Origin of the sequence: Caballeronia sp. AZ1_KS37 (genome assembly GCF_023631165.1) — a bacterium.
Lineage (GTDB): Bacteria > Pseudomonadota > Gammaproteobacteria > Burkholderiales > Burkholderiaceae > Caballeronia > Caballeronia zhejiangensis.
The window spans coordinates 1-57,671 of the sequence record NZ_JALQDP010000047.1 but is presented as its reverse complement, the minus strand read 5'-3'; the positions used below and the strand labels follow the sequence as shown (position 1 = coordinate 57,671).

Here is a 57,671-nt window from a genome sequence, read left to right as displayed (position 1 = left end):
CGGCCCGTGCTCGCATGGGTCATCGCCATCGTCGTGATGCTGATCGGCGCGCTCTCGATCCGCACGCTGTCCGTCGAGCAATATCCGAACGTCGCGCCGCCGTCGATCCGCATCACCGCGACCTATCCGGGCGCATCCGCCGATACGCTCGCCACCACGGTCACGCAGGTGATCGAGCAGGACATGACGGGCATCGACAATCTGATGTACATGTCGTCGACGAGCAGTTCGGCGGGCACGGCGACCATCACGCTGACGTTCAAGTCGGGCACCAACGCGGACGTCGCCGCGATGCAGGTGCAGAACAAGGTGCAGGAAGCGAACGCATCGCTGCCGAGCGCCGTTCAGCAACAGGGCATTCAGGTCAGCAAGACCGCGGGCAACATCCTGATGGTCGTATCGGTCACGTCCACGGACGGCCGCATGAACACCGTCGATCTCGGCAATCTGCTCGCGACGCGGGTGCAGGATCCGCTCACGCAAATCAGCGGCGTCGGGCAAGTGACGCTCTTCAGCGCGCAGCACTCGATGCGCGTGTGGCTCGATCCCGTCAAGCTGCGCAGCGTCGGCCTGATGCCGAGCGATGTCACGACCGCCATCGACAGTCAGAACGCGCAGCTTTCCGTCGGGCAGATCGGCGGCGCACCGCAGACGAAGACGCAAGCCATCAACGCGACCATCGTGACGCGCGGCTTTCTCAAGACTTCGGACGAGTTCGCCAACATTCTCCTGCGCGTCAATCAGGACGGCTCGCGCGTGTATCTGAAGGATGTCGGCACGGTCGAAGTCGGCGGCGACTCCTACGACATGACGTCGCGTCTGAACGGCAAGCCCGCCGCCGCGATGGGCATCATGCTCGCAAGCGGCGCGAACGCGCTGTCGGTCGCGAAGGCCGTGCGCGCGCAACTCGCGGTGTTGCAGAAGCAGATGCCGGGCGGCGTGCAACTGAGCGTTCCGCACGACACGACGCCTTTCGTATCCGCGTCCATCTCCGAGGTCATCACGACACTCTTCGAAGCCGTCGTGCTCGTGTTCCTCGTGATGTACCTGTTCCTCGGCAACCTGCGCGCGACGCTCATTCCGACCATCGTCGTGCCGGTCGCGCTGCTCGGCACGTTCGCGCTGATCGCCGCGGTCGGCTTCACCATCAACGTGCTGTCGCTGTTCGCGCTGGTGCTGGCCATCGGTCTTCTGGTCGATGACGCGATCGTCGTGGTCGAGAACGTCGAGCGGTTGCTGAACGAAGGCCTGTCGCCGCTCGATGCGACCATCAAGGCGATGGGCGAGATCGGCGGCGCATTGATCGGCGTCACCGCCGTGCTGACGGCCGTGTTCATTCCGATGGCGTTCATGTCGGGCTCGACGGGCGAGATCTATCGTCAGTTCTCGCTCACGATCACATCGGCGATGGTGCTCTCGGTGCTGCTCGCGCTGACGCTCACGCCCGCGCTGTGCGCGACGCTGCTGCGCCCGGTCGATCCGCAACATCAGCGGCGCGGCTTCTTCGCGTGGTTCGAGCGCACATTCGAAGGCGGCACGCGCCGTTACGAGCGTGTAGTGACGCGCCTCGTTGCGCGCCCGCTGCGCTGGATGGCCGCGTATGCCGCGATCTGCGGCGTGGCCGCGCTGCTGTACTGGCAGCTTCCATCGTCGTTCCTGCCGGATGAGGATCAGGGCACGCTGATGACCATCGTCAATCTGCCCGCGGGCAGCTCGAGCGTGCAGGCGAACGTCGTGGAGAAGCAGGTCGAGTCGTATTTCACGGCGCTTCCCGAAGTGGAGAACGTCGTCATGCTCGATGGCTTCAGCGTGTCGGGCAGCGGACAGAACATGGCGATGGCGATGGTCAAGCTCAAGGACTGGAAGGATCGCAAGGGCAAAGGCCAGTCCGCGGCGGAGATCGTCGGCGCCGCGAACGCGCACTTTCGCAGCTTGCGCGCCGGACAGGTCTTCGTGATGAATCCGCCCGCCGTGCAAGGTCTCGGCAGTTACAGCGGTGTCGATTTCGAACTGAAGGACATGGCCGGTCTGGGTCACGATCAGCTTGTCGCCGCGAGAAACAAGCTCCTGGCTCTTGCCGCGAAGGATCCGAAGATCACCGGTATGCGTCCCGCCGGCATGGCCGACGTGCCGCAGTACGCCGTGGATATCGATTACCTGAAGGCGTCGGCGCTCGGCGTCAGCGCTTCCAATATCAACGACACGCTGCAGACCGCGTTTGGCTCGACCTACGTGAACAACTACGTGGACACGGGGCGCATCCAGAAGGTCTATGTTCAGGCGCTGCCGCAATACCGCATGATGCCCGCCGATATCGGCAAATGGTTCGTGACATCGAGCAATACGACGACGAGCACGACCAGCTACGACGGCAAGATGGTGCCGTTCTCGTCGTTCGCCTCGGGCCACTGGACGACCGGTTCTCCGCAAGTCGAACGCTACAACCGCAGCCTTTCGATGGAGATGACCGCGCAAAGCCCGCAAGGCGTCAGCAGCGGCGACACGATGAACGCGATCGAAGCGCTCGTCGCGCAGTTGCCGCAAGGCATTGCGATGGAGTGGACCGGCCAGTCGTATCAGGAGAAGCTCGCGGGCTCGCAGGCGACGTATCTCTATGCGCTTTCGCTGATCGTCGTGTTCCTCTGTCTCGCGGGTCTGTACGAAAGCTGGTCCGTGCCGTTCTCGGTGATCCTCGTCGTGCCGCTCGGCATCGTCGGGGCACTGGTCGCGGCGCATCTGCGCGGCTTCACCGACGACATCTATTTCAAGGTCGGCTTGCTGACGACCATCGGACTCGCGACCAAGAACGCGATCCTGATCGTCGAGTACGCGAAGTCCCTGCACGAGCGCGGTCACAGCGTGCGTCAGGCGGCGATCGAAGCGGCGCATCTGCGCTTGCGGCCCATCGTGATGACCTCGCTCGCCTTCGGCTTCGGCGTGCTGCCGATGGCGTTCGCGAGCGGCGCGGGCGCATCGAGCCGCGAGAGTCTCGGCAACGGCGTGCTTGGCGGCGTGATTGCCGCGACGCTGCTCGCCATCGTCTTCGTGCCAGTATTTTTCGTGCTGATTCGGGGCTTCGGAAACAGGAAGAAGGAAGGAGCCGCTCATGAATAAGCGCTTCGCTGTCTGCCGCATCGTCGCGGCGACGCTGACGGTTTTCGCGCTCGGCGCGTGCACGCTCGAGCCTCACTACGAGCGGCCCGCCGCACCGATGCCCGCGTCCTATCCGCAGTACGAATCGACGAGCGCGCAACAACAGGCATCGGCTGCCGACCTGCTGTCCGACTGGCGCTCGTTCGTGCGGGATCCGTATCTGCGTCAGTTGATCGAGCTTGCGCTGACGAACAACCGCGACTTGCGGCAAGCAGCGCTGAAGGTCGCGCAATACGAGGCGGAGTATCGGATCGTGCGCGCGGAACTGGGGCCGTCGATCACGGCGACGGGCACGCATAGCGCGTCGCACCAGTCGGGCGTGACGACGAAATCCACCAGCCTCGAACTCGGCACGAGCGCGTGGGAAATCGACTTCTTCGGCCGCATCCGCAGCCTGAAGGATCAGGCGCTGGAGCAGTATCTGTCGACGGACGCGGCGCGCCGCAGCACGCAGATCAGCCTCATCTCGACCACGGCGGGCGACTATCTGACATGGCTCGCGGATCGCGCCCTGCTCGACGTGACGGAACGCACGGTGGCTTCGTATCGCGACACCTACGAGACGACGCTGCGCGCGGCCAATCTCGGCAGCGGCTCGATGGAAGACGTGCAGTCCGCGCGCACATCGCTGACGAGCGCAATGGCGAATCTCGCCGCGTATCGGCGCGCGGTGGAGCAGGATCGCAACAACCTGATCGCGGTGATCGGCTGCCCGTTGCCCGACGGCTTCCCCGACGATCGCGCCTTGCCCGACGAACCGCTCTTCGCCGCCGTGCCCGAGGGCCTGCCTTCGACGCTCTTGACGGAGCGGCCCGACATCATCGAGGCGGAACATGCGTTGAAGTCCGCGAACGCGTATATCGGTGCGGCGCGCGCGGCGTTCTTCCCGACCGTCTCGCTGACCGCGACGGGCGGCGTCGCGAGCAACGGGCTGTCGTCGCTCTTCAAGGCGGGTTCGGGCGCGTGGGCGTTCGAGCCGTCGATCAGCGTGCCGATCTTCCAGTTCGGCAGTCTGCGCGCCTCGCTCGACTCCGCGACGATCTCGAAGAACATCTACGTCGCGGCGTACGAAGGCACGATCCAGACCGCCTTCAAGGAGGTGTCGAACGCGCTCGCGGCGCGCGCCACGTATGTCGATCAGACCGCCGCGGACCTTCAGTATGTCGATGCCGCGCAGCAGTACTACGACATCGCCAATGCGCGCTATCGCGGCGGCCTGGACAGCTTCCTCACTTTGCTCACGGCGCAGCGCACGCTGTTCAGCGCGCAGACCCAGCTCGTGACCGACCGCGCCGCGCAACAGACCAACATGGTGACGCTCTATACGGCGCTGGGCGGCGGCTGGCGCAAGGATGCGCAAGTGCAGGAGACGGCGGCGAAATAGTCCGAACGCGCTTCATTCGTGCTGCGAGGGCCGTCGCCTGTCGCGCTCGGCCATATCGCGACGCAGTTCTCGTTCGGCGTGAGCTTTCTGCTCGTCGGCGCGGTGTTCATTCCGAGCGGCATCGGCACGTTGTTCATTCCGGAACGTCTGTACGACACGAGCGATTCCGGCCCATCGACGCCCGCGCGATCACGCCGATGACGGCGCCGTCGCGCAACCGCTCATCGCGCGCTGATCGTCGTCGGCGCTGACGGGCGCGAGCGCCATCAGCCGCGCGAGCACCGGCCAGCGCGTCACCGCCGCGCGCAATTCCTCGTCGGCTTCGGCATCGAAATAGCGCGCGGCGTCGAGACCGGCGACGCGCTCCGCAAGCGCGACGACATCATGCCGGTCGCGCGCTTCCTTGTTCAGCGTGTTCATTTCTGATCCACCCATACGCCGTCCGGCGTCTTCACGACATAGCCCGTCGCGGTCTTCATCGTGACGGTGCCTTCGTTCTCGCCGATCATCGGCGTCTGCGGCAGATTGGCCGCGTATTGCGACAGCGTGACGCCCGCCTTGAACGGACTGTTCGACACGAGGTTCGACAGCAATTGCGCGATGGCGAGATGCCCGGTCGGCTGATCGATGACGGTCGTCGCGCCGTGATTGCCCGTGAAGCCGACGAGCCGCACGCCCACCGGCCCGTGGATCACGCTCGGCGTCGGAATCTCGCGCAGGCCCGCGACCTGATTGGCGTCGCCGCGCAGCGCCGCGCCGTGCTCGGGCACGAACACGATCACCGCGCGCCGCCCCGATTGCTGGATCAGATCGGCGAACTTGTCGAAATCGCTCATCAGCTTCGCCACGCGCAGCGGATACGACTCGAGGCTCGTCATCTTGTTGTTCGGCAGGCGGTTGCCGTCGTGCAGGCTGATCGTGTTGTAGTACAGCGCGACCGGTCCCGGCTCCCGCGCGCGCTCTGCGTACCAGTTCGCGAGCGTGCCGTAATCGTCCATGATCGGCGAGCCGTCGAACGCGTGCATCGCGACGGGCGCGGCCGTGTTCGGCACGAAAGGCACGTTCGGCACGCCGATGTTCTCCTTCACGAGCTGCGTGAAGTTGTCGAAGTGGCCGTCGTGATTGAACGTGACCTGCGGCGTGTAGCCGGCCTGCGCAAGATCGGCCATCAGATGACACTGCGCGGGCGCATCCTTGTACAGATCGGCGTGCGCTTCCTGTCCGCACGACGCGCGCAGCACGCGAATCGCCGCCGGGCCGCTGTAGCTCGCCGCCGTGCTGAAGTTCGTGAACAGATAGTCGAAGTGCGACAGGAACGGATGATTGCGCTGCTTCGATACATCGAGGTCGTCCCACGACAGCGAGCAGATGTGCAGCACGATCACGTCGAACTGCTCTTTCGGATCGCTCGACAGATGACCGAAGCTCACCTGTCGCTGCGACTCCTTCGCCCTGAATGCCGCGAGCGTCGCGTTGTAATCCAGGGGGTCCGCGGATTGACGGTTAGTTGCGGCAACGGCATTGCCCTGCGGCTTCGCCTCGATGCGCGCGAGCACCGCATTCGCGCCCTGCCACACCGGCAGCGCGACGAGCGCGATCATCACGAAGGTCGCGATGCGCAGCCAGCGATTGACGACGAGATACGCGACGAGCAGACCGAGCGCGACGGCGAGCAGCATCGGCGGAAGAAAGCGCGGCAGCAACTCGAGCCAGTAGCCGAAGCTGAAGGTCGTGAGATTGCCGAATTCCTCGACGATGCGGCCGAACGGCGGCACGTTCGCCTCGCGATACATCAGCGGCAAACCGATGCCGAGCCCGGCGACGAACCGCACCGCCCGCCAGATGCGCGAGCGCAGCGGCGAGCTCGCGGCGAGCGCCACCGCGAACGCGATGTTCGCGAGCCATATCGGCGTCAGATGCCCCGTCGAAAAGAGCGCGATCTTGATGATGAAATACAGGTTCCAGAAGGTCATCTTCGTTCTTCTTGTCAGTAGCGGCGGCCATCGAGCGCGAGCTTGTCGAGCAGCGCGCGGCGCGCTCCGCCGAACAGCCGCGCATAGCCTTCGAAGCCCATCAGCAGCACTTCCTTCAGGCCCTTGAGCGGCGCGTCGTCTTCGGTGCGCTCGTCCCATTCGATCCACGCATCGGCGCGGCCGAACGTGCATTGCACGAGACGGCGCTCGTCTTCGAGCGTGAGCGAATCGAAGCGCACGCCCAGATGCGTGCCGGAAAGGCGCGTCACGCGCACCGGAAAGTGAAACTGCCGCTCGCCGCGGCTCACGACGACGCCGAGCGTGTCGCCGGTTTCGAGCGAGAGCAATCCTTCGCCGACGACGAGCCCGAGCCCGCCCGTCGAGTAATCGCTCGTGCTGCACGCGATGCTGCTGCCGTCGTTGAGCACGAGCGTCGCGGGCATGTTCATCGCGATGCGATGCGTGACGCGCACCTGCTTCGCCTCGCGCGCGACGCTCACCGCCGCGCCGAGCATCACGAGGTTGTAGAGCGTCCAGAACACGTTCATCAGGATGGTCGCGTCTTCGTCGCCCGCGCCGGCGATCAGCTTCACGATGCCGACGGACATCGCGAGCGCGTTCATGCCGAGCAGCACGAGATACGGCTTGCTCATCGCCCAGTCGATATACGTCTCGTCGATGCGCCCGCCCTTGTCCGTCACGTTGAACTTGCCATGCTTCGGGCTGAAGAACGCGATGGTCGTCGGCAGCGCGATATACCACGCGAGCACCGACTCATAGACTTCGGCCCAGAACGAATGCCGGAACTTGCCCTGCATCCGCGAGTTCGCGATGTTCGCGATGACGATGTACGGCAGCACGAAACCCGCGATGGTCGTCGCCGCCGCGTTGATGAAGTACATCTGGAAGAAGAGGTACCACATCGGCATGGTGAGGAACACGAGGCGCGGAATGCCGTAGAAGAAGTGCAGCATCGCGTTGCCGTAGCACAGGCGCTGAAAGAAGTTCAGCCCGCGCCCGAAAAACGGATTGTCGATGCGGAAAATCTGCGCCATGCCGCGCGCCCAGCGCGTGCGCTGCTTGATGTGGCTCGCGAGGCTTTCGGTGGCGAGACCGGCGGCCTGCACCGTCGGCAGATACGCCGTCGTATAGCCGCGCCGATGCAGCTTGAGCGCCGTGTGCGCGTCTTCGGTCACGGTTTCGACCGCGATGCCGCCGACCTCTTCCAGCGGCGCGCGCTTGATGACCGCGCACGAGCCGCAGAAGAACGTCGCGTTCCAGAGATCGTTGCCCGCCTGCACGAGCCCGTAAAACAGATTGCCTTCGTTCGGCACGCGGCGGAACGTGTCGAGATTGCGCTCGAACGGATCGGGCGAGAAGAAGTGATGCGGCGTCTGCACGAGTGCGCATTTCGGATCGGCGAAGAAGGTGCCCATCGTCGCTTGCAGGAAGGAGCGCGTGGGGACGTGATCGCAATCGAAAATGGCGATGTATTCGCCGTGCGTCTTCGCGAGCGCGCGATTGATGTTGCCCGCCTTCGCGTGCTGATTGTCGTCGCGCGTGATGTAGCCGATGCCCGCCGCCCGCGCGAGCGCCTCGAACTCCGGACGATGGCCGTCGTCGAGCAGCCAGATATTGAGCTTGTCGCGCGGCCAGTCGATGCCTTGCGCGGCGAAAACCGTCGGCTTCACGACCGACAGCGGCTCGTTGTAGGTCGGAATGAAGACATCGACGCTCGGCCAGTCGGCGGGATCGTCGGGCAGCTTCGACACGGCGCGTTCGAGCGGCCACGCGGTCTGCACGAAGCCGAACAGCAGGATCATCCACGTATAGGCTTCCGCGCCGAAGAGCGCGTAGCCGACGATCGCCTCGCCGGGCGTGCGGAAGTCGAGCGTCTCGGTCGTGCGCCACCAGACGTAGCGCGCGGTGACGAGCAGCGCGAGCGACGCGAGAATCAGCACCGGCATGCGCCCCGGAATGCGGCGGATGACGAGCGCCGCGATCATCAGCACGGCGAAGAACACGAACTGGCTTCCCGACGCGAGCGGCGACGTGCCGACGACCGCCCACAGCAATCCGCCGATCACGACGAGCGCGGGCAGCATCCAGCGCTTCTTGCCGATGACATTCGCGCCGCCTTCGAGCCGCGCGCCGAAGCGCGCCCACGGCAGTCCGTCGATGGCGGCATCGATGCGGCGCTTCATCCACATCAGCGCGAGAGCGAGCGGCGTGAGCGCGCGTTCGGTCAGGCCGAGCGCGGCCCGCGCATACGCGGCGAGCGGCTTCGCGTTTTCGCGCGGCGGGCGCACGAACGCGCGCAGCAGCCACGCCCAAGGATTGCGCACGTCGATGACGCCCCACTCGCGCGCCCACGCGAGCACGAACGCGCGCAGCATGTCCCGCGCGATGTCGCGCTTGCCCGCGCGCGGCGGCTTGAAGAAGAGACGCACGCACCAGTCGAACGCCGAGCGCGTGTCGGGCACGCCGAGCCCGCGCGCGATCCAGCCGATCGCGCGGTTCGAGCGGGAGCCTGGTTCGCGCTTCATGCCGTCTCGCTCGCGGTGAGCGCGGGCAGCCACGCATCGACGTGCTGCGCGAGACCGTGCAGATCGTGCGACGCCTGCAGATGCGGCGCTTCGTCGACAATCCACGCGCCGCGCGAAAATGCCTCGGGCATCGACGCTTCCAGATGAATGCGTTGCGCGAGCGGCATGTTCCCGGTCGCGGCGCGCAGCATCGCGAGCGCGTCGCGCTGCATCGCGCGGGCGGGATTCAGGCGATTCACGACGAGACGCACATCCGCGCACGATTCCCGCAGCGCGGGCAAACGCGCGACGAGCGTCGCGCACGCAGCCGGCTCAGGCGGGCACACGGCGAGCACGAGATCGGCGGCGCGCGCGGCGTGATCCGCATGCGAGCACGGATAGCGCGGCGTATCGATCAGCACGACGCCGGTCTCCGGCAAGCCGATCTCGCCGATCGTGCGTTCGAGCCATCGCGGATGCTCGCAAAGACGCGCTTCGCACGCGGCGGATCGCGCGGGCGTGAGACCGCCGTGCGGCACGAACAGCACGCCGTCCTCGTTGCGCCAGGTCGATTCGTGCCACTTGCGCGACGGATCGGCGAGCGCGCCGCCGATGCCTTCCGCCGCGAACGCGTCCAGCCCGAGATACGCGCCGAGCATGTTCTGCGGATCGAAGTCGAGCGCGACCACGGCGCGGCCGCGCCGGGCGAGCAGCGTCGCGAGCGATGCGGCGAGCGTCGTGCGGCCCGCGCCGCCCGCCGTCGAAATGAGCGCGATGGTTTTCATGGGCGGGAGGCGTCCTTCGGCGCGGCATCGACATCGGGGACGAGACGCGCGTTGAGCACGACCGGCTCGATGCGGCACGGCACCGCGTCGCGCGGATCGAAACCACGCGCGGCTACGAGACCGCGCCGCGCGCCCGCGCGCTGCCAGACGATCCACGCGGGCACGCCGGCCAGCACGCCGATCAGCATCGAAATGAGCAAGGTGTCCATCGTTTCAGTTTCCCGGTTCGGCGAGCGGCATATGCGCACGCACGGCGCGGCGCGCGGGCGGATGCAACGGACCTTCGTCGGTCGCGTTCCTGCGCGCTTCTTGGTTCAGCACGGCGTCGAGCGCGTCGAGTTCCGCGCGCGAGCGGCGCACGGATTCGCTTTCCGTAGCCGCATCCGCCTTGTCTTCCATCGCGATGACGGGCGCGGTCGCGGCGAACAGATCGCTGTAATCCGCCGACGGCGCGCGCCGGTTCTCCGCTTCGAGCGCCTGCAATTGCGCGCCGATGCCGTCGTCCGACAAATACGTGACGTCCTTCGCCACGCGCTCCACCGGCACGGTGAAGATGCGCGCGAGCGCGGCGTCGGCATCGGCGAGACGGCAGCCGAACAGGAACACGTACAGATGCGACGCGTCCGCCGTGAAGACATCGCCCGCGCGGCGCGGACGGCACCACGCGAGCGCATCGACGTGAGCGAGCGCAGGCGGCAGCGTCAGCTTCACGAGCACATGCGGCAGACGCAGCACCGCGCCGCGTGCGAGCGCGCCTTGCGTCTGCGCGCAGAACGCCGCCACGTTCTGATAGCCGAGCGCGGCATCGGCGAGCGACGCGGCGAGCGCCGTGCGGTAATCCGACAAAAGCGGACGCGTGTAGAGCTGGCCTTGCAGCGACTGCAACAGCGATTCGAGCCGCGAGAACGGCACGTCGCGCCCGACGACGAGATTCGCGCCGAGGCTCAGCATCAGCAATTCATATTGATGACGCAGCACTTCGCCGCGTTCGACCACGGCGATTTTGAGCGCGCGTCCGCAGCGGCGGCGCAGCGTGTGCACGGCGGCGCACAGCGCTTCGAGCTGCGCGCCGTTGCGATGCGCGAGCACGACGGTCGCGCCGCGCGCGCCATCGCAGGCGGCGACGACCGCATCGCGGTCCGCGAGCACTTCCCAGTCGCGCGGCACCCAAGCCTCGTCGCCGACGACCGCGCGGCTCACGACGACGCGCGCTTCGTCCGGCGCGAGACGCGCATCGCGGCGCGCATCGCCCGCGCGCTCGGGCGCGGCGATGCTCAGACGGCCGGCTTCGTTGAAGCGCAACGCGTGCACGTCGCCGGTGGCGAGCGCGCGGCCCGCGCGCCAGAAATCGACTTGCCACAGCAGTTCGCCGTGCGAGCGCCGCACGCGCGCAACGCCCGCGCACGCGCCGTTCAGTTCGCTGCGGCTTGCCGAAGCCTGAGTTTCGTCGATGTCCAAATCGTCATCGCTGGCGGCGTCGCCGAGCAGCAGGATCATCGTGATGCCGCGCGTCTCGCACCAGCTAGACAACAGCCGTCCTTCGCGCGCGAGCGCCGCCGGATCGCGCCACGAGAACCAGCGCTCCGCGCCTTCGACGATATACAGCGCGTTCGCGCGAAAGCCAAAGCGCTTGAGCGCGCGCAGGCCGCCGTAAAGGCGCGCGAGCGCGAGAGCGGACGGTTCAGAATCGGCATCGGCGGATGCGGCTTCGTTCGGCATCGCGAGCACGTTCAGTCGGCGCGGCCAGCCTTGCGCCGCTGCGCCCGAAAAGCCCAGTTCGCGCGCACGCGCCGCCGCTTCCGCACGCTCGCGCGCGAGCACGACGCTCACATGGCGCGTGTTCGCGGCCCGCGCCGTGGCCCAGATGAGCGCATCGCATTCGGGCGAACGCGGCGCGACGTGCACCGCGTAGAGCGCGCCCGGCGCGAGCACGGCGAGATCGTCGGGAAGCGCATCGACGCCGATGCGGCCCGGCGCGGCATCGCGGCCCGCGACGCGCGCGCGCACGAAGCGCGCAAACGCGGCGATGAGGCTCGTCGCGCCACTGGATCGGTTCGATTCGTCGTTCACGGCAATCCGTTCCTCAATAACTCGAATAGAGCCGCACCGGCTGCGGGCTGATGCGGTAATCGTCCTTGCGCGGCGAGAACGCGAAGCGCGCGTAGATCATCCCGGCGCTCGGCGCATAGTCGTGCGAATGGTCGATGGACACGCGCGCGCCCAGCGCCAGTTGCGGATTCAGCCGATATTCGACCGTCGCCCCGAGTCCGTACGAAAAGCTCACGCCACGCGTCGAGCCGCCGGGATAAATCAGGCTGCCCGTATCGACCGGCGAGAGTCCCGCTACCGCCGGCAGGCCGTTCGGGAAATACGGCGAGCTCTTCTCGTACGAATTCGAGACGCCCGCCGTCGCCGCGATGTCCCAGGTGAAGCCGTTGCGCTTGCCCATCCATTCGATCGGCACGCCGAGCGACAGATAGCGCTGCGGGCTGTAATAGCCGCCCTGCCCGAACGTGTAGTAGCGCAGGTTGTCGGTGTAATGCCAGGCATTGCCGACGAGGCCGGTCTGCACGCGCATCGTCGCGCGCCGATACACCGGCACGGTGAAGCCCGTGCGCAGCGTGAATTCCTGATTGCTCGCGACGTTGCGCCCGCTCAGCTCGGCCACGCCGATATCGGCGAATACGTTCGTCCTGCCGACATCGACGCTCACATGCAGGTCGATGCCGTCGCGCCGCACGCCGCCCCAGACGACGTGCGTGAGCGGATCGGTGAGACCGGCGTAGGACAGCTCGCTGCTCGTGACCGCACGCCGCGACGCCGCTATCGACAGGCTCGCCGGACCGGCATCGAACTTGTAGCGCGCGCCGCCGACGAGGTAATGCACCGGAAAGCCGATCGGCGTCGAGCCGAGATCGACGCGCCACGCATCGGACAGATAGCCGAAGCCGCCGCCGAGACCGTTCGCGTGCTGATGCAGATCGCCGGTCGTGACGGGCGAGTTCGTCAGATATTGGCGCAGCGCGTTCGCCGACGCCGCCGTGCCGTCGTAGAAGCCCGCGTTCGTGCCGAAGGTCTGAATGGTGTACGGCAGGCTCGGCGCCGAAGCGCCGGCCTGATCGGTGAGTCCGCTCACGTCGAGCGTGCCCGCGTCGAGATGCACGGCGTCCGCGTGCACGAAGAAATGCCCGTCGTAGCGATACGGAATCTGCACGTAGAGCGGCACCTGCTGCGCGTGATACTGCGACACGCCCGCATCGCCGGACTTGTACGCCGGTATCCACGCCGTTTCGACTTCGGGATTGCGGCGCTGATCGAGATCGTCGAGTGCGGATCGCGCGGGCGTGGCGGACGTTGCGGGGGTCGCGCGTGCCGAGCCCGCCGGCACGCTGAACGCCGGCGCGATGCCCGACGCGCGTTCCTGCTCCATCGACAGCCGATACAGCGACGCCGCCTGCTCGTACTCGCCGAGGTCTTCCGCGACGCGTCCCGCCTGCACGGTGACGTCCGCGCGTTCGGGATAGGCGACGCGTAGCGGCTGCGTCAGCGCCTGCGCATCGAGCGGACGGCGCAGCGCGGCGAAACGGCGCGCGGCAGAGAGGCGCGTGTCGATGTCGTCGGGCGGCGCGGCATCCGCGACGCGGCGGACGATCGCGAGCGCTTCCTTGCGCGCGCCGATGCCGCCGCTGTCGTCGAGCACGCGCGCGAGCATGAGCTGCGTTTCGGGATCGTCGGGCGATGCCGCGAGCATCGGCGCGAGCGCGGCGCGTGCGCTGTCGTAATCGCCCTGCGCGCGCGCGAGATCGGCGAGTTCGAACGCGTAGCGCTTGTCGCGCTTGCCTGCGTCGCTCACGGTATCGAGGAGACGGCGCGCACGCGCGTAATCGGCGGCGTCGATGGCATCGTCGGTCTGACGCAGCACGCTGCGCAACGCCTGATCCTCCAGACGCTCTTGCTGACGCGGCGTGAGCTTCGGCTCCGCGCGCACTTGCGCGAGCGTCTGCGACAGCGCATCTTCGCGACGCGCGCCGCCGAGCAGATCGCCGTAGCGCAGGCGCACGTCAGCATCGGTTTCTTCGGGATGCGCGGCCATCCAGTCGCGCAGCAGCGCGAGGCCGCGCTCCGCGTCGCCTCGATCGATATACAGCGCACCGATCGACGCGAGCAGGTTGGGATCGTCCGCGGCCAGCGCTTGCGCGCGATCGAGCGCGGCGGCGGCAGCGTCGGCGTCGTTGCGCGCGAAGGCGGCGCGGGCATCGGCGAGCGACTGCTGCGCGTCGAGATTGCGGGCGAGCGCGCGCATGGCGTCGGTGCGATCGGCTTGCGGCACGGCATCGAGCGCGGCGCGCGCGCCCGCCAGATCGTCCATCGAATTGCGATACAGCGCGGCGGCGTAAGCCATCGGCGCGGCGTTCGGCGAGCGCGCGAGGCCGTCGTCCATCACGGCGCGGCCGAGCTGCGGCAAACCGATATCCCGATACAGCCGCGCAAGCGCGAAGCGCGTCCACGGCTGATCCGGCTCGATGCGCAACGACGCCTCGTATTTCTGCGCCGCCGGCCCGTTCTGGCCGCGCGCGGCGAGTTGCTGCGCCTCGTTCGCGACCATATCGGCGCGCATCGCGATCAGGCTTTGGCGATCGTCGGCGGCGGTGAAACGGCTTTGCAACGCGGCGATGAGCGGCTCGACTTCATCGGCGCGTCCGGTCGACTCGAGCAGCGCACGCGTGCTCTTCAACGCCGACAGGCTCGGCTCGCGGCCCGCAAGCTGCGCGCGCAGCATCGGTTCGGCGGCGCGCCAGTCGCCTTGTGCGAGCAGCGCATCGGCGAGAAGCAGCTTGGCATCGGCGCTATCCGGCTCGATGGCGAGCGCCTCGCGCGCGTAGCGTTCGGCGTCCTTCGGCTTGCCTGCGTTCGCGGCGTCGCGGCCGTGCGCGAGCGTGCCCCAGAAGCGCGCCGTGCGCGCGAGGCCCAGCCACTTCGCACGGTTGTCCGGCGCGAGCGACGCCGCGCGTTCGAACAGCGCGCGCGCTTCGTCGCGATTGCCTTCGCGCATGCGCAGCAAACCGAATCCGCCGACGGCTTCCGCGTCGTCCGGACGGGCGGCCGCCGCGCGCGCGAGCAACGGCGCGGCTGCGTTCAGGTCGCCGCGAGCGAGCGCCGCCAGACCGCGCTGCCGGGCGATGTAATCGGGATCGCGTTCGAGCTTGCGCTGCGCTTCGATGCGCGCGTCGAGCAGATCGGCGCGATCCTTGAACTCGGTGTCGTCGGGCACGAGTTCGAGGTACGCGCGCAGCGCCTGCCGATAGGCCGTGTCCGCGCCCGCCGATTGCAGTACGTGACGCCAGACGTCGAGCGCGGTGTTGCGGTCGGTGTCGGTGCGCGTGGCGAGATTCCATGCGATGCGGTTCGCTTCGGCGCGGGTCGCGTCGCTGCTGTTGAGCAGACGCGCGAGGACGAGCGCGGAATCGACGTCGGCGGGATCGTCCGCGATGCGCCGGTGCAAGGCCGCGAGCGCTTCGGCACGTCGCGCGGGCGTCGCGGCGATGATCTGGTAGTACTCCGCGCCGAGCGGGCCCGACGGCGCGCCGTGCGCAAAGAGCGCGCTCACGCGGCGCGCGGCCTCGTCCGACTGGCCGCTGCGTGCGAGCAGGCGGATCGCCGCCATTTCCTGACGGCCGCTGACCGCGACGCGATATTCGTCGTCGACTTGCTGCGTGAGCGCCGCATTGGGCGCGCGCGTTTTCATGCGCGCGAGCGTGGCCTGCGCCTTTTGCGCCTGGCCGAGCCGCAACTGGATACGCACGAGCTCGGCGTTCAGACGCGGATCGTCCGGCGCGATGAGCAGCGCCTTGTCGATCGCCTGCAACGCGAGATCGTCGCGATGCTTGTTGGCCCACGCGCGCGCGGTGCCGTAAAGACGCTCGGCGAGCGCGTCCGTCGATGCCTCGCTGGCATGCGTCTGCGTCGCGCACACGACGCTCGCCGACATCAGCGCCGCGCGCAGCAACGTCGCCTTCGTCCGGGGCGCGCGCTTCATTTCGCCGCTCCGCATGCCGATGCCGCCGTGCGCAACGTTCCGTCGCCCGCGAATCGATAGCGGCCCTCGCGCCAGCCGAGGCCGAAGAGCGTCAGCACGCTCGTGTAGTACCCCGGCGCCGATGCCCCCGCCGCGCGCGCCGCTTGCGCATCCGCGAGTTCGGGGCGTCCGATGGCGTCGAGAAACGGCACGGCGGCGGCGGAGAAACCCGCGTTGCCGTCGTTCGGGCCGGGCTTGCCGTCGCGCGTGTCGATGCGCTCGGGCGGCGCGCCGTGCGCGTCGATATATGCGGCGAACGGCGCGAAATGCGCGAGGAGGCGCGCGCGCGCTTCATCGTCGGATGCGAGCATGCCCGCCCACAGATACACGCGGATCGCGTTATAGGCGCTTTCGGCGTGCGTCTCTTCGTCGGGCTCGAAACCCCGGTTCGCGCGATACAGCGCCCAGTCCGGCGCAAAGCCCTGCGGCGCGGTGTCGATCGGCATGCGTGCGCTCGATGCCGCGAGCCGCGTCCAGCGCGCGTCATCGGGCAGGCTCGCGCCGATGCCGCGAATCACCTGCAGCGGCGCGTAGCTCGGATTGACGCGCCACGTATCGGCTGACGGATGAAAACCCAGAGGTCCGGGCAAGAGCGTGAGGCCGAGGCCGGGCAGCGTGGCCGTTTCCTCGTCGAGCACGCGCTTCGCAAGCGATGCGCCGCGCGCCGTGTAGCTGCGCTCGCCCCACGCGCGGCCCGCTTCGAGGAGCGCGTAGGCGATCCACAAGTCCGCATCGGACGCCGCGTTGCCGTCGAGCACGCGCAACGTGCCGGCGTCGTCGCGGCCCCAGAGCCACGCGGGCAGGCGCGACGTGAGATCGCCCCGCGCGAGCCGGTCTTCGGTCCAGTGGAGAATCGTGTCGAAGCTCGCGCGGTCGTTGGCGACGAGTGCGAAGAAAAGCGCGTAGGACTGGCCTTCGGAGACCGTGCGCTCGTCGGCGGAACCGACGTCGATCACGCGGCCTTCCTTCGAAATGAAGTCGCGTTTGAAGGCGTCCCAGCGCGGCCACGAATCCATGCACGCCGATGGCGACGCCAGATCCGTCGCTGCTGCATTCGCGCCGAACATGACGAGCGCGCCGGACACGATCGCGCGCTTTACGCCCGAAGCCTTCATCGCTCAGATACCCCGGCGCCGCGCGGCCAGTTCCTGCAGCGCCGCGAACGCCGCGATCGCGAGCAGCACGCCCGCCAGCGCGCCGGCGAGGCCGAGCAGCGCCGGATGACGGATCGCGTGGCCCCACAGCTTCGCGTACCACGGCACGTAGCCGACGACATACGTCTCGCCGACGCGCGCGCTGTCCACGCCGCCGTGCCGCACGAGCGCGACATCGCCCTGAATCTGCGACAGGCGATCCGCGCGTTCGAGCACGTCGAGCAGATCGGTGAGATGGCCGTCGCCGGTCGCCGCGAGCGCGACGATGCTGCGCCCCTTCGTTCCGGGCGACTGGAAGCCCATCAGCGCCGCAAGCGGCCCGTTCTGATCCAGCGATGCGCCGCCGTGCGTGACACGCGCGCCATCGCGCCAATGCTCGCCGACCGAGAACGACGCCCGCGCGATGCCCTCCTTCGACGGCGTTCCCGCAGCCGAACCCGCTATCGACAGCGGCAGCGCATCGTGCCAGCGCGAAAACACCGGCGACGACGGCGCGCCGCCGATCACGAGCAGATCCTTGTGCGCGAGCGCGGGCACATCGTCCGGACGCGCGATGGTCACGCGCAGGCTCGGAAAGCCGGTCCACTGGCCCATGTGGCCGAGCATCGTCAGCATCGCTTCGATCTCGGCATTGGCGGGACGCGCGGGAATCACGATGGCCGTCTGCGACAGATCGGCGTAGCGCGTGAACGGAAAACCGCTGTTCGCGAAGTACGCGAGATTCGGCAGTTGCGCGTAATGCACGAAGCCGGAGAAGTCGATGGTCGAATCCGGGTCGACCGCCGCCCGCGCCGGATTGGTCGGCACGCCCGCGCACAGGCCCTGCTTCTGCGAATCGAGGTTGAAGCGCAATTGCAGCTGGTTCGAACTGCCGACGCGAAACGCCGGAATGTCCAGCGCGTTGGCCGTGCCGCCCGGCGCGCCCGAAAGCAGCGGCAATTGCAGGCGGCCTTGCGTGTCATCGGTTTTGGCGGGCGGCAGCCGGAACGACTTCACGAGTTGCTCGTTGATGTCGATGGCGAGCGCGGAGTTGTTCTGCACCGTCGGCGCGGTGTACCGGTACTTGAGATTGAGCGGCACGCCGACGCTGTTCCACGAGAACAGATCGGCGGGCACGCGCAGGTTCAGGCGGATCGGCTCCGGCTCGCTGCCCGCGACCTGAAGCTGCGACACGTCGTCGACGAGTTCCTTGAACTGCACCGGGCGATTCGTCGGCATCCAGCGCGGCGCGTCGTACGGTTCGCGCGGCTGGCCGATGTCGACATGCGCGACCTTCGCCGCATCGCCGGACATCGCCGTGCGGCCGAGCACGAGCGCATACGCGGCATCGTCGACTTCGGCGCCGTTGCGGCCGGTCACGACGAGCAGCTTGCGATCCTTGGACGCCGGATTGTCGGCGACGAGAATCGTCGGCCCGTCGATATCGGGCAGCGCGAGACCGGCCGGCAATTGCGCGCGCGTGCCGACGACGACCGCGTGGTCGTTCGGGGGCAGCGTGTTCATCGCCGGGAAGCGCGCCTGACGGTAATCCGCGAGCGCGCCGAACCACGACGCGAGCACGCCCGCGCTCTTGAGCGTCGCGCTGTCCGGCGATGCGGGCAGCACGAACGGCAGCGTGAGACGGCTCACATCGCGCGCATCGAAGAACGGCGCGGGCAGCAGCGCGAGATCGTTCGGCAGCCTGATCGGCGCGGTATCGAGGATGAATTCGCTCGTCGGGCTGACGTCGGCCCACAGCGCCGTGTTCGCCGGATCCTCGCAATGATCGAGCGTGTAATGGCCGATGAAGCGCAGCCCGAACTGGTTGTAGTCCGTGAGCAGGCGCGGATCGAGCGGGATGTCCTGCGTGAGCATCGCGCCGGCGTGCTCCTTGTCGAACGGCACGGTGGCGATCGCTTCGCCGTTGATCGACACCTTGACGTGCGACAGCGCGAACAGGAGCGCGGGCGAATACGTGTAGCGCAGACGCAGGCGCGCGCCGGTCACGACGCGGTCGAGCCGCACGCCGAGCACGATCGAGCGCGTATCTTCGAGGCCGCGCAGATGCATCGGCTGATACGCGCCGAGCGCGGAGAACGGGACGTGGATCGAGCCGGCGTCGGCGCTGGCAGCGGCGTCCGGATTGACGGCCGGCGGCGCCGCTTCGGCGCAGACGCCGGCGAAAAGCGCACTGGCGGCCATCGCCAGCGAGAGGCAGAACGAGACGACTGGTTTCATCGGCGAGTCAGCTACGGAATTCACGGCCGCGCGCCGCGCTGCCCGCTATGGCATCGTGACGGAGGCGCAACGACAATCGGATCGCCAGGCGAGCGGCGCGCGCGGCAACCGGGACGAATGCAGCAAGAGCGGGAAAGAATCGGGGCAAGCGTGCGATGCACGAAGCGAGGCGTCGGGGCGTGCGTGATCCGCGACGCGGGTGCGGTCGCGCGGCTGCTGCGTGCATCGCGCCGGTCTGTGCGATGACGCGCCTTTGCCGCTGAAAAGCGGACGCAACAGTAGCATAATTTGTGACAATTTGTATCACCTCAGCCGTCCTTCATCAAAAAAAGCGCCACATCGCGACATGGTTCGATCCCGTTCTTCATCCGCTACGTCTTCCGCATCCGAAAAATCCGGCCACGCCGAGCGGATCGCGAAGCCCGCAGTCAAGCGCAGCGGCCTGCTGCGCGGCCTTTTCGCGTTGCGCCATTCGCGCGACGGCATCGCCGCGACCTGGCGCGAGGAGAGCGCGTTTCGCCAGGAGGTGTGCGTCGCGGCCGTGCTGCTGCCGATCGCGTTCGCGGTGCCCGTGGGCGCCGCCGAGCGCGTGCTGCTCGCGGCCTCGGTGCTGCTCGTGCTGCTCGTCGAGCTGATCAATTCGAGCATCGAGGCGGCGATCGACCGCATTTCGCTCGAACGTCACGAACTCTCCGGACGCGCCAAGGACTGCGGCAGCGCGGCGGTCACGGTGGCCATCGTCATCGGCTTGCTTACGTGGGGCGTGATCTGCGGGCCGCTCGCATGGGACTGGCTGCGCGCGCATCTTTGACGTTGCGGCGTCCGGCGGTGATGAGCCTCGCAATTCGCGGGGGCTATTCGTGTGTGGCACCGGAGGCCATGCACGATATGTCGGCGGCGCAAACGGATTCTTGATGCCCGTCGCGGCGACTTTGCCCGATGGACGTTGATGAAGCGGTAGTTAATACCTCACGCGGACCGCCGCGAAATATTTCGAAAGGCAATCGGCGAGAGACAAACGCGCCGCGCGGCCGCCTGGGTCGCCTTCTTGCTGGTTCCCGTCTGCGCGCCCGTTTTCACGGCGCCCACTCTGCATTTCTTCCAATTGCGGGATTCCATCTACTTCGACGGAGGAGTTGTCGTGCGGCCTTTTACCCTGATTTTTCTGCTGTTCGTGACGCTGTTTTCCGGATGCGCGGCTTACCGGACACATGAGGCGCGCAGCGATTCCGGCGCGCTCATCGGATCGAATGTTCTCGATCTCGTCGCAGCGGTCGGCATTCCCGACAAGACGATGAAACTCGTGGATACGAATACGCCGGGCGACCGCATGGTGATGCAGTGGAACTTCTCGAATTCGGATGCGGCGTTCGAAATGAACGTGATCCTGCTCGATCTGAAGATCGGCGGCGCCGGCAAGTGCAGCATGACCGCGACCACCGAGCGCTGGGGCGGCAAGGTGCTGTCCGTGAACTTTCCCCAGGCGCACGTCGACAGCATGAACTCCGACTACAGCGCGTGCGAGCCGCTCGTCGCGGAAGCGCTGACGCATATCGGCCACACGCCCATCGATCCCGCTTTCGACTCGTTCAAGCTCGTCGGCGCGGCCAAGTAAGCGCGCCCGGCACTCGCACGCGACGATCTTCTTACCAACTATTTCTCCGGGAAACAGGTTGTGTCGTCGATCGGTGCGAGTGCCTTCGCTCTAAAGAAGGATTGCGAAACATCTTGTGATAGTCGAACCGTCATCGCGCGCCTTGAACGGATCTGCAATCCTATCGAAACCTTACCTGTAGTCCTTTAGTCATCGAACGGCACGTATAGTCCCCGCAGCGCGCTTTTTTGCCTGTATTTCCTGTCTGCGCTGAAGCCAACTACATCGCCCGCCGATTTGACAACTCTCCCGATCCAAGACCGTTTTCGCCGCGCCCTGTCGCGATCTCTTGCAAGAACCGCATTCGTCGCGGGGATGACTTTCCTCGTTGCGTATCCGCGTGCGCCGTTCGCCGCCGTCGTGATGAATTTTTCGCATGCCGATATAAACGAGGTCGTGCGCGCGATCGGACTCGCCACGGGCAAGACGATCATCGTCGATCCGCGCGTGAAGGGACAACTGGATCTCGTCTCCGAGAATCCGGTTCCCGAAGACGAAGCGCTCAAGACGCTGCAATCCGCATTGCGTATGCAGGGCTTCGCGCTATTGCAGGATCACGGCGTACTCAAGGTCGTGCCGGAATCGGAAGCGAAGGTTCAGGGCGTGCCGACCTATGTCGGCAATCAGCCTGTCGCGAAGGGCGATCAGATCGTCACGCAGGTATTTCAGCTTCGCAGGGAGTCCGCGAACGGTATCCTGCCGACGCTGCGGCCGCTGATTTCCCCGAACAATACGATTGCCGCCAACCCGAGCAACAACACGCTGATCGTGACCGATTATGCGGATAACGTGCGCAGGATCGCGTCGATCATCGCGGGCATCGAAGGGGCGTCGAGCCCGCATATCGCGGTCGTGCAGCTCAATTTCGCGGATGCGACGGCCGTCTCGCAACAAGCGCAGAAGTTGCTGGATCTGAACGGCATCGGCAACAGCGATCCGACGCAGAAGGTCGTCGTCACGCCGGACGCGAGAAGCAACGCGGTCGTGCTTCGGTCGAGCGGCGCCGCGCGGCTGTCCGACGCCGAATCGCTGATCGTCAAGCTGGACACGCCGACGCGCGCGCCGGGCAACATTCATATCGTCAGCCTGCGCAACGCCGACGCCACCGATATCGCCAAGACGCTGCGACGGATTCTCGGCCAGACAGGCGGCGGCGATTCGCAATCGGGCTCGGGCAACGGCGGCGGCAATCAAAGCTCGTCGGGGCTTCCGAGCAGCAACGGCACGCTGCCGCCGCTGCCGGGCGGCACGGATTCGGCATCGTCGGTGAGCGCGACGTCATCGTCGGCGTCTTCCTCGAAAAGCCCTTTCGGCGGGATGCAATCGCGCTCGGGCGATGACAAGGACGAGCAAGGAAGCGGCGAAGTCGTCGCGGACGTGTCCACGAATTCGCTCATCATCACCGCGCCCGAACCGGTGTTCAGAAACCTCGCCACCGTGATAGCGCGGCTCGATCAGCGCAAGGTTCAGGTGTATATCGAATCGCTCATCATCGAAGTGGCTTCCGACAAGGAAGGCGAATTCGGCATCGAATGGCTGACGGCTGCGGGGCTGCAGTCCGTCGCCGCGACCACGACGAACGTCGGCCTGGTCGCGGGATTCGGCAATATCCTCGGCACCAAGGGCCTGTTCCGCGCATTGCAGTCGAACTCGGATGTCAACGTGCTGTCGACGCCGAGCCTCGTCACGCTCGACAATCACGAGGCGCGCATTCTCGTCGGCACCAATGTTCCCATCGAGTCCGGGTCTTATTCGACGAACACGACGAGCTCGTCATCGGTATCGGCGTTCAACACGTACGACCGCAAGGATGTCGGCGTGATGCTGAACGTCAAGCCGCAGATCAATCAGGGCGGAACGCTGACGCTGCAGGTCTATCAGGAAGATTCGAGCGTGCAGAACGGCACGGCGGATCAGGCGGGCGGCTACAGCATCGACAAGCGCTCGCTGCAGACGACCATTCTCGCGGACGACGGCCAGATCGTCGTGCTCGGCGGACTGATCAGCGACAACTACACGAACGGCAATTCCCGAATCCCGTGGCTTTCGAAGATTCCGGTGCTCGGATCGCTATTCAGGCACGAGACGAAAAGCCGGCAGAAGACGAACCTTCTGATCTTCCTGAGGCCGGTGATCGTTCGCGACGCGTCGCAGCTTCAGGCGATCGCCGCGGATCGCTACGGCTACATGCAGGCGCGCTCGGCCACGTACAAGAGCGACAACTGGCTGGAGAAGGACGACACCGTGCCGGCGCTGCCCCACATCGATGGATACGATCACGGCGACGGAACCAACGTGGTCGATCTGACGCATGTGCGAAACGCGGCGCAGCCCGCGACGCCTGGAACCGAGCGTTCATCGCCCGCCCGCTGACACCGCGGCGCGCCTGCGCTGCAAGAACCGGCGCACCGCCGGATCGCGCTCCAGTCCGATCGCGAGATCGTAGGCGGCGAGCGCCTCGTCCGTCGCGCCGGCGCGAGCGAGCAGATCGGCGCGCGCCGCCCAATACGGCTGATAGTCGGCGAGGCGCGGATCGTCCGCGTAGGGCGCGAGCGCATCGAGCGCCGCCCGCGCGCCGTCGCGTTCCGCCAGCGCGAGCGCGCGGTTCACCGCCACCACCGGCGACGCCGCGATCCCGAACAGCGCATCGTAGAGCTGCACGATCTCGTCCCAGTTCGGCCGATGCGTGCGGCAGCGATGCACATGCGCCGACTGCAACGCGGCCTCCAGCTGAAACCGTCCGATCGCGTTGAAAGCGTTCGCGCGCCGCAGCAGCCTGTCGGCTGCGTCGATCATCGGCGCGTTCCATGTCGACGGATCCTGAGCCGACAGCGGCACGTAGTCGCCGGCCGCATCGCGTCGAGCGTCGCATCGCGCCTGGGCGTAGAGCATCAGCGCAAGAAGGCCGAGCGTCTCCGGTTCATCGGGCAGCAAGTCGACGAGCAGATGCGCGAGAAACAGCGCCTCGCCGGTCAGATCGCGCCGCGCGGCATCGCCGCCGAGCGGATCCGTCCATCCTTCGGCATACACCGCGTACACGGCTTCGAGCACCGCGTCGAGACGGCCCGGCAAGTCTTCGCGCTCCGGCACGCTGAACGGAATGCCGGCTTCGCGGATCTTGTTCTTCGCGCGCACGAGGCGTTTGCTCATCGCGGCGGGCGACATGAGAAACGCGGAAGCGATCGTCTTCGCTTCGAGCCCGAGCACCACTTGCAGCATCAGCGGCGTGCGGATCGCGGCCTCGAGCGCGGGATGCGTGCACGCGAACAGCAGCCCGAGCCGCCGGTCGGGCAATGCGCCGGCTTCGTGGTCGTCGATTTCGCCGGAGAGAATCGTCAGTTGATGCGCGACGTCGTCACCGACCCGGCGATGGCGCGCGCCGTCGATCGCCCGGCGGCGCGCCACCGTCATCAGCCACGCTTCGGGATTCGCCGGGCAGCCGCGCTTCGGCCAGTCCGCGAGCGCGGCCGCGAACGCGTCGGCGAGCGCGTCCTCGGCTGCGGCGACGTCGCGCGTACGCATCGCCAGCAGCGCGACGAGCTTGCCGTAACTGCGTCGCGCGACCAATTCCGCTACCGCGCTCGCGCCGTCAGCGGGCTCGCTCATCCGGCGGATGGCGCATCGTAAGGCGCGGTCCACACCGGACGCACTTCCATGAGGCCGTGCGCCGCGCCGGGACAGCGCGACGCCCACGCGATCGCCGCGTCGAGATTGGGCACGTCGATCAGGTAATAGCCGGCGAGCTGCTCCTTCGTATCGGAAAACGGCCCGTCGAGCACTTGCGGTTTCCCGTCGACGAGCCGCACCGTCGTGGCCGTGCTCGTGTGCTGCAGCCGGTTCGCGCCGACGAGCGCATCCGCCTTCTTCAACGATTCCGTGTACGCCTGATACGCGGCGACGCCCTGCTGCCGCTCGCTGTCGGTCATCTGGTTCCAGCGGTTTTCGTCCGAATAGATCATCAGCAGATAGTGCATGTGAGCCTCCGTCACAAGGTCGATGCGGCCGGATCATCCGGGCGCCATCACGATGACGCGCGGGCCGTGCGCCGATGGACAGATATCGCGAAAAAATTCACCCGTCCTTCCGAGACGGCCACGTATTCTCGAAGACGCATTCCTCTGTCGAACGGCGCGCCGCCCAACGCTCGCTTTCGAGCATCGGCGCATCGTAGAAGCGTTCGACATGCCCGACGCAAAGAATGGCCACGGGCCGCGCGCCGCCGGGCATGTCGAGCAGCGCGGCAACTTCCACGGGATCGAACAGCGAGACCCAGCCCATTCCCAGCCCTTCGGCACGCGCGGCGAGCCACATGTTCTGGATCGCGCACGCGACGGAAGCGAGGTCCATCTCGGGCAGCGTGCGCCGTCCGAAGACATGATGCTCGCGGCCGTCCATCAGCGCCATCACCAGCACTTCGGCGCACTCGCGCAATCCTTCCACCTTGAGCCGCATGAACGAATCGCGGCGTTCGCCGAGCGCATCGGCGGTCAGCACGCGTTCACGTTCGACCGCATCGCGCAACCGCGCGCGTAGGTTCGCGCAGGTAATGCGCAGGATGCGCCACGGCTGCATGAAGCCGACGCTCGGCGCGTGCAGCGCGGCGTCGATGAGGCGCTGCATGACGTGCGGCGACACCGGATCGCCGACGAAGTGACGCATGTCGCGACGCTCGCGGATCGCGCGGTAGACGGCTTCGCGATCGGCGTCGCTGAAAGCTTTTTCCATGGATGTCGGCAGGGTTGGGCTGATGGATTGGGGATGATATCGGGGCGGCTCGTTTTCGTCCGCGACGGCGACAAAATCATGCGCTGTCTACTTCGCCACTCAATCGACCTTGTTAAGAAAAAGCGTATTGCGCTGTTGATGTGTCTTACTCCATTGTTTGGGCTTCCCAGCCAATTAAGCGAAACAACCATGCCGATTCCCGCATACATGTGGCTGAAGGACGATGGCGGTTCGCCGATCAAGGGCAGTGTCTCCGTGCAAGGGCGCGAGGGCAGCATCGAGATCATCGGCTTTGGACACGGCCTGACGCTTCCCGTCGATGGCAACGCCGGCAGGATTACCGGCACGCGCATACACGCGCCCATGTCGATCGAAAAAGAGTTCGATGCGGCCAGCCCGTATCTGTACAAAGCGGTTGCCAAAGGGCAAACCCTTCGATCTGCCGAGATCAGGTTCTATCGGATCAATGACGCGGGCCGGGAGGAAAACTACTTCACGATGCTGCTCGAGGGCGTGAAAGTGGCCGGCGTTCATCCCGGTTTCGCGAACACGAAGATCGCCAGCATGAGCCCGCTCAATCACGTCGAGGCCGTATCGCTCATGTATGACAACATCACCTGGCACTACCTGGACGGCAACATCAAGTTCTCCGACGCGTGGACGGAACGCTAGGCTCGGGGGAACGAGATGGCTCTGCGGGGCAAGTTCGTGGTCGATAATGCGCCGATGCTGACGCTTGTCATGGCTGGTGTCGGGGCGTTTCCGGCGTTTTCCGGGAACGATAACTATCGCAACCGCGGGGGTTGCACTGCGATGCGCGGAGCAGGCCCTATCCCTGCCGGCAAATATTGGATCGTGGAGCGTCCGGCCGGCGGGATCAAATCTCAAGCTCAAGCGTGGGCGAAAGACGCATGGAACACTGTAACCGGGAATCCATCCAGCCACGGCGACTGGTTTGCTCTTTACCGGGATGACGGGCTGATCGATGACTGGACTTGGGTAAATGGAATCAAGCGCGGCAACTTTCGCCTTCACCCGATCGGTGGCCAAGGCGTTTCATATGGTTGCATTACGCTGAAGAGCCGGGCAGATTTTCAACGACTTCGCCAAGCCCTTTTACAGACGACATCCATTGCGGCAGGCACTTCCGGACTGCAAGCGTATGGCTGGATCGAGGTGATCACTGTTGGCAACACTTGTCCGTAAGCTAATCAAGGTAGCGCTTTTCAGCGGCCTGTTTCTATTGGCGGTGCGTTACGTGCACACTTATCCGTTGCCGATGACCGAATCGCAACAGCACGTCCTGCTCGTCATCGCTGACTCAGTGGGCGTCGAGGATGCGGAGATGCTCTACATTCTGTCCATGACGACAGTCGACCTGCTTGTGGCCATCGTCGCCTATAAGGTCATCATGAAACTCTGGCGTCGCCGACATACGGGGCGAACAAGTGAACGCGCGTAGAAAACGGGCGCGCACATATGAGGTAATCCATTCGACGACCCTCGCGCAAAAAAAAAGCGCCGCGGGCGTTCAGCCCGCGGCGCCATCGCGCGACGCTACGACGAAACCGCTCGCCGTAGCCCGACAGCACGCTTACATCTGCACGGTGTCGGCGACTTCCTTGAAGTCTTCGATCTGGTCGAAGTTCATGTACTGATAGATCTTGTCGCCATTGGCGTTGAGCACGCCCATGTCGGCCATGTACTCTTCCTTCGTCGGAATTCTGCCCAGACGCGAGCAGATGGCCGCCAATTCCGCCGAGCCGAGATACACGTTCGTGTTCTTGCCGAGACGATTCGGGAAGTTGCGCGTCGACGTCGACATAACCGTCGCGCCTTCGCGCACCTGCGCCTGATTGCCCATGCACAGCGAGCAGCCCGGCATTTCGGTGCGCGCGCCCGCCGTGCCGAACACGCCGTAGTGACCTTCTTCCGTCAGTTGCTTCTGGTCCATCTTGGTCGGCGGCGCGACCCACAGCTTGACGGGAATGTCGCGCTTTCCTTCAAGCAGCTTGGACGCCGCGCGGAAGTGACCGATGTTCGTCATGCACGAACCGATGAACACCTCGTCGATCTTCGCGCCGGCCACGTCCGACAGCGTCTTCACGTCGTCCGGATCGTTCGGGCAGGCCACGATCGGCTCGTGAACGTCGGCCAGATCGATTTCGATGACGGCGGCGTATTCGGCATCCGCATCCGGTTGCAGCAGTTGCGGATCGGCGAGCCATGCTTCCATAGCCTTGATGCGGCGCTGCAGGCTGCGCGGGTCCTGATAGCCCTGCGCGATCATCCACTTCAGCAGCGTGATGTTGCTGTTGAGGTACTCGATGATCGGTTCCTTGTTCAGATGCACCGTGCAACCGGCGGCCGAACGCTCGGCGGACGCATCCGACAGTTCGAACGCCTGCTCGACCTTCAGATCCGGCAGACCTTCGATCTCGAGGATGCGGCCCGAGAAAATGTTCTTCTTGCCCTGCTTGGCCACGGTCAGCGTGCCCGCCTTGATCGCGTACAGCGGGATCGCGTTGACGAGATCGCGCAGCGTGACGCCCGGCTGCATCTTGCCCTTGAAGCGCACGAGCACCGATTCCGGCATGTCGAGCGGCATCGTGCCGGTGGCGGCCGCGAAGGCGACGAGACCCGAGCCCGCCGGGAAGCTGATGCCGATCGGGAAGCGCGTGTGCGAGTCGCCGCCGGTGCCGACGGTGTCCGGCAGCAGCATGCGGTTCAGCCACGAGTGGATCACGCCGTCGCCCGGACGCAGCGCGATGCCGCCACGGTTGCTGATGAAGTTCGGCAGCGTTTGATGCGTCTTCACGTCGACGGGCTTCGGATAAGCCGCCGTGTGGCAGAACGACTGCATCACGAGGTCGGCCGAGAAGCCGAGGCACGCCAGGTCTTTCAGTTCGTCGCGGGTCATCGGGCCGGTGGTGTCCTGCGAGCCGACCGAGGTCATCTTCGGTTCGCAATACGTGCCCGGACGCACGCCTTGGCCTTCCGGCAGACCGCACGCGCGGCCGACCATCTTCTGGGCGAGCGAGAAGCCACGGCCGCTGTCAGCCGGCTGCTGCGGCAGGCGGAACAGCGTCGACGGAGCCAGACCCAGCGCTTCACGCGCCTTCGCCGTCAGTCCGCGGCCGATGATCAGCGGAATGCGGCCGCCGGCGCGCACCTCGTCGAACAGCACGTCGGACTTGACCTGGAACTCGGCGATCACTTCGCCGTTCTTCAGCGCCTTGCCCTCGTACGGACGCAGTTCGACGACGTCGCCCATTTCCATCTTCGACACGTCGAGTTCGATCGGCAGTGCGCCGGCATCTTCCATCGTGTTGTAGAAGATCGGCGCGATCTTGCCGCCCAGGCACACGCCGCCGAAACGCTTGTTCGGGATGAACGGAATGTCTTCGCCCGTGAACCACAGCACCGAGTTGGTGGCCGATTTGCGCGACGAACCCGTGCCGACCACGTCGCCCACATACGCGACCAGATGGCCCTTCTCTTTCAGCGATTCGATGAACTTGACCGGACCGCGCTTGCCGTCTTCTTCCGGCGTGATGCCGGGACGCGCGTTCTTCAGCATGGCGAGCGCATGCAGCGGGATGTCGGGGCGCGTGGTGGCGTCCGGCGCGGGCGAGAGGTCGTCGGTGTTGGTTTCGCCCGTCACCTTGAACACGGTGATGGTCAGGCTCTGCGGCACTTCCGGACGGCTCGTGAACCATTCGGCGTCGGCCCAGCTTTGCAGCACGGCGCGCGCGTTGGCATTGCCCTTGTCGGCCAGTTCCTTGACGTCGTGGAACTGGTCGAACATCAGCAGGGTTTTCTTCAGCGCGTTCGCTGCCACCGTGCCGACTTCGGCGTCGGAGAGCAATTCGATCAGCGGCTGAATGTTGTAGCCGCCCAGCATCGTGCCGAGCAGCTCGGTGGCGCGCGCGCGCGAGATCAGCGCGCAGGCGGTCTCGCCCTTGGCCACGGCGGCAAGAAAGCCCGCCTTGACGCGCGCGGCTTCGTCCACACCGGCGGGCACGCGGTTGGTGATGAGATCGAGCAGAGCCTGCTCTTCGCCTGCGGGCGGGTTCGTCAGCAGCTCGACCAGTTCGGCGGTCTGCTGCGCCGTCAGCGGCAGCGGAGGAATGCCGAGCGCGGCGCGCGCGGCTACATGAGCACGAAAGTTTTCCAGCATGGGGGGACCGTTGCCTTTGCGTTTCAGTGAAGGCTTTGCAAACAAGCCGGGATGTTCTGGGCACTGCGTTGCCCGCTATTCTAATTGCGACGCTGCGTTGCGTCAAACGTCTTATGTCTTATGTCTTATATAAGACCTGGCGGACGCGGGAAGGCCGGTCGTTTCGGGCCATGTCGAAACGGTCATCGCATCGCCGTTCGAAACGGGAACCATGGCGCGCTAGTTCTGAAGAATCTTGCTTCCCTTCATCACGATGTCGCTATCCGCCGTCACGCTGATCTTGCCGCTGCCCTTGACGCTGATGTCCTTGCCCTTGATCTGGATCGTGCCGTCCTTCTTCATGACGATGCTGGCATCGCCCGTAACGAGACTGATCGATTCGTCCGCGTTGATCGTGAGGTTCTTGCCCACCTTGAGCGCGTCATCCTCGCCGACGGACGTCGTGCGCCCTTTCGCCACCGTGCTCGACTGCGCGCCGTCGATCGACTCGCTCGCGTCCTTCGCGACCGACACCGTCTGCCCGCCGCCGACGCTGAGCGACTGATCGCCCGTTACGCTCGTCGCCTGGTTGCCGCCGACGCTCACGGTCTGATCCGAACCCACCGTGACGGTCTGGCCGGAGCCGACGCTGACCGTCTGACTCGCACCGATCGTCTCCGTGTGATACGCGCCGACCGTCACCACCTGGAACGCGCCGATCGTCACCTCCTGCGCCGCGCCGACGGTAATCGTCTCGTTGATGCCCACGCTGTGCGTGCGTTGCAGGAGAACCGTCGCGGTCTCGCTCGCCTTCACGGTCTTGGTGCGGTTCGCGCCGATCGTGATGCTCTCGTTCACGCCGACCGTTTCCGTGCGGTTCATCACGACGTCGATCTTCTCGTTGTTGCCCACGGTTTCGGTGCGGTCGTGCTTGACGACCGTCGTTTCGTCGTGATCGATGTTCTTTTTGCGGTCATGCCCGACCCAGTGCGTCTCGTCGTTCTCGACTTCGATGTCCTGATTCTTCTCGGCATGAATGAGCACCTGCTCGGCGCCCTTCTTGTCCTCGAAACGCAGTTCGTTGCAGTTCGCGCCGCTTCCGCCCTTGCTCGACCGGCTCTTGATGCCCGACTGCGTCATGTTCGCGGGCAGATCGTAAGGCGGCATCTGTTCGGCGTTGTAGACGCGTCCCGTGATGATCGGCCGGTCGGGATCGCCTTCGAGAAAATCGACGATCACTTCCTGGCCCATGCGCGGAATCGCGATGGCGCCCCAGCCCTTCCCCGCCCAAGGCTGCGATACGCGGATCCAGCACGAACTGTTCTCGTCGCGCTTGCCCTGCCGGTCCCAGAAAAACTGCACTTTCACGCGGCCATATTGATCGGTGTAGATTTCGTCGCCGCCCGGCCCGACCACGACCGCCGTCTGCGGTCCCTGCACGAACGGCTTGCGCGCCGTGCGGGCGGGCGCGAACGCCTGCTTCGCGTCGATCGCGGAGAACCAGCATTCGCAGCGATTCGCCTGCGCGCCGTCGAAGGCTTCGTAATCGGCGAGTTCGATCTCGTAACGCGTGCGCGTCACGAGATATTGCGTGTTCTGGTCCGCGCGCGGATGCCGCGTCAGCTTGAGCAGCGCGCCCGCGCGCACGTTCTTGCTGTTGGTGCGCGCCTCGACCTGATGCCAGTTGATGCCGGGATCGTCGGGCACGCTGCCTTCGATGCGCCATTCGTCCGCACGCGACTTCGCGCGGCTCTCGCCGTGATCCGCTTCCACATAGCCGCCCGGATAGTCGAAATGTTCGAGCCCGGAGAACGCGTCGAAGCCCTGCATGTGCTTCGCGGCCTGCTTCTGCAGCGGCCGCGACGGGTGCTTGAAGTCGTAATCGGTGAGCAGCCAGTTATGCGTTTCGATCGCGTGATGCGTGCGCCACTCGCTGACGAATTCGATGTCGGGCGCCGCCGCCTGCACCGCGCCGTACGGCAGCGATTCGCAGCCCGCGACGCTCTCGTGCGCGGCGAGCGTATCGGTCAGGATCAGCGACTCCTTGCCATCCTTGTCCTGAAACCAGTAGTAGATGCCTTCGTCTTCGAGCAACCGGCTCACGAAGTTGAAGTCCGATTCGCGATACTGCACGCAGTATTCGCGCGGCGGATGCGCGCGCGTGCTCGCCTTCCATTTGATCTCGCCGAATTCGAGCCCTTTGTAGACGGGATCGGCGAACACGGCCTTCACGATCTCTTCGACCGTCTTGTTCTGAAAGATGCGGCAATTGCTGCGCCGCGAGAGCAGCCACAGCCACGGCCGCACGGCCGCCTCGTAGATGTGGAGCCGTCCGCGCATGCCGGTTTGCCGGAAGCCCACGACATAGCCGGCGAACACGCGCGGCTTCGCCTTCGGCACGTTGAGCGACACGCTCACGCGCTTGCCGAGGATGCGGCTGAAGTCGAGGTCCGCGCGCTTCGAGACGAGCGTCAACTCGATGCGTGGCATGCGCCCGAGTTCCGCGCACGCGGAAAGGCTCAGAAAGCGCAGGTCGTCGCCGAGCGGCGTGTCGACGCTCGCGAGCGGCTTCTGCGCTACGGCATCGTTGCTGCCCATCGGCGCACCGGCCTCGCGTTCAGCCGACGCGCTTCGCAGCGCCGCGCAGCGAAATGTCCGTCACCATACGATCCTCCGTCCCGATCCGCATCCGTCGCGCGCCTCGTGCGTGCGATCCACCGAATAAACGAAACGCGCCTGAGGTTTTTGAAGTCCGCGCTTCGTATGCACGGCGACGCCGCGCGTTGAAAGGTTCGCGCGCGTGCCTTCAAGGGCAAACATTTCAGCGCCACGCGAGCCGGAATTATTTTCGCGCAACGGACATTCATCGCTTGACGCGGTTTTGAAGCGGTCCATAAAATCCACAATCTTCAACGATTGGGCGAATGCCTTGGACACTTGCAGTAGTCGACCTTCGAACGAAATCTCCGCCTGAGCGACTCACGTCCGCGCCTTTTCAACGCCGCCGTTTGTCACCCAGGCAAGCGGTGCGCGCCGTAGTACTTCGCAGTCACTCAAACGTGCACCTCGATCCGCCCCAGATGGCGTGATGCCGCCGTGCGTCCGCCGTCTGGTTCTGCCGCCGCCTCGCAGTCGGCCGTGCGCGCGCGCCTGTCGCCAAGCGCGCGCATGCGGTCATCCGCGGGCCGGACGGCGGTCAAGTCAGATAAACAATATTTGCCACGGGGTGCATCATGTCCACGCCAACCAACGTCTCTCCACCGGGCGTCCCGCCACGCAGCGCCGTGCTCGACGATGCGCACGTCGGCGATATTCGCGGCGCCTTCGGCTCGATCGCGCATCACGACACGGCGCCGCGCGGGTCTTGGCGGGCGCGTTTGCGCACCCTTCTCGCGATACTCGGGCCGGGCCTCATCGTGATGGTCGGCGACAACGATGCAGGCGCGTTCGGCACCTACACGCAGGCGGGCCAGAACTACGGCACGAGCTTGCTCTGGACCATGCTGCTGCTCGTGCCCGTGCTGTACGTGAATCAGGAGATGGTGCTGCGTCTGGGCGCAGTGACGGGCGTCGGCCATGCGCGGCTGATCTTCCAGCGCTTCGGCAAGTTCTGGGGCGCGTTCAGCGTCATCGATCTGTTCCTGCTCAACGCGCTGACGATCGTCACCGAGTTCATCGGCATCACGTTCGTGCTCGATTTTTTCGGGCTGCCCAAGGTCGCGGGCGTCTGCGTCGCGGCCGCGCTGACGATGGCCGCCGTCAGCACCGGCGACTTCCGCCGCTTCGAGCGCTTCGCGGTCGTGCTATGCGTGCTGAGCCTCGTGCTCGTGCCGGTGCTCGTCGCGATTCATCCGCCGGTGTCGCAGATGACGCGCGATTTTCTCGTGCCCAACTGGCCCGCGCACGCGAAGCTGTCGGACGTGATGCTGCTCGTGATCGGCATCGTCGGCACGACGGTCGCGCCGTGGCAGCTCTTTTTCCAGCAGAGCTACGTGATCGACAAGCGCATCACGCCGCGCTTCATGAAGTACGAGAAGGCCGATTTGTGGATCGGCATTGCGTTCGTGCTGATCGGCTCGGTCGCGATGATGAGCTTCACCGCGGCGCTGTTCGCCGGGCATCCCGAGTTCGGCAGCTTCACCGATGCCGGCGGCGTCATCGCCGGCCTCGAAAAGTACGCGGGCCGCACGAGCGCGACGCTGTTCGCGGTCGCGCTGCTCGACGCGAGCATCATCGGCGCCGCGGCCGTGTCGCTGTCGACCGCGTACGCCATCGGCGACGTCTTCAAGATCCGGCACTCGCTGCATCGCGGCGTGACCGACGCGAAGGGCTTTTATCTGGTCTACTTCGGCATCGTCGCGCTCGCGGCCGCGATCGTGCTGATTCCGGGCAGCCCGCTCGGCCTGCTGACCGAAGCGGTGCAGACGCTCGCGGGCGTGCTGCTGCCGAGCGCGACCGTGTTCCTGCTGCTGCTTTGCAACGACCGCGCCGTGCTCGGTCCGTGGGTCAACTCGAAGAAGCTGAACCTGTTCACGGGCTCGGTCATCTGGGTGCTCGTGATGCTGTCGATCATCCTGACGGCCGCCGTGATGTATCCGGACATCAGCGGCGAGACGATCATCGGCGTGCTCGCCGGCGGCACCGTTCTGGCGATCGCCGGCTTCGCGGCGAGCGTGCTGCTGCGTCGCGTGGGCGCCTTTGCACAAACGACGAAGACGGCGCAAGCGACGCACACGAGCGTCGATCGCGCGCAACGCGACACATGGCGCATGCCGCCGCTCGACACGCTCGCCCCGCAGAAAATGACACTCGCCACGCGCATCTGGATGGGCGTGCTGCGCGGCTATCTGGTGATCGCCGTCGGGCTCGTGATCTTCAAGGTGCTGCAGATGACGTTGCTGAAATGAGCGCGCGCTTGCGACGCGACGCTACTTGATCGTCGCGTCGCCGTGTGCCTCTGCTTCGCGCCCGGACTGATCCGGCCCGTCCTCTGCTTCGATCGACGCCTGCGCCTGTTGCCAGAACTCTTCGGCGCGACCATCCGGACTGCCTTCACGCTCCCAGATCTCATACGCACGTCGACGGATGCGGTCCTGCTCTTTCTGTTCGTCCACGATTCCCTCCCGGTTGCGCGATTTACGCCGCTCGCGCTTGCGTTGCGCATGTGCGCTCACCGGCAAAGCAACCGGCATGCCGCATGCATCTTTTGAAAGTCAGACGGAATCGAGCAGCGTTTTTTCGAAGCACACGGCGCCGCGCTCATCGGCCGGCGTGCGGCGATACCCGCTGGCTTCGCAAAAGCGCGATGCATTCGACTCGCCCGGCGTCGTCACGACGCAGACGGTGTGATAGCCGAGCAGACGCGCTTCCTCTTCGAGATACGACAGGATGATCGCTTCCAGCCCGCGATACTGCGGGCGAACGTAGAGCCGCATCAGTTCGGCGGCGTGATAGCTCTGCCGCCGGATCGCGCCGCATCCCATTGCTTCGCCCATCGCGTTGCGCGCCACCACGTAGCGCGCGCGGATGCTCCGCAGATCGTCATCGGCCACGCACTGCTGCCCGCTTTCGCCCGTCAACGCCGCGTGATAGGCCGAGCGTTCGTCGCACAGAATGCGCGCGTCGAGCGAGTCCGGATCTTCGCTGCCGATATAGACGGTTTGGGAGTCGTCCATGCTTGCCTCGGATGAATGAAGTCTCGTGCTCCTTTTAGCAACGAGCATTCCGCGAAAGCATCGACGCGTCGTGTTCCATAAGGACGGGTTACGGACGACCGACCGCTAAGTTTTCGGCCCACAGCCGGATCGATAATGCATCTGCTATCGACCAAGGCCTTCTCCTCTCACGGGTCACGAGAAACCGCGATGCACGACGACAACGACAAGATCACGCTACTGGCCATTCCGCCATCGCAGGGACACATATGGTCGGGAAAGTTATTCGTCGGCACGGAAGAAATCGGCGAAGTCTTCGGCCAGGCATTGAGCGACCTCGAAGACGCCGCCAACGAACTCGGCTTCCCGCTGGACCAGATCCGCTGCGCGACTGGCTGAAGCGGGAACCACCGCGCATCGCTCACGTCTGAGACGGGAAATACGGCTGCATGGCATCGGCGTTTCTCGCCGTATTTTCATCGGATATGCACGTAACTGTCATATCGTGGTCAGCCGGTCAGACGCAACGTACAAACCCATCGACTCCGCGCGTGCAGGAACGCGCGGAATCGCCCGCGTCCGGCCGCCGCATTTCCTTTTACCGATTTACATTCGACTTTGAAAAGGAGCGGTCAATGTTTCAGTATCCCGGTTATTTCGCGTATCAGGTTCCGTCGCTGGCGCGCGCCAATTTGCAGGCATTCCTCAACATGACGGGACGCTTCGCAAGCGGCATGCAGGCGCTCGGTGAACTGAACGTGCAGACGGTTCGCACGGTCATCGACGAAAGCAATGCGCTTCTGCGCGCAGGCGATGAAGCCGGCGCCGGCGACGTCCTCGGATGGCAATCGGTCATGCTGGCGCAGTTCCCTCAGAAGGCCGCATCGTATGGCCAGCATGTGCTGTCGATCATCACATCGACGCAGGACGACATCCTGAGCGAAGTGCGCAATCAGTACGAGCGCAATGGCATCAAGTTCGGCGACATGGCGAACGCCGCCGCCGATGACGCGCAGACGGCGGCGCAATCGTCCGGCGAGCTCATCACGAATCTGGCCGATGCGACGAATGACGCCGCGCGCGAAACGGGCGGCGCCGTGCTGGATGCGAGCGGCGAAGTCGCGAAGACCTCGCGCGCCACGGCGAAGCGTTCGGTTTGATCCAACGGGCGCATTGGACTACGTCTTCGATTACTCGGTGATGCGCTTGAAACTCGAGTAGTAATCGTCGGTGTAGTAACAGTCGCGGGTCTGCTTGCGCGGCCCGCCACATACGATCCGGCGCTGCCCGCGATCCGCCGAACCCGGCGTGCGAACCGTGTATGCACGGTAATAGCCGCGCGGATGTTCCGGCAGCAAGGTCGCGCTGTTGCGGAACAGGACGCCGTCCTCGCTGAAAGGGAACGGGCCGCCCGCTTTGATCAGACGGAGCGTTTCGGCGGCTTCCGCGGGCAACTGCGCGCGGGCGATGGCAGCGAGCGCGCCGTGCGGCTGCGTGCCCGATGCCGCTGCCGCGCCGCTCGCGGCCGACGCGGGCTGACTCGCCGCCTGACTCGCGGATGCACCCGCTTCCGATGCGGCTTTTTGCGATCCGTCCTTGTTGCAACCGCCGACGACCGCGCTCAACGCGACGATGCAGGAGAAACACCAGGCTCGCTTCACGGGACGGTTGTCTCCGGTTGACCAGCATTCGACGGATCACGAACGAATCAAGGTTATCGTTTATGACTGAGCGAAGCAACGACCGGGCGGAAATAACGGGAGCTTCATCCGGCCGCCCGCGCGGATAGCCTAAGCGCGTGCCTTGCACTCAGCGCCAGCAATACGCACGACAGCGCATTGAAGAGAAACAGTCCGCTCGGCCCGATGAGCGTCATCAACGCGGATGCCAGCGTCGGTCCCGTCATGCCGCCGAGAGAAAAGAGCACGAGCAGCATCGCCGACACTGCAACGCGCAGATGCGACTCCGTGCGGTCCTGCACATGCGACACGATCAGCCCGTATTGCGTGAACGTCACGGCGACATAAGCCAGCGTCGCGCACCATGTGACGATGCGAAAATCCAGGCAGAACAGCACGAGGCTCAACACCGCCGATGTCAACGAGGTCCATAGAACCAGACGCCGCCGGTCGATGCGATCAGACAGCCGTCCCATCGGGAACTGCGGCAGCAAAGCGCCGATCAGCGCAACGCCCATGAACGTCGCGAGTTCCTCCGTCGTGAAGCCCGAGCGTTGCAGATAGACGGGCATCAGCGCATAGAAGTTGCTGTAGATGAAGCCGGTCAGTATGCAGCCCGGCACGCCGAGCGGCGCCACGGCCATCATTTCGCGAAGGCTCTCTCCCCAGCTTCGCGCGGGCACGCGATCGAGATTCGCATCGTTCACTTTCACCGGCCAGCCTTCCATCAACGTGACCGGCAACACCGCCGCCGCAAAGAGCGCCGCGCTGATCGAGAACTGCTGCGCGCCGGACCCCGCGCCCACATTCAGCAGGAACTGGCCGCTGCCCACTGCCAGATAGTTGATCGCCGCGTACAGACCGAATACCTGGCCGCGCTTCTCGTTGTCGACGGTGCCGTTGAGCCAGCTTTCGACGGACGTGTACAAGCCCATGAACGCGACGCCCGTGAGAAGTCGCACGCCGCCCAGCACCCAGGGCGACTGCGCCGCGCCGAAAGCGAGCGCGAGAATCGAGGCCGCCGCCGAGAACGCGACGAACGTCCGATGCTGACCGATGCGATCGATCAGCCGCCGATTGACGACCGCGCCCAATATGAATCCGGCGTAATAGCTCGACTGGATCAGCCCCGTGACGAACGTCGAATAGCCCGACTGAAGGATGCGCAAGGGAATCAGCGTCTGAAACAGGCCGTTCCCCGCGACGAGCAGCGCGAGGCCGAACAGCAGACCGGCCAATGCGCGCATCGTGCCGGGCTTGCCGGCGGGCGCGTGCTGACCGGGATTGGCCGCCGCGGAATCCGGCCACGGCGGCGTCTTGCGCCCGAGGAGCGCCGCTTCGTTCAGCGGGCCGGTGCGGCCGACCGCCGATTCGTCGTGCTCCTCGCTCGCGGCGCGTTCGTGCATCGCATTTTCGCGGATTTCGTTCTCATGCTCGAGATCTGACATGACACCCCTGGATTCGCCTAAGCGACTCCATGATGACAGAAGCCGACGGCTCCTATCCGCCAGCGGTGCGGTCATCGGTCAATGCGGAACACGAAATAGTTGGTAAGAGCCGCGCTGCTTCCACGTCTTTTCCGCGCAATGGATGCGACTGGCCGTTGCTACGATCGGCTCCGGCCTCGTGCCTCGTATGCCGCACGTCGAAGACGTCTCTCCCGCCTACCGCAAACCGAATCGCTACATCATGCGCAAACTCATTACTTCCCTCATCGCGTTGCTGCTCGCCTTCATGCTCGGCGGATGCGCCACCACCGTAGGAAACATCGCTTTGGGAATGGGTCTGGGCGCGGCGGGCACGCTCGGCGGAATCTACTGCGCGCTGGCCTGCTGACGCGCTCGGGGCGACGCGTTCCTCCACGTCGCCCTTCACCGGATCGAGCCGAAACTAGAAAGCGATACGCACTTGCCGCTGCGCGCAGTCGCTCTTGCATGGCGTCGAAAGCGCGGGATTGTGCGTGATGTTCGCGTTCATCAACGGAGCGGCAGCAGCGGTCTCGTAGTGTGCGGATGACGCCGCGCGAAGCCGTTCGACGTTCACCTGTCCGACGACGGCGCTCTTCTTTTCGACATCGGCCGATGTCTTCGATTCAGCGCCGGCCTGTTCATCCTTCCCGCCGTCAAGCCCTTTCATCCGAAGCACGGCCGCTTCCGCCGACGGCGCAAGCCGCTGTTCGGCGATGCCGTACTTGATGTGCTCGGCCGTCTGCTTCTTTCCGTGCGCGACGTCCGCTTGCAGCTCGGAGATGCGGCGCGTGTACCAGTCGGTCACGCACGCCTTGTCCTTGCAGTTGCGCTGACGCCATTGCCATTGCGCCACGCGATCCGCATCGAGCGCGGTCGCGTCGGTCGTCGCGTCGTGCGCCTCGCGGAAAACGGCGGCCAGCTTATCGTCGAGCGATGAAAGTTCCGGGTCCGCACAGACGAGCCGCTCCGACGCGGACGCGTCATGCGGACAGCGAAAGCTCGCGGCATGCGATGCAGTCATCGCGCCGAGCGACGTCAACATCACGCACGCAACGAGACGCGCGCAGCGCCGCAAGTCGATGGATGGGCTGTGCAGCTTCTTTCGTGTATTCATGTTTGGTTCGTTCTCAGAGATGTGTTCGTTCATTGGGCGTCGGCGGATTGAGTCGCCGTATCGAACGATATGGCATGCCTCGACAGATCGAATGCCCGATGAATGCACACTTCGCGTCAAACCTTACCGGGTGTTACTTTTTATTCGCTGCGGTAAGGGCGCGGCGCGCTGGCGATATCCGAGAACGGCTTGCGCTACGAACGCTTTTCGTCGACCGCAAGCCGATACTGCTCCATCTTGCGATACAGCGTGCTGCGCGACACGCCTAGGGCGCGCGCCGCCTGCGCCATGTTGCCCTGCGCATGCCGCAACGCACGCGCGATCGCGAAGCGCTCGGTTTCCTCGAGGCTGCCCGCGCCGGGCGTCGCGTTCGACATGACCGTGTCACGCACGGTCGGCGATTCATCGAGCACTTCCGGCGGCAGCTCGACCAGCGCGACGCGCTCGTCATTCGATGTCAGCAACAGGTTCTCGACCACGTTGCGCAACTCGCGCACGTTGCCCGGCCACGAATAGGCGCGCAGCACTTCCATCACGATGTCGGGAAACTGCCGCGCCGGCACGCCGTGACGCAGCGCGAGCGAGCGGTTGAAGTGATCGATCAGCAGATCGACGTCGCCATCGCGCTCGCGCAGGCCCGGAATGCGAATCCGCGTGACGCCGACGCGATAGTAAAGGTCCGCCCTGAATCGCCCGCACTCGACTTCCTCGCGCAAATTGCGATTCGTCATGGCGAGCAGGCGCACATCCACGCGACGCGCCTGCGTATCGCCGAGCCGATAGATCACCCCTTCTTCGAGCACGCGCAACAGCACCGGCTGCAGTTCCAGCGGCAATTCGCCGATCTCGTCGAGGCACAGCGTTCCGCCATGCGCGAGTTCGAATCGTCCGGGACGTCCTTCCGCCGTCGCGCCCGTATAAGCGCCGCGCACGTGGCCGAAGAGTTCCGCGCCGATCAGTTCCTTCGACGCCGCCCCGCAGTTGTAGGCGACGAACGGTCCTTCGTCGGATTCCTCGCCGTGGATCGCGCGCGCGAACAGCTCCTTGCCGACGCCCGTTTCGCCTTCGATCAGCACCGGCACGCGCCGTCGCGCAAGCTGCCGTCCGCGTTCGATCGCGCGCTGCATCGCCGCGCTCTGGCAGATGATCTGCTCAAAGCGGTTGCGTTGCGGGTCGGCTTCGCCGCGCGGCTGCACTTGCGGCCCGACGCGGCGCGCGCCGCCCGCAAGACGCGACGCATTCGAGAGGCCGGAAGGCTGCGGCACGATCAGCATCGCGCCGATCGCTTCGCCGTCCGCGACGACCGGATTGAACCACTCGGGCCGCAGTCCTTGCGGCAGATGATTGGCCCAGTCCTCGACGGGGAAATGCTCGCCCATGCCGGGAAAGCGCTCGCCCGGATTGACCGGCAGTGCGATGCGCGCCGTCGTGTGCACGAGCCGTCCGTGCCGGTCGATGGCGATGAGCCCGGCGGCATCCGTCGAGGAAAGCCGCTGCAAGCAGAACGCCAGCAGACGCATGTGCTCGCGCGCCACCTGCTCCGCGAGCACCATTTCGATCTGGCGCGCGGCGGTGACGGCGAGCGTCAGATTGTTGATCTGATACGTCGATGGCGGCCCCGATATGTCCAGCACGCCGAGCACCGCGCCGGTCCCCGGTTCGCAGATCGGCGCGGCGGCGCAGCTCCATGCCTTGATGCCTTCGCAGAAGTGCTCGGAGCCGTGCACGTAAGTCGGCTGACGCGTGGCGAGCGCCGTGCCGATTCCGTTGGTCCCGGCCGATGCCTCGCGCCAGTCGCCGCCCGTCATCAGATGGATCTTTTCGCCGGCGTCGAGCGTGCGCAGATCGCCGGCCGCCTTGAGAATCACGCCGTCGGCGTTGGTCAAGAGAAGGATCGAATACGAATCCGCGAAGAGATCGGCGGTGGCCGTGAAAAGCCGGTCGGACGCCGCGAGCAGTTCGCGATGCCGCCAGCGCAGCGTGTTGATCGCATCGCCATGCACGGCGAACGGCGCTGCGCCCGAGGTCGGATTCACGCCCGATTGCAGACTTCGTTTCCATGATGCGATCAGTTCGGTCGGCGCGGCCGTGCTGATCTCGCCTGCGAGAAAACGCTCCCAGGCGAGCATGGTGTCGGTGTCGGAGTGATCGGCGGCGCTTGCGTCGGGCCGCGTCCACCCGGCGACGAAGGGGTCGCTCGCGCGACCGCCGCCAGCCGGCATACCGATGAGGCGCCTCGTCATGTGTCTCCTCCGTGCGAGGTGGAGCGCGGCCCGCTCTTGCGGCGGGCGTCGGCGCGACTCGCGGGGGCTGCTGCATCGGGATTCGCCGGCTTGGCCCGGCGATTGCGCAGCACAGTCCGCTGAGTATAGACCTCGTGCGTCTCTCGTCCTCTCGGGGAAAACGCCCCCGTTGGCGCCGCGCGCTGTGTCGCAGCGCAGCAGCGCGCGCTACTTGCGGCCGAGCAGCTCCGCGCCCGCGCCGAGCGCCGGGCCCGCCGTCGGATCGGTGATGTCGGGCTTCTTCGCGATGAGCGTCTGCGTCGTCAGGATCAGCGCGGCGACGGACGCCGCGTTGCGCACGGCGCTGTAACTCACCTTCACGGGATCGATGATCCCGCGCGCGGCCAGATCGGCGATCTCGCCGGTGCGCGCGTCGAGTCCGGTCGCGCGATCCGCCTTCGCCACCTGCGCGACGATCGACGCGCCGTCCAGTCCGCAATTCGACGCGATCGTGAACAACGGCTTCGCGAGCGCGCGCTTGAGCAGCATCGCGCCGAGTTGCGCGGCGCCGTGGCTTCGCGCGATCAATCCGTCGAGTTGCGCCGATGCCCGCAGCAGCGCCGTGCCGCCGCCCGGCACCACGCCTTCGGCAATCGCCGCGCGCGCCGCGTTGATGGAATCCTCGATCAGATGAAGCCGGCGCTTCTGCTCGACGGGCGTCGCTCCGCCCGCGAGGATCATCGCGGTGCCGCCCGAGAGCTTCGCGAGGCGCACTTCGAACTTGTCGCGCTCGACGTTCTCCGGCGCCATGTCATATTGCCGCGCGACCTGCTGGCGTCGCGCCGATACGGCGGCGGGATCGCCCGCGCCCGCCGTGATGATCGTCTGATTCGACGACACGCGCACCTGGCGCGCGCTGCCGAAGTCGCGCATGTCGATGGCGTCGAGCCGGCCGCCGAGATCGCGCGCGATGACGCGCCCGCCGGTGACGATCGCGATGTCTTCGAGCATCGCGCGCCGCCAGTGGCCGTATTCGGGCGGATGAATCGCCGCGACGCCGAAGCCTCCGTTGTCGCGATTGGCGAGCAGCGTGACGACGCACGCGGGCGCGACTTCCTCCGCGATGATGAAGAGCGCGCGCTTGTGCTCGTTCGCGAGCGCGAGAATCGCGGCGACGTCGTCCTGGCTTTGCAGGCGCTGATCCGTCATGAGAATGAGCGGATTGTCGAGCACGACCTGCATGCGTTCGATGTCCGTCACCATGTGATGCGAAAGATAGCCGCGGTCGAACGCCATGCCTTCCACCACTTCGAGCCGCGTCTCGACGGTCGAGCCGTATTCGACATCGACGATGCCGTCAGCGCCCACGCGCTCCAGCGCCTCGGCGACGAGACCGCCGGTGAATTCGTCGTTGGCGGCGACCACGGCGACCGCGCGCACTTCTTCCGGTCCGGAAAGCGGCGTCGCGGAACGCTTGAGCGCGTCGATCGTTTCGTTCACCGCGGCTTCGAGGCCCTGCACGAGTTCGACCGGATTCGCGCCGTCCGCGAGACATTCGAGGCCCTGCTGCACGAGCGCATCGGCGAGCACGGTGGCGGTCGTCGTGCCGTCGCCGGCGACGTCGTTCGTCTGCTTCGACACTTCCCGCACGACCTGCGCGCCGATGTTCTCGAACGGATCTTCCAGCTCGATCTCGCTCGCGATGCTCACGCCGTCGCGCGAGATGATCGGCGAGCCGATCGGCCGGTCGATGATCGCGTTCATGCCCTTCGGCCCGAGCGTTCCGCGTACCGCCCGCGCGAGCTTGCCCACGCCCCGGCCGAGCGCCGCGCGCGCTTCTTCGTCATGCAACATGATGTTCGGCATCGTGTGCTCCTGTCTCCTGTCTTTCGATTTATGTCCGTATCGTCGATGCATCGCGCGTTCGCGGATCGAAGCGAACCGGCTTCTCTTCGACATCGTCGTAACGCGCCGCAAGAAGACCGCGGCATAGCGCGCTGTTGAACTCGGCGTTGACGCCCACGCGCCGCAACTCGCGCAGATACGCGCCGAGCGTCGCGGGATCGAGCGGCGCGCCGTGTATGTCGATGAACGCGGGCTGCGCTTCGTCCATCGCGCCGCCGCATACGTGACGCCGTTCCATGTAACGCGAGATCAGATGCGCGCGTTCCGGCTCGTCGGCAAGCGATGCAAGCTCGCCGATGGTGAGCCGCACGAGCGCCTCCGCTTCGCGCCCGCTCGCCAGCAGATGCGCGAGCAACGCCGCCTGCCTGCGCTGAAACGCCTTGACGAGAAATGTCTGCCGCACCGCGTCGAGATCGTCGTTCGCGGCATCGCCGAATGCCTGCCGGAACGACAGGTTCTGCGCCATGCCGCGATTGATCTCGTTGGCGTACATGTGCTCGTCGAGCGTAATGCCGATGCCCGTCACCCACGGCAGATCCGCGATCGCCGCGCGCATGTCCGCCGCCATGAGATACGCGAAATTGGCGGCGCACCAGTACGTCGGAAGCCGGAAGGCGACGCTCACGCCGCCATCGGCATCGACATCGACGGACGTGACGAAGCCGAGCTCCGTCACCGACTCGTCGAGTTCCGGATCGATGACGGATGCGAGCCGCTCCCACACTTGCGCCGCCGGTTCGCTCACCGCGCTCGCGGCGCTCATGCGTGCGCGACCGCGCTTTGCGGCGTCTGTTCGAGCAGCTTCTTCTGCGCCTCGATATCGATGCCGTACAGACGCGCCGCATTCAGCCCGAGGATTTTCTTCTTCGCCTCCAGCGACAGCTTCGCGCCCGTTTCCTTCGCGACCGATTCGGGCAACTCGAACGCCATGAACTTGTCGATGAGCCACTTCGGCGACCAGATCGCGTAATCGCTGCCGTAGAGAATGCGGTCCTCGCCGATCCAGAACAGCAGCTCCGAAATCACATGCGCGAAGTATTCCGGCCGCGTGTGGATGAACGGCAGCACGACCGCGAGGCCGCCATACACGTTCGTCTCCTGCGTGGCGATCCAGCAGAAGTCATCGAGACGCGGCAAGCCGCAATGCTCGACGATGAAGTTCAGGTTCTGGAAGCTCGTCGCCACGTCGTCGATATCGGCGACATCGAACGCATCGCGATTGAGCGGCAGGATCGTCGGTCCTTTATGAACGTGAATGTTCCTGATGCCGAGCTTCTCGCAGCGTTCGAGAAACCGGTACGCGCCCGGATCGGAGAGCTTGTAGCCCTTGCTGTCGCCGCGCCATTCGGCCGTGTAGAGCTTCACGCCCTGAATCTTGTACAACTGCGCCAGCTCCTCGAGACGTTCGAGCCCCGCTTCGCCGTCACGCGGATCGAACGCGCCGTTCACGATGAACCGATGCGGATACTTCTTCTTCACCACATAGTTCGCTTCGGTGGTATTGAAGCCGTTCTTGTAGAAGTCGGTCAGATAGGTCGGCTGGCAGATCGCCATGTCGTCGTAACCGGTGACGAAAAGGTCTTCATACATGACCGCTTCGCCGTACTGGTCGAACTTTTCTTTCGGCCACAGGTATTCCTTCGGGCTCAGGTTCTTGTGATACGCATAGAAGCAGTCGATGAACTGCTGGCCATGCACGTTCTTCACGTTCGCCTTGCTGCCGTCCCAAAGATGAACGTGCCCGTCGATGATGAAAATGTCCTCGCCGTCCTGGGTTCTGAACATGTTGCTGTCTCCGTGGGGTTGTCGCTCGCGGGCGCACCCGCGAACGTTTTCATTCGTAGGCCATTGCGTCTTCCATGTTGCCGAACAGCACGACGGTATCGTCGTCGATCATCACCATCCGTCCGTAATGCGTCGATGTCGATATCTCGAACAGATGTGGCGTCATCTCGCGGCCCAGCACGTCGCTGATTTCGCCCATCTTGAACTCGATCTTTCCCTGCCCGTCGATGCGGATCATCGCGGGCAGATACGTCACGGTGATGCCCGGCTTCGTCGCCATCAGTTCCGCAATCGCGCGCGCCTCGACGCTGTCGTTCATCGTGACGCCGCATTGATGCGAGATGGTCTGATCGAAGCGAAGATCCTTGATCGGCTTGAAGATGTTGTCGGTATGCACTGACATGAGCGGCTCCTGTTCGCGGTGGATTCAGGCTTGAATGGAGAGCGAAAACGGAATGCCGACTTCCTTCGCGATCAGTTGCGCGCGCTCGACCGAACTGCTCAGGGCGTCGGTGTATTGCGCGGCTTTCGCGTGCGGAATGGACCAGATCGGCTGAAGATGCTTCGCGGCATCGGCGGCGAGCGCGCCATGCTTGTCGAGCCACGCGCCGAAGAGCGCGCGGTTCGCATCGCCATGCGCGGGATCGTTGGCGAGCATGTGGAACAGCTCGACCGCGTTGGCGAGATTGCGCTCGTAGTCGCCTTCGGCGGCGGATACCACGGTCGGCGTCACGAAGTCGTTCTGCGCGGCAGCCACTTGCATGATGAAGCCGCTGCGAAAGAGATCGCCGACGAGCGGCTCGAACACGACGTTCACCGCGAAATACTTTTCGAGGTAATCGGTCGCGCCGCCGATGGTTTCGATCGCGCGGCGCGTGCCCTGCCACATCGGATCGTTGAGCCAGTGCTCCTTGCCCGCGTCGAGATCGAAGCCCGGCAGATCGAGCGCGATCTCGCCGAGATACAACGTCAAGTCCTGAGCGAAGCGCAGTTTGTACGATGCATTGGTCAGGATCGCGCTATTGATCATCTGCGTGTAGCCGTAGCGCTGCGCGTGCATGGTCGCCGTGCCGAGCCCGAATTCCGCGTGCTTGTACGCGCCGAGATGATGTTCGAGCACCTTCACCCAGGCTTTGTCGAAGCGCTTGACCGCGCCCGAGCGCCGCGCATTGCCGATCGCGTTCGTAATCATTCCGACGATGGTCGACTGGCGCTGATAGTGCGTGCGCTCCCATTCTTCATCGACCGCGCGGAACGTGTGCCAGTCCGAGCATTGCGCGGCGGTCCACGTTTCGGAATAGGTCGGCGTGCCGTCGGCGAATTGCAGTATCCAGTCCTGAATGAGATAGCGCTTCGGGTCTGGCTGCACGTCGACGGTCATGTCTTCGTAATGGCTTGCCTTGCGTCCTTTCGGTTCGAAATAGTTGTACTTGCGGCTGTCCCAGCCCACGAACTGCGCCGCGCCCGCAGCGCCCGACTTAAGCGGCGATGACTGCTCCGTCGACGTACTCATGTCATGTCTCCTTTCCGATCAGCGAATATCAGGGCGACGGGCCGTCATCGGACCGCCTGCGTGAACTTGTCGAAATACAGCCGTTCCGGTTCTACGCCGGCCATTTGCAGCACCGGGATCACGGCGTCGATCATCGCCGTGGGACCGCACGTGTAGGCATCGATATCGCCTGCGAGCGCTTCGTCGCGCAAGGTGCGGCTCACGACTTCGTGGATGAAACCCGTCTCGCCCGTCCACTCGTCGGCGGGTTCGGCGTTCGAGAGCGCCGGTATGAAGCGGAAGTCCGGCAGCTTGTCAGCGAAGTCCGCGAACTCGTCGAGATAGAACAGATCGCGGCGCGTGCGCGCGCCGTAGAAGAAGCGCACGGGCCGCTCTTCGCCGCTCGCGACGTGGTCCTGCAAGATCGACCACAGCGGCGACATGCCCGATCCGCCGCCGACGAGAACCATCGGGCCGGGCTGATCCTCGCGTCGAAAGCAGGTGCCGTACGGACCTTTCGCGATCATCCGGTCGCCGGGCTTGAGACCTTCGTCGAGCCGCGACGAGAACGCGCCGTTCGGGTACTTCTTGATGATGAAGGAGAGGCGCGGTTCGCCATCGGGCGGATTGGCCATCGAGAAAGAGCGCGTGATGCCCGCCGATGGCAGCGTCAGATCGACGTACTGCCCCGCCCAGTAACGCAACGGACGGCTCAGTTCCACTTCGAGCAGCCTGATGTCGTGCGTGAGCGCGGCGATGCTCGTGACGGTCGCGTCGTATTCGGCGACGGGTATGGAGCGGCGCATCAGGTCTTCGTCGTAGTTGAGCAGTTCGACGGTGAGATCGCTGTAGGCCAGCGTCCTGCAAAGCAAGACGTGACCCGATTCCTTCTCGTAGTCGGGCAGCGCGAAGGTCGAATACTTCTTCATCTCGACGTCGCCTTCGACCAGCAACGACTTGCAACTGCTGCACTGCCCTTCCTTGCATCCGTGCATGACGGCGATGCCTTGACGGAACGCCGCTTCCAGCACGGTTTCGCCTTCCTCGACCGACATCTCCACACCGACCGGCTCGAAGCGGACCGTGTGCGTCACAGACTCATCGCCGCTCATACGCGCCTCCCTCGCATCGGTCAATTGCACGGATTGATCGTGAAGCCCGCGCGATACTCCGCGATGTGCTTCTCGCGCTGCTCCGGCGTCATCTCTCGTATCAACACGATCGGGCTTTGGATCGTGTGGCCGCGCACATCATCGAGCGTCCACATGTCGCGGTTGTCGAAACGCAGATGCGGTTGAGGCACGAGCGTCTTGCCGTCGCTGCGCACGAAGCCGAGATCCTTGATGCAATCCGCGAGGTCCCAGCCGTGATAGACCTCTTCCCATTCGCGGCGCCCGCTGAAACGGCCCATCGCAGGCGTCGGGCGGCCTTCGTATTCCGACGCGAACGCGACCTTGTGCGTCCATCGGCATAGCTCCGAGCAATACGTGTAGAGCTTGCCGTCGACTTCATCGACGCAGAAGTCCTCGCGAATCAGGCACGGCACGAGGCAGCTCCAGCAGCGATGCGGATACACGTAGCCGTTCTCCTGATCGAACAGCATGTTGGTCTGGCCGGGCACGCTCTTCTTCGCGTACCACTTCCAGTACTCGCCGAACTCCGCATACCAGCCGGGATACTTGTGCTCGAACCACTCGAAGTCTTTCTCGGTCTGCGCCTCGATGCGCCAGAAGTTCACCGGCCAGCCGACGGAGAAGAACTGCGCGACCTTGTGCACGTAGTTCTTCTTGACGAGGCGATCCCACGCGGCGGCGACATCGTCGTGATGAATCTTGATGCCGTACTTTTCGAGCGGCAGCATGTAGGTGCGGTAATAGTCTTCGTAGATCCACCGATGCCACAGCTCCGCATACGACTCTTTCTTCTTGTCGCGGTCCGTCGTGCCGTATTCGATGAACGTGCCGATAGCCGCATCGACGATCGCGTGGTTCTGCCAGAACGCGTAACGCAGATCGCGTTCGAGCAGCAGATGATTGTCGGGGTCGTTGATGACCGACATCATCAGCGAATGGCCGTTGCCGATGTGACGGCTCTCATCCGATTGCACGGAAAGGAACACCGTCGGCAGCGCGTAGTCGCCGTTGCGCGCGGCTTCCGACGGCATCGCGACGAACAGCGTATTCGTGAACGCCGTTTCCGCGACCACTTGCAGGAACACGTTGGCGGCCGTCACGGCGTCGCCGGTCAGGAAGCCTTCAGCGAACTGACGTCCGATGGTCGTCGCGTAGCACTTGCCGAACGCGGCTTCGGTGATGTCGAAACCCGCCGGATCGATGTAGTTCTCCATGTACCACTTCTTCAGATTCATCTGGATCGTCGAGTGGCGGAACTCGTCGACCATCTGCATCGTGAAGCCCGTGCGCAGTTCTTCGCCGGGCGCGAGACGGCCCAGCATCGCCATCGAGCGCGCGGCCGAGATTTCCGGGAACGGAATGATCGCGAGGAACAGCTTCATCCATTCGACCCAGCGCGGTTCGACATTGCGGAACATGTCGCCGCGCAGCGCGGCATCGAGCGCGCCGTAGACGCGGTTGTCCTTTTCCTCCTGCATCGGGAAATACGAGCGCAGCACCTGCTTCATCGGATCGCGCGGCGCCTTGCTGATCTTGTAGTCCGTCGGGAAGGTCATCGCTTCCTGAACGTAACTGGGTGTCCAGCCGAGATCGGCGACGCGTTTTGCCGCCTCGCCGATACTGATGCCTCGCTGGGATGTGATCTTGTTGAGCGTTAATGCTTCTGACATCGAGCTCTCCTTGTCCGGTTACAGGGCGATTGCGCCGTTTGCATCGGCACGGCAGCACGAAGAGCGACAAGCGTGCCATCCGCGAATACGCCGTGTTTCATGGGTTTTCGATGCGCTTGTGTCGTGGAACGCGACGATCGAATTTCTTACGGTGTCCCGAATTGCGACATCACTCAATGGTCGACGATGATCTTGCTCGCGCTTGCATTCGCCGCATCCGCGACCGGCTGACCTTGTGCGATGAAACGCGCGGCGAGTATCAGCGCGCCCATCGCGAAGTCGCGGCCATGCGCGGCGATCATGTCGTCGGACAGCGCGCCGAGCCGCTCGAAAAACGCTTCCTTCGTGGATGCATCGGTCGTCATCTCCGTCTCCCTCGAGCGTCTAATGCGAACCTGAAATGCGGAATAACGCGTGCGGCAAATACACGAGCGCGATCTCGCCGGCTTCGGTGCCATAGGCGAGACGCCCGCCGTCGGGCGCCCACGCAAGCGCGGATATCGCCGCGCCGCCGTTGGCCCGGACGAACAGCACGTCCGCGCCGCCGGGCTGGCACAACAGCACCGCGCCGCTTCGATAACCGACCGCGATCAGCGACAACGACGGATGACACGCGACGACACTCACCGGCGCGCTGCCCGCGACGCCGCATTCGCGCGGACGATCATCCGCATCGGGCGGATCGAAGCGCCAGCACACCGCGCGCGGTCCGCCGCTCGTGACGAGCACGCGGCCGTCCGCCGAGAACGACAGCGAGCCGGGCTGCAGCGCATAGCCGCCGAGTTCGATATCGTCGCCATCGGGAAGACGCCAGCCGTGCAGCGCGTTGCCTTCCGTGCCCGCGACGAGATACCGGCCATCGGGACTCCACGCGATCGCGCGCGGCGATCCGGCGCACGCAAAGAGCCGCGACGTCGCGGCGCGCGTATCCCACAGCGTGACGCCGCCCGCGTGAGCGATGGCGAGTCGCTGCGCGGTGGGCGCAAACATCAGCGCGGTCGATGAAGCGGGCAGCGTCAACTCGCTTTCCATCGCGCCGATGAGCCGCACCAGCGCGCCGCTCGCATACGCGCGCACGCCCGAGCGCGAGACGGCGACGTGATCGATTCGTCGGCCGTGCTGCGCTATGAGCTGGCGCACATTGCCATCGATGTCCATCTGCACGAGCCTGCCGTCATCGCCCGCGCTCAGAAAGCCTCCATCGGCATCGGCGGCGAGCCCGAGGCTCGCGCCATCGTGTATCGCAAAGCGCGCGAGCGGCGGCGGCGGCGCGGTGGCCTTGATCAACTCGACGCCGCGCGTCTCGTGCGCCTTGAGTTGCGGACCGCCTTCCCATTCGCCCGACGCGAGCACGAGCGTTCCATCGCCGAGCGTGAAGCCCGCGTGAGTGCCGCCTACATTCCACGTCGCCGCCGTCACGCTCGCGTGCGCCGTCCAGCACGCGCCGAGCAGCTCGACGAGCGGCGTGGGCGCGCTTACGTTCATCGCGGATCGCGGCCATGCGCGGTGCGCGTCGCCGCCTCCGCGTTCGCGAGCGCCGCCTCCAGACGCGCGCGCTCTTCCTCCAGCGCGTTCAGCGCCCGGTCCGCTTCCCAAAGCTGATCGCGCAGCATTTCGATGCGCAACAATTGCAGCGACGTGCGTGCTTCGGGCCGGCTCGCGGCCAGCGCGCTTTCGAGTTCGATTTCGACGCCCGCGAAACGGCTCTTGCTTCGCAGATGCTCCGAATTGATCCACGTGAGCTCGATCACGAGCCGCACGCGCTCCGATATGGGCGTGGGTTGGCCCTGCGCAGTCATGGCGTTCTCCGATGAAAGCCTGGCTTGCGGGCCTCGTCTGTCGCGAGGCCGGCCGGTCGTTACGGAATGAGGACCGCGCGTCCCTTCACCTTGCCGTGATGCAGGTCGCGCAGCGCCTGATTCGCCTCGCTCAGTCGATACTCGCGCGTCGCGAGATGGACGAGTCCGCGATCGGCCAGCGCCATCAGCTCGACGAGTTCCGGATACGTGCCGACCAGATTGCCGACGATGGTCTTTTCGCTCGTGATCATGTCGATCGTCGGAATGTCGATCTTTCCGCCGTAGCCGACGATGTAATAGAAGCCCGCGTTGCGCGTCATCGCGAGACCTTGCGCGATCGCGTTGCCTTCGCCGACGAAATCGATCACGGCTTCCGCGCCGTTGCCTTGCGTGAGTTCGAGCACGCGCTCGACGGCGTCGTCGCCGCCCTGAACCGTATGATGCGCACCGCATTCCTTCGCGAGCGCGAGGGCGGTCTCCGATCGGTCGACGACGATGATCTCCGCCGCGCACAGCGCGTTCAGCACCTGAATGCCGATGTGACCCAGACCGCCCGCGCCGATCACGACGGCGAACTGCCCCGGCAAAAGATGACGCGATGCCTTCTTCGCGGCGCGATAGGCAGTGAGGCCCGCGTCGGTGTACGGCGCGACGTCCTTCGGCGCGAGCGTGGACGGCAGGCGGATCAGCGAACGTTCGCCGGTCGCGAGATATTCGGCATAGCCGCCGTTCGCGTTGATGCCGGGAAAACGGCTTTCGGTCGCGTGCATGTCGTCGCCGCGCCGGCACGCGAGACAGTGGCCGCTCGTGACGAGCGGATGGCAGATGACCGGATCGCCCACCTTGACGCTTTCGACGCCCCGCCCGACCGCCTCGACCCAGCCGGCGTTCTCGTGGCCCATGATGTAGGGCAGCGCGATATCGACCTTGCTGCGCCAGATGCCTTCGACGATATGCAGATCGGTCCGGCACACACCCGCGCCGCCGATCCGGACGATCACATCGTCGGGCCGCGAGATTTCGGGAGTGGGGACGTCTTGATAGCGGACGAATTCGTCGCGGGACAACGTTTCGTCGTACTCATGCAGCACGGCAGCCTTCACGTGATGTCTCCTTGTTCGTTATCGTCGATGCTTCGCCTGAAGCGATGCGCCGGGATAAGAGCAAGGACCACGCCAATCGCGATGCGAGCGGGGGCATCGCGTGAGCCTGCGTGGATGGCCTTCGCGTTCTGTGATGACGGCATCGGCAGGGTTTGTCGCAAAATCGGACACCCTGCCGAAGTGCTGTCCATGCGGATGTCGCAACTTGCGACATCCGCCTGCTACGCATTGCAGCGCACAACGCCCGGCGACCCGATACATGGGTCGCCGTCTTTCATACGGCGTTATTGGCCGGCTGCCGGCGATACGACGCTCGGCGTTGCCAAGGTGTTGTTGCTCTTCGGCGCGGGCGCGTCGGACTTCGTCGTGCTGTTCGTGCTGCTCGGCAAGCCGCTATTGGGCTTGGCGGCCATGCCGCTGCCGGAATGGGTGGTGCCCGGCGTGCCATATCCGCCCGTCGCGCCGTTCACCTGATTCGCCGGGCTGGCGGTGCTGCCCGTCGAGCCGCTCGATCCTCCCGCCGTCTGCGCATAAACGCCGCTCGACAGTGCCGCCGCGGCTACAGCCGCGATGAGTGCGCCAATTGCCTTGTTCATGATCCGTCCCTCCTTGATCGGACTGGAAATTAGGACGCAGGCGTTTCCGTCTGCTCGATCATGAGTTGCGCAATGACCGTGCCGCGCCCGGGCACACCAAATGCAGAGGTCGATGCGTTATTAAGTTATCCGATTCACTTCAATCCCCCGACGATGCGTTCCATCTCGCTTTCGCCGAACGCGCGCATCGTCGTCGATCGGACGTTGCCGAGTGCGCCGAGCGCGAGGCCGAGGCGCGTCGCGGTTTCATCGTCGGGTGCATCGAACGATGTAACGAGATCGTATGCGCCAAGCGTCCAGTGCAGTGCGCCGATGGTCGCGCCCATCGCCTTGCTCGCTTCGCGAAATGCGCGCGCGCGATCGACCGTGTCCTTCGCGGTACGCACGCCCTGATCGGTCCAATTCAGCAGCATGATGTAGGTAGCCATGGTGTCCTCATCGAATGAAAGTGAAGCGGCCGCACGTATTGACGCGCCGCGTTTTCTTTGCGTGCATAAAGAGGCAGAGAGGAAGCAGGACAAGGCGGCAATCGCGCATGAGCAACAGCGCTTCCGTTCGGGAAAGCCGCAGTATGGATATCGATTGACTGCGAAAAAAGTATAGGCGACGGCGACTGTTAACAGCGCGCTTTCACGGCGCGATCGCGGCGTCGCGAGACGAAAAAAAGCCCCGTCGGAAGATGCGAACGGGGCTCATCGCCTTCGGCTGCGAAACGCGCTTACTTGCAGTGGCGTTCCCAGTGATGATGCACTTTGACCTTGTGGCAAACCTGATGGTGATTGTGCGAAGCGGCGAAAGCCGGAGCGACGGAAAAAAATGCCGCACCAGCGGCAAACACAGCAATGACAGCCTTTTTCATGAGTTCGTTAGGTTCTGGATTGGGAAAGAGAGGAGATGCTAGCAGCGCGAGCTTACGGACACATTTACGCGGCTCGTCAGCTTTTCGGCTTCGCGTTGAGCCTTCGCCACAACGTCGTCTTGCTGATGCCGAGCGCCTTGCAGACGGCATCGCGATCGCCGCCGAACGCAGCCAGCGATGCGCGGACCTGATCGGCTTCCACCGATCGGCTGAGATCGCGCAGCGAGCGGTCCGCGTTTGCGTCGGACTTGTCCTCGAACAGCTCCGGCGCGATCGCTTCCAGTTCGTCGAGCGCGAGTGCAAGGGGCGCATCCCGATCCGATAACTCCACCGCGATACGCTCGACGATGTTCTGCAACTCGCGAACATTGCCCGGCCACGGATATCGGCACAGCGCATCTTCCAGCGGCGCGAGCACGCGCGCCGCCGCTTCGCGATCGGGCACGCGCGACGCAAGCGCCTTGTCGCGCCGCGCGGCCTGTGTCAGCAGCGCGGTCGCCAGCAGCAGGACGTCGCTGGAACGTGCGCGTAACGGCGGCAACGCGATGCTCAGAATATTGATGCGATAAAAAAGATCGGCGCGAAACGAACCATCGGCGACGCCTTGCGCGAGCGTGCGATGCGTCGCCGCGATCACGCGAATATCGACGCGCGTCGGCTCCGTCGATCCGAGCCGTATCACTTCGCGCTCCTGCAGCACGCGCAGCAGCCGGCTTTGCAGCGACGGCGGCATCTCGCCGATTTCATCGAGAAACAAGGTGCCGCGATGCGCCGCCTCGATCAGCCCCGCCTTGCCGCCCTTGCGCGCGCCGGTGAACGCGCCCTCCTCGTAACCGAAAAGCTCGCTTTCGAGCAGGGCTTCGGGAAACGCGCCGCAGTTCATCGCGACGAACGGAAAGTCCTTGCGGCGGCTCAGCCGATGCATGCTCTGCGCGACCATCTCCTTGCCCGTGCCGCTTTCGCCGAGAATCAGCACGGTGGCGTCGGATTTCGCGTAGCGGCGCACGAGCGAACGCACGCGCTCGATCGACTCCGATTCGCCGACGACATCCTCCAGCCGATAACGCGCGACGAATTCCTGCGCGCCCTGCCGCGAGCGCAGCGTCCGGTCGAGCCGCTCGACCGCGCGCGATTCCTGGAAGGTGAAGATCGTGCCGCCCGACGCGCCATCGCTTGCGAGCGGTCCGCGATGGATCGCGTAGCTCACGCCGCGCACCGCGCCGAACACGTCGCCGTCGGCGGAAGGCAGCACGCCGTCGAGTTCGGGCGCGACATCGAGCAACGCCTGTCCGACGGCGCGCGACGCATCCGCGATGCCGAGCGCGGCGGCGAGCCGCCGATTGATCGCTTCGATGCGGCCAAGGGCATCGACGGCGACCACGCCATCGCGAAGATGCTGCAACAGGTTGTCGAGCCGATTGCGCCGCGCGACTTCGCGGCGCATCGCCTGCGCGACTTCGAGCGCCGTCTCGAACGCGGCGACGACCGACGTGCGCGAATACAGAAACACCGCGCTCATGCCCGCGTCCGCCGCCAGATCCGCGACGAGGCCGGGGCCGACGACCACATCGACGCCGCGATCGCGCAGATCGAGCACGAGGTTTTCGGCGTCCTGCGCCGAGCGATAGGACGCGCAAATCACGTCGATGCCATACACGGCGAGGAAGCGGCGAATTTCCGCGGGCGTGTCGCCGTGCGTGACGAGCGCGACGCTCGCGCCCTCGCGCCGCGCCTTCGTGAGCGCATGCATCACGTCGAAGCCGGTCGGACTGATGACGACGACCGGCACCGACACGCGGCTCTTCAGATAAGCGCCGTTCGAGCCGCCCGCCACGACGACATCCGGCCGGCCGTCGCGCGCCGATTCGATGCTGTTCGCGGCATCCTCGAAGCCGAGCGCCACGACATCGAGTTCGGCGCGATCGGCGTAGGTGTCGACGAGATCGATGAACAAATCCCTTAGCCGGCTGATGCCGACCGCCCAGATGCGCGGGCGCGAGGCGGTTTCGGTTTGCATGATCGTCTGCGCAAAAAAAATCCAGTATGCGCTACGGATTTCAGTTTCGAAACAGGAAATTTCAGGCGTGAAATCAAGCGCTGGGAGCCGAAACGTCTAAACCACTAAAAATCAACGAGTTAGAAAAATATCGCAAGCTGGCAAGGTAGTTGCTCTTATACGTAGCACTTTTTCAGGAGACAAACGTGAGTTCCGAAATCCAGTCCGCACAGACCGCCGGCGCGCGGTTCCGCCAGGCCGTCCGCGAGGAATCGCCGCTGCAGGTCGTCGGCGCGATCACCGCTTACGCCGCGAAGATGGCCGAAGCCGTCGGGTTCAAGGCGCTCTATCTGTCGGGCGGCGGCGTGGCCGCGAATTCGCTCGGCATGCCCGACCTCGGCATCAGCACGATGGAAGACGTGCTGATCGACGCGCGCCGCATCACCGACGCCTCGTCGCTGCCGCTGATGGTCGATATCGACACCGGCTGGGGCGGCGCATTCAACATCGCGCGCACGATCCGCTCGTTCATCAAGGCGGGCGTGGCGGCCGTGCATATCGAAGATCAGGTCGGACAGAAGCGCTGCGGGCATCGTCCGGGCAAGGAAGTCGTGCCGACCGGCGAAATGGTCGATCGCGTGAAAGCCGCCGTCGATGCGCGCACCGACGATTCGTTCGTCATCATGGCGCGCACCGATGCGGCCGCCGCCGAGGGCATCGACGCGGCGATCGAGCGCGCCGTCGCGTATGTCGAAGCGGGCGCGGACATGATCTTCCCCGAAGCGATGAAATCGCTCGATGACTATCGCCGCTTCAAGGCTGCGGTGCGCGTGCCGATCCTCGCGAATCTGACCGAGTTCGGCTCGACGCCGCTCTTCACCGTCGATGAACTGAAGGATGCGAACGTCGACATCGCGTTGTATTGTTGCGGCGCGTATCGCGCGATGAACGCAGCGGCCTTGAACTTCTACGAGACAGTGAAGCGCGACGGCACGCAAAAGGCCGCCGTCGAAACGATGCAGACGCGCGCCGACCTGTACAAATACCTCGGCTATCACGCCTACGAAGACAAGCTCGACCAATTGTTCGCAGCGAAGAAATAACCCTTGTTTCAGGAGACAAACTCATGAGCGAAGCAGACAACAGCACCGCAAGCGCGGGCGCATTCAAGCCGAAGAAATCCGTCGCGCTGTCGGGCGTGACGGCGGGCAATACCGCGCTGTGCACCGTCGGCAAGACGGGCAACGACTTGCACTATCGCGGCTACGACATCCTCGATGTCGCGACGACGTCCGAGTTCGAAGAGATCGCGCATCTGCTCGTGCACGGCAAGCTGCCGAACGCCGCCGAACTGAAGGCATACAAGACGAAGCTGAAGGCGTTGCGCGGC

Annotated in this window: 51 protein-coding genes (1 of these 51 running past the window's edge); 15 read left to right on the top strand and 36 right to left on the bottom strand. The window is 65.2% G+C overall.

The window, feature by feature from the left end:
* The 3 genes in view from NCS00_RS32255 to NCS00_RS32245 are tightly spaced (at most 18 nt apart) and all read left to right on the top strand, a layout consistent with a single transcriptional unit that may run on beyond the window.
* Positions 1 to 3,114, top strand: partial view of an efflux RND transporter permease subunit gene (locus tag NCS00_RS32255; RefSeq protein WP_250442187.1) — the 3' portion only. 24 nt of this gene lie to the left of the window's left edge; 3,114 of the gene's 3,138 nt are visible here — the last part of the coding sequence; the start codon falls outside the window, past its left edge; it ends in the stop codon at positions 3,112 to 3,114.
* On the top strand, positions 3,107 to 4,537 hold the full coding sequence (locus NCS00_RS32250; protein ID WP_250437837.1) for an efflux transporter outer membrane subunit: 1,431 nt from the start codon (positions 3,107 to 3,109) through the stop codon (positions 4,535 to 4,537). Before NCS00_RS32255 ends, NCS00_RS32250 begins: the two co-directional genes overlap by 8 nt.
* An 18-nt stretch (positions 4,538 to 4,555) precedes the next feature.
* Positions 4,556 to 4,738 (top strand): hypothetical protein, encoded by a 183-nt coding sequence (locus NCS00_RS32245; protein WP_250437835.1) that lies wholly within the window; start codon positions 4,556 to 4,558, stop codon positions 4,736 to 4,738.
* Here the strand turns inward: NCS00_RS32245 and NCS00_RS32240 are convergent.
* Genes NCS00_RS32240 through bcsB form a run of 9 tightly spaced genes read right to left on the bottom strand, consistent with a single transcriptional unit; the run spans position 4,727 to position 19,267 of the window.
* Entirely contained in the window at positions 4,727 to 4,957 is a 231-nt protein-coding gene (locus tag NCS00_RS32240; protein WP_008345789.1) for a hypothetical protein, read from the bottom strand. The genes NCS00_RS32245 and NCS00_RS32240 overlap by 12 nt on opposite strands.
* On the bottom strand, positions 4,954 to 6,510 hold the full coding sequence (gene bcsG, locus NCS00_RS32235; RefSeq protein ID WP_250442186.1) for a cellulose biosynthesis protein BcsG: 1,557 nt from the start codon (positions 6,508 to 6,510) through the stop codon (positions 4,954 to 4,956). Before bcsG ends, NCS00_RS32240 begins: the two co-directional genes overlap by 4 nt.
* Before the next feature lie 14 nt (positions 6,511 to 6,524).
* A complete protein-coding gene (gene bcsA / locus NCS00_RS32230; protein WP_250442185.1) occupies positions 6,525 to 9,056 on the bottom strand; it encodes a UDP-forming cellulose synthase catalytic subunit in 2,532 nt (843 codons plus the stop codon).
* On the bottom strand, positions 9,053 to 9,820 hold the full coding sequence (bcsQ, locus tag NCS00_RS32225) for a cellulose biosynthesis protein BcsQ (RefSeq protein ID WP_175982191.1): 768 nt from the start codon (positions 9,818 to 9,820) through the stop codon (positions 9,053 to 9,055). The genes bcsA and bcsQ overlap by 4 nt, the downstream gene beginning before the upstream one ends.
* Entirely contained in the window at positions 9,817 to 10,029 is a 213-nt protein-coding gene (locus tag NCS00_RS32220; protein ID WP_175982192.1) for a hypothetical protein, read from the bottom strand. Before NCS00_RS32220 ends, bcsQ begins: the two co-directional genes overlap by 4 nt.
* A gap of 4 nt (positions 10,030 to 10,033) precedes the next feature.
* Positions 10,034 to 11,890 (bottom strand): cellulose biosynthesis protein BcsE, encoded by a 1,857-nt coding sequence (bcsE, locus tag NCS00_RS32215; RefSeq protein ID WP_250442184.1) that lies wholly within the window; start codon positions 11,888 to 11,890, stop codon positions 10,034 to 10,036.
* Between the two features lie 13 nt (positions 11,891 to 11,903).
* Positions 11,904 to 15,872, bottom strand: a complete 3,969-nt coding sequence (locus tag NCS00_RS32210; protein WP_502801618.1) for a cellulose synthase subunit BcsC-related outer membrane protein — start codon at positions 15,870 to 15,872, stop codon at positions 11,904 to 11,906.
* Positions 15,854 to 17,011: a cellulose synthase complex periplasmic endoglucanase BcsZ gene (gene bcsZ, locus NCS00_RS32205; RefSeq protein ID WP_250442182.1), complete on the bottom strand. Its 1,158-nt coding sequence runs from the start codon at positions 17,009 to 17,011 to the stop codon at positions 15,854 to 15,856. Before bcsZ ends, NCS00_RS32210 begins: the two co-directional genes overlap by 19 nt.
* 3 nt (positions 17,012 to 17,014) lie before the next feature.
* On the bottom strand, positions 17,015 to 19,267 hold the full coding sequence (bcsB, locus tag NCS00_RS32200; protein WP_250442181.1) for a cellulose biosynthesis cyclic di-GMP-binding regulatory protein BcsB: 2,253 nt from the start codon (positions 19,265 to 19,267) through the stop codon (positions 17,015 to 17,017).
* A gap of 346 nt (positions 19,268 to 19,613) precedes the next feature.
* Here bcsB and NCS00_RS32195 point away from each other — a divergent pair, with 346 nt between their 5' ends.
* From NCS00_RS32195 to NCS00_RS32185, 3 genes are all read left to right on the top strand, one after another.
* Complete coding sequence (locus tag NCS00_RS32195; RefSeq protein ID WP_008345804.1) at positions 19,614 to 20,078, top strand: diacylglycerol kinase; 465 nt, start codon at positions 19,614 to 19,616, stop codon at positions 20,076 to 20,078.
* A gap of 330 nt (positions 20,079 to 20,408) precedes the next feature.
* Complete coding sequence (locus tag NCS00_RS32190) at positions 20,409 to 20,882, top strand: hypothetical protein (RefSeq protein WP_008345806.1); 474 nt, start codon at positions 20,409 to 20,411, stop codon at positions 20,880 to 20,882.
* Positions 20,883 to 21,236: 354 nt separating this feature from the next.
* Positions 21,237 to 23,294: a secretin GspD/PilQ domain-containing protein gene (locus tag NCS00_RS32185; protein ID WP_250442180.1), complete on the top strand. Its 2,058-nt coding sequence runs from the start codon at positions 21,237 to 21,239 to the stop codon at positions 23,292 to 23,294.
* Here the strand turns inward: NCS00_RS32185 and NCS00_RS32180 are convergent.
* From NCS00_RS32180 to bluB, 3 genes are all read right to left on the bottom strand, one after another.
* Positions 23,277 to 24,527, bottom strand: coding sequence for an RNA polymerase sigma factor (locus NCS00_RS32180; protein ID WP_250442179.1), 1,251 nt, complete (start codon positions 24,525 to 24,527; stop codon positions 23,277 to 23,279). The two genes, NCS00_RS32185 and NCS00_RS32180, sit on opposite strands and share 18 nt — an antisense overlap.
* Complete coding sequence (locus NCS00_RS32175) at positions 24,524 to 24,895, bottom strand: YciI family protein (RefSeq protein WP_008345811.1); 372 nt, start codon at positions 24,893 to 24,895, stop codon at positions 24,524 to 24,526. Before NCS00_RS32175 ends, NCS00_RS32180 begins: the two co-directional genes overlap by 4 nt.
* Before the next feature lie 97 nt (positions 24,896 to 24,992).
* Positions 24,993 to 25,646, bottom strand: coding sequence for a 5,6-dimethylbenzimidazole synthase (bluB, locus tag NCS00_RS32170; RefSeq protein WP_250442178.1), 654 nt, complete (start codon positions 25,644 to 25,646; stop codon positions 24,993 to 24,995).
* Positions 25,647 to 25,835: 189 nt separating this feature from the next.
* Between bluB and NCS00_RS32165 the strand changes: the two genes are divergently transcribed.
* The 3 genes from NCS00_RS32165 to NCS00_RS32155 are packed head-to-tail and all read left to right on the top strand — an operon-like array spanning position 25,836 to position 27,108.
* Entirely contained in the window at positions 25,836 to 26,318 is a 483-nt protein-coding gene (locus tag NCS00_RS32165; protein ID WP_008345816.1) for an Hcp family type VI secretion system effector, read from the top strand.
* A 15-nt stretch (positions 26,319 to 26,333) separates the two neighbouring features.
* Positions 26,334 to 26,852 (top strand): DUF2778 domain-containing protein, encoded by a 519-nt coding sequence (locus NCS00_RS32160; protein WP_250442177.1) that lies wholly within the window; start codon positions 26,334 to 26,336, stop codon positions 26,850 to 26,852.
* Complete coding sequence (locus tag NCS00_RS32155; protein ID WP_250442176.1) at positions 26,833 to 27,108, top strand: hypothetical protein; 276 nt, start codon at positions 26,833 to 26,835, stop codon at positions 27,106 to 27,108. The genes NCS00_RS32160 and NCS00_RS32155 overlap by 20 nt, the downstream gene beginning before the upstream one ends.
* Positions 27,109 to 27,240: 132 nt before the next feature.
* Here the strand turns inward: NCS00_RS32155 and acnB are convergent, their stop codons facing one another.
* The 3 genes from acnB to NCS00_RS32140 form a co-directional block, all read right to left on the bottom strand.
* Entirely contained in the window at positions 27,241 to 29,826 is a 2,586-nt protein-coding gene (acnB, locus tag NCS00_RS32150; RefSeq protein WP_008345821.1) for a bifunctional aconitate hydratase 2/2-methylisocitrate dehydratase, read from the bottom strand.
* A gap of 219 nt (positions 29,827 to 30,045) precedes the next feature.
* On the bottom strand, positions 30,046 to 32,403 hold the full coding sequence (locus NCS00_RS32145; RefSeq protein ID WP_008345823.1) for a type VI secretion system Vgr family protein: 2,358 nt from the start codon (positions 32,401 to 32,403) through the stop codon (positions 30,046 to 30,048).
* Positions 32,404 to 32,463: 60 nt separating this feature from the next.
* Positions 32,464 to 32,742: a hypothetical protein gene (locus NCS00_RS32140; protein WP_175982198.1), complete on the bottom strand. Its 279-nt coding sequence runs from the start codon at positions 32,740 to 32,742 to the stop codon at positions 32,464 to 32,466.
* Positions 32,743 to 33,038: 296 nt separating this feature from the next.
* Here NCS00_RS32140 and NCS00_RS32135 point away from each other — a divergent pair, with 296 nt between their 5' ends.
* The gene (locus NCS00_RS32135) at positions 33,039 to 34,712 is read left to right on the top strand and encodes an NRAMP family divalent metal transporter (protein WP_250442175.1); all 1,674 of its coding nucleotides are present in this window, start codon (positions 33,039 to 33,041) and stop codon (positions 34,710 to 34,712) included.
* Between the two features lie 21 nt (positions 34,713 to 34,733).
* Here the strand turns inward: NCS00_RS32135 and NCS00_RS32130 are convergent, their stop codons facing one another.
* Together NCS00_RS32130 and NCS00_RS32125 are read right to left on the bottom strand one after the other, a co-directional pair.
* Positions 34,734 to 34,997, bottom strand: coding sequence for a DUF2934 domain-containing protein (locus NCS00_RS32130; protein WP_008345827.1), 264 nt, complete (start codon positions 34,995 to 34,997; stop codon positions 34,734 to 34,736).
* Between the two features lie 21 nt (positions 34,998 to 35,018).
* Positions 35,019 to 35,480, bottom strand: coding sequence for a GNAT family N-acetyltransferase (locus tag NCS00_RS32125; protein ID WP_008345829.1), 462 nt, complete (start codon positions 35,478 to 35,480; stop codon positions 35,019 to 35,021).
* A gap of 189 nt (positions 35,481 to 35,669) precedes the next feature.
* Between NCS00_RS32125 and NCS00_RS32120 the strand changes: the two genes are divergently transcribed.
* Positions 35,670 to 35,858 (top strand): hypothetical protein, encoded by a 189-nt coding sequence (locus NCS00_RS32120; RefSeq protein ID WP_008345831.1) that lies wholly within the window; start codon positions 35,670 to 35,672, stop codon positions 35,856 to 35,858.
* A gap of 236 nt (positions 35,859 to 36,094) precedes the next feature.
* Positions 36,095 to 36,619 (top strand): phasin family protein, encoded by a 525-nt coding sequence (locus NCS00_RS32115; protein WP_250442174.1) that lies wholly within the window; start codon positions 36,095 to 36,097, stop codon positions 36,617 to 36,619.
* 30 nt (positions 36,620 to 36,649) lie between these two features.
* On the opposite strand, the gene NCS00_RS32110 is transcribed toward NCS00_RS32115, so the two are convergent.
* Positions 36,650 to 37,120: a ribonuclease gene (locus NCS00_RS32110; protein ID WP_175982202.1), complete on the bottom strand. Its 471-nt coding sequence runs from the start codon at positions 37,118 to 37,120 to the stop codon at positions 36,650 to 36,652.
* Positions 37,121 to 37,224: 104 nt separating this feature from the next.
* Positions 37,225 to 38,586, bottom strand: a complete 1,362-nt coding sequence (locus tag NCS00_RS32105) for an MFS transporter (protein WP_175982203.1) — start codon at positions 38,584 to 38,586, stop codon at positions 37,225 to 37,227.
* A 142-nt stretch (positions 38,587 to 38,728) separates the two neighbouring features.
* Between NCS00_RS32105 and NCS00_RS32100 the strand changes: the two genes are divergently transcribed.
* Positions 38,729 to 38,974 carry a hypothetical protein gene (locus NCS00_RS32100; RefSeq protein WP_144403548.1) on the top strand — a complete coding sequence of 82 codons (246 nt, stop codon included), beginning with the start codon at positions 38,729 to 38,731 and terminating at the stop codon, positions 38,972 to 38,974.
* Positions 38,975 to 39,028: 54 nt separating this feature from the next.
* Here the strand turns inward: NCS00_RS32100 and NCS00_RS32095 are convergent, their stop codons facing one another.
* From NCS00_RS32095 to prpR, 17 genes are all read right to left on the bottom strand, one after another.
* On the bottom strand, positions 39,029 to 39,721 hold the full coding sequence (locus NCS00_RS32095; RefSeq protein ID WP_144403547.1) for a lysozyme inhibitor LprI family protein: 693 nt from the start codon (positions 39,719 to 39,721) through the stop codon (positions 39,029 to 39,031).
* A 194-nt stretch (positions 39,722 to 39,915) separates the two neighbouring features.
* Complete coding sequence (locus NCS00_RS32090) at positions 39,916 to 41,964, bottom strand: sigma-54-dependent Fis family transcriptional regulator (RefSeq protein WP_175982205.1); 2,049 nt, start codon at positions 41,962 to 41,964, stop codon at positions 39,916 to 39,918.
* A 207-nt stretch (positions 41,965 to 42,171) separates the two neighbouring features.
* The gene (locus NCS00_RS32085) at positions 42,172 to 43,809 is read right to left on the bottom strand and encodes a molecular chaperone GroEL (RefSeq protein ID WP_250442173.1); all 1,638 of its coding nucleotides are present in this window, start codon (positions 43,807 to 43,809) and stop codon (positions 42,172 to 42,174) included.
* Between the two features lie 28 nt (positions 43,810 to 43,837).
* Entirely contained in the window at positions 43,838 to 44,611 is a 774-nt protein-coding gene (locus tag NCS00_RS32080; RefSeq protein WP_250442172.1) for a metal-sulfur cluster assembly factor, read from the bottom strand.
* On the bottom strand, positions 44,608 to 45,633 hold the full coding sequence (locus tag NCS00_RS32075; protein ID WP_008345850.1) for an amidohydrolase family protein: 1,026 nt from the start codon (positions 45,631 to 45,633) through the stop codon (positions 44,608 to 44,610). The genes NCS00_RS32080 and NCS00_RS32075 overlap by 4 nt, the downstream gene beginning before the upstream one ends.
* Positions 45,634 to 45,682: 49 nt before the next feature.
* Positions 45,683 to 46,036 (bottom strand): MmoB/DmpM family protein, encoded by a 354-nt coding sequence (locus tag NCS00_RS32070; RefSeq protein WP_008345851.1) that lies wholly within the window; start codon positions 46,034 to 46,036, stop codon positions 45,683 to 45,685.
* 24 nt (positions 46,037 to 46,060) lie between these two features.
* Complete coding sequence (locus tag NCS00_RS32065; protein WP_008345854.1) at positions 46,061 to 47,146, bottom strand: aromatic/alkene monooxygenase hydroxylase subunit beta; 1,086 nt, start codon at positions 47,144 to 47,146, stop codon at positions 46,061 to 46,063.
* Positions 47,147 to 47,190: 44 nt separating this feature from the next.
* A complete protein-coding gene (locus NCS00_RS32060) occupies positions 47,191 to 48,237 on the bottom strand; it encodes an NADH:ubiquinone reductase (Na(+)-transporting) subunit F (protein ID WP_250442171.1) in 1,047 nt (348 codons plus the stop codon).
* Positions 48,238 to 48,257: 20 nt separating this feature from the next.
* Positions 48,258 to 49,928: an aromatic/alkene/methane monooxygenase hydroxylase/oxygenase subunit alpha gene (locus NCS00_RS32055; RefSeq protein ID WP_008345857.1), complete on the bottom strand. Its 1,671-nt coding sequence runs from the start codon at positions 49,926 to 49,928 to the stop codon at positions 48,258 to 48,260.
* A 173-nt stretch (positions 49,929 to 50,101) separates the two neighbouring features.
* Positions 50,102 to 50,293, bottom strand: coding sequence for a hypothetical protein (locus NCS00_RS32050; protein WP_008345859.1), 192 nt, complete (start codon positions 50,291 to 50,293; stop codon positions 50,102 to 50,104).
* A 19-nt stretch (positions 50,294 to 50,312) separates the two neighbouring features.
* On the bottom strand, positions 50,313 to 51,413 hold the full coding sequence (locus NCS00_RS32045; protein WP_034473658.1) for a WD40 repeat domain-containing protein: 1,101 nt from the start codon (positions 51,411 to 51,413) through the stop codon (positions 50,313 to 50,315).
* A complete protein-coding gene (locus tag NCS00_RS32040; RefSeq protein ID WP_250437811.1) occupies positions 51,410 to 51,727 on the bottom strand; it encodes a hypothetical protein in 318 nt (105 codons plus the stop codon). The genes NCS00_RS32045 and NCS00_RS32040 overlap by 4 nt, the downstream gene beginning before the upstream one ends.
* A gap of 59 nt (positions 51,728 to 51,786) precedes the next feature.
* A complete protein-coding gene (locus NCS00_RS32035; RefSeq protein ID WP_175982210.1) occupies positions 51,787 to 52,830 on the bottom strand; it encodes an NAD(P)-dependent alcohol dehydrogenase in 1,044 nt (347 codons plus the stop codon).
* 284 nt (positions 52,831 to 53,114) lie between these two features.
* The gene (locus NCS00_RS32030; RefSeq protein ID WP_075583566.1) at positions 53,115 to 53,426 is read right to left on the bottom strand and encodes a hypothetical protein; all 312 of its coding nucleotides are present in this window, start codon (positions 53,424 to 53,426) and stop codon (positions 53,115 to 53,117) included.
* A 134-nt stretch (positions 53,427 to 53,560) separates the two neighbouring features.
* Positions 53,561 to 53,854, bottom strand: coding sequence for a GYD domain-containing protein (locus tag NCS00_RS32025; protein ID WP_008345865.1), 294 nt, complete (start codon positions 53,852 to 53,854; stop codon positions 53,561 to 53,563).
* Positions 53,855 to 54,144: 290 nt separating this feature from the next.
* Entirely contained in the window at positions 54,145 to 54,285 is a 141-nt protein-coding gene (locus NCS00_RS32020; RefSeq protein ID WP_167561871.1) for a hypothetical protein, read from the bottom strand.
* Between the two features lie 76 nt (positions 54,286 to 54,361).
* On the bottom strand, positions 54,362 to 56,302 hold the full coding sequence (gene prpR / locus NCS00_RS32015; RefSeq protein WP_250442170.1) for a propionate catabolism operon regulatory protein PrpR: 1,941 nt from the start codon (positions 56,300 to 56,302) through the stop codon (positions 54,362 to 54,364).
* 185 nt (positions 56,303 to 56,487) lie between these two features.
* On the opposite strand from prpR, the gene prpB reads away from it, so the two are divergent.
* Together prpB and NCS00_RS32005 are read left to right on the top strand one after the other, a co-directional pair.
* On the top strand, positions 56,488 to 57,384 hold the full coding sequence (gene prpB / locus NCS00_RS32010) for a methylisocitrate lyase (protein WP_008345869.1): 897 nt from the start codon (positions 56,488 to 56,490) through the stop codon (positions 57,382 to 57,384).
* 23 nt (positions 57,385 to 57,407) lie between these two features.
* Positions 57,408 to 57,671 (top strand): citrate/2-methylcitrate synthase (locus NCS00_RS32005; protein ID WP_284508239.1); only part of this gene is annotated, 264 nt, incomplete at its 3' end.

Coding starts and splice junctions, on each gene's coding strand:
- NCS00_RS32250 (WP_250437837.1), top strand. CDS start 3,107: ATGAATAAGCGCTTCGCTGTCTGCCGCATCGTCGCGGCGACGCTGACG.
- NCS00_RS32240 (WP_008345789.1), bottom strand. CDS start 4,957: ATGAACACGCTGAACAAGGAAGCGCGCGACCGGCATGATGTCGTCGCG.
- bcsG (WP_250442186.1), bottom strand. CDS start 6,510: ATGACCTTCTGGAACCTGTATTTCATCATCAAGATCGCGCTCTTTTCG.
- bcsA (WP_250442185.1), bottom strand. CDS start 9,056: ATGAAGCGCGAACCAGGCTCCCGCTCGAACCGCGCGATCGGCTGGATC.
- bcsQ (WP_175982191.1), bottom strand. CDS start 9,820: ATGAAAACCATCGCGCTCATTTCGACGGCGGGCGGCGCGGGCCGCACG.
- NCS00_RS32220 (WP_175982192.1), bottom strand. CDS start 10,029: ATGGACACCTTGCTCATTTCGATGCTGATCGGCGTGCTGGCCGGCGTG.
- NCS00_RS32210 (WP_502801618.1), bottom strand. CDS start 15,872: ATGCGGAGCGGCGAAATGAAGCGCGCGCCCCGGACGAAGGCGACGTTG.
- bcsZ (WP_250442182.1), bottom strand. CDS start 17,011: ATGAAGGCTTCGGGCGTAAAGCGCGCGATCGTGTCCGGCGCGCTCGTC.
- bcsB (WP_250442181.1), bottom strand. CDS start 19,267: ATGAAACCAGTCGTCTCGTTCTGCCTCTCGCTGGCGATGGCCGCCAGT.
- NCS00_RS32195 (WP_008345804.1), top strand. CDS start 19,614: ATGGTTCGATCCCGTTCTTCATCCGCTACGTCTTCCGCATCCGAAAAA.
- NCS00_RS32185 (WP_250442180.1), top strand. CDS start 21,237: ATGACTTTCCTCGTTGCGTATCCGCGTGCGCCGTTCGCCGCCGTCGTG.
- NCS00_RS32180 (WP_250442179.1), bottom strand. CDS start 24,527: ATGAGCGAGCCCGCTGACGGCGCGAGCGCGGTAGCGGAATTGGTCGCG.
- NCS00_RS32175 (WP_008345811.1), bottom strand. CDS start 24,895: ATGCACTATCTGCTGATGATCTATTCGGACGAAAACCGCTGGAACCAG.
- bluB (WP_250442178.1), bottom strand. CDS start 25,646: ATGGAAAAAGCTTTCAGCGACGCCGATCGCGAAGCCGTCTACCGCGCG.
- NCS00_RS32165 (WP_008345816.1), top strand. CDS start 25,836: ATGCCGATTCCCGCATACATGTGGCTGAAGGACGATGGCGGTTCGCCG.
- NCS00_RS32160 (WP_250442177.1), top strand. CDS start 26,334: ATGGCTCTGCGGGGCAAGTTCGTGGTCGATAATGCGCCGATGCTGACG.
- acnB (WP_008345821.1), bottom strand. CDS start 29,826: ATGCTGGAAAACTTTCGTGCTCATGTAGCCGCGCGCGCCGCGCTCGGC.
- NCS00_RS32145 (WP_008345823.1), bottom strand. CDS start 32,403: ATGGGCAGCAACGATGCCGTAGCGCAGAAGCCGCTCGCGAGCGTCGAC.
- NCS00_RS32135 (WP_250442175.1), top strand. CDS start 33,039: ATGTCCACGCCAACCAACGTCTCTCCACCGGGCGTCCCGCCACGCAGC.
- NCS00_RS32130 (WP_008345827.1), bottom strand. CDS start 34,997: ATGCCGGTTGCTTTGCCGGTGAGCGCACATGCGCAACGCAAGCGCGAG.
- NCS00_RS32125 (WP_008345829.1), bottom strand. CDS start 35,480: ATGGACGACTCCCAAACCGTCTATATCGGCAGCGAAGATCCGGACTCG.
- NCS00_RS32120 (WP_008345831.1), top strand. CDS start 35,670: ATGCACGACGACAACGACAAGATCACGCTACTGGCCATTCCGCCATCG.
- NCS00_RS32115 (WP_250442174.1), top strand. CDS start 36,095: ATGTTTCAGTATCCCGGTTATTTCGCGTATCAGGTTCCGTCGCTGGCG.
- NCS00_RS32105 (WP_175982203.1), bottom strand. CDS start 38,586: ATGTCAGATCTCGAGCATGAGAACGAAATCCGCGAAAATGCGATGCAC.
- NCS00_RS32100 (WP_144403548.1), top strand. CDS start 38,729: ATGCGACTGGCCGTTGCTACGATCGGCTCCGGCCTCGTGCCTCGTATG.
- NCS00_RS32095 (WP_144403547.1), bottom strand. CDS start 39,721: ATGAATACACGAAAGAAGCTGCACAGCCCATCCATCGACTTGCGGCGC.
- NCS00_RS32090 (WP_175982205.1), bottom strand. CDS start 41,964: ATGACGAGGCGCCTCATCGGTATGCCGGCTGGCGGCGGTCGCGCGAGC.
- NCS00_RS32085 (WP_250442173.1), bottom strand. CDS start 43,809: ATGCCGAACATCATGTTGCATGACGAAGAAGCGCGCGCGGCGCTCGGC.
- NCS00_RS32080 (WP_250442172.1), bottom strand. CDS start 44,611: ATGAGCGCCGCGAGCGCGGTGAGCGAACCGGCGGCGCAAGTGTGGGAG.
- NCS00_RS32075 (WP_008345850.1), bottom strand. CDS start 45,633: ATGTTCAGAACCCAGGACGGCGAGGACATTTTCATCATCGACGGGCAC.
- NCS00_RS32070 (WP_008345851.1), bottom strand. CDS start 46,036: ATGTCAGTGCATACCGACAACATCTTCAAGCCGATCAAGGATCTTCGC.
- NCS00_RS32065 (WP_008345854.1), bottom strand. CDS start 47,146: ATGAGTACGTCGACGGAGCAGTCATCGCCGCTTAAGTCGGGCGCTGCG.
- NCS00_RS32060 (WP_250442171.1), bottom strand. CDS start 48,237: ATGAGCGGCGATGAGTCTGTGACGCACACGGTCCGCTTCGAGCCGGTC.
- NCS00_RS32055 (WP_008345857.1), bottom strand. CDS start 49,928: ATGTCAGAAGCATTAACGCTCAACAAGATCACATCCCAGCGAGGCATC.
- NCS00_RS32050 (WP_008345859.1), bottom strand. CDS start 50,293: ATGACGACCGATGCATCCACGAAGGAAGCGTTTTTCGAGCGGCTCGGC.
- NCS00_RS32045 (WP_034473658.1), bottom strand. CDS start 51,413: ATGAACGTAAGCGCGCCCACGCCGCTCGTCGAGCTGCTCGGCGCGTGC.
- NCS00_RS32040 (WP_250437811.1), bottom strand. CDS start 51,727: ATGACTGCGCAGGGCCAACCCACGCCCATATCGGAGCGCGTGCGGCTC.
- NCS00_RS32030 (WP_075583566.1), bottom strand. CDS start 53,426: ATGAACAAGGCAATTGGCGCACTCATCGCGGCTGTAGCCGCGGCGGCA.
- NCS00_RS32025 (WP_008345865.1), bottom strand. CDS start 53,854: ATGGCTACCTACATCATGCTGCTGAATTGGACCGATCAGGGCGTGCGT.
- NCS00_RS32020 (WP_167561871.1), bottom strand. CDS start 54,285: ATGAAAAAGGCTGTCATTGCTGTGTTTGCCGCTGGTGCGGCATTTTTT.
- prpR (WP_250442170.1), bottom strand. CDS start 56,302: ATGCAAACCGAAACCGCCTCGCGCCCGCGCATCTGGGCGGTCGGCATC.